The organism is Pseudomonas sp. NFACC13-1 (assembly GCF_900104425.1).
In the GTDB taxonomy this organism is placed as follows: domain Bacteria; phylum Pseudomonadota; class Gammaproteobacteria; order Pseudomonadales; family Pseudomonadaceae; genus Aquipseudomonas; species Aquipseudomonas fluorescens_AA.
Map to the genome: position 1 here is coordinate 43,412 of NZ_FMXV01000024.1, position 56,882 is coordinate 100,293.

Annotated in this window: 54 protein-coding genes, 1 tRNA gene and 1 pseudogene; 45 read left to right on the forward strand and 11 right to left on the reverse strand. The window is 59.6% G+C overall.

What is annotated here, in order from left to right:
• The 5 genes from BLQ55_RS24120 to BLQ55_RS24140 all read left to right on the forward strand — a co-directional run.
• On the forward strand, window positions 1-1,694 hold a 1,694-nt coding region (locus BLQ55_RS24120), incomplete at its 5' end, for a hypothetical protein (protein WP_218130121.1).
• A gap of 96 nt (window positions 1,695-1,790) precedes the next feature.
• A complete protein-coding gene (locus BLQ55_RS24125) occupies window positions 1,791-3,455 on the forward strand; it encodes a ShlB/FhaC/HecB family hemolysin secretion/activation protein (RefSeq protein ID WP_218130122.1) in 1,665 nt (554 codons plus the stop codon).
• 472 nt (window positions 3,456-3,927) lie between these two features.
• On the forward strand, window positions 3,928-4,764 hold the full coding sequence (locus tag BLQ55_RS24130; RefSeq protein ID WP_092257617.1) for a response regulator transcription factor: 837 nt from the start codon (window positions 3,928-3,930) through the stop codon (window positions 4,762-4,764).
• A complete protein-coding gene (locus tag BLQ55_RS24135; RefSeq protein WP_092257619.1) occupies window positions 4,764-7,163 on the forward strand; it encodes a hybrid sensor histidine kinase/response regulator in 2,400 nt (799 codons plus the stop codon). The genes BLQ55_RS24130 and BLQ55_RS24135 overlap by 1 nt, the downstream gene beginning before the upstream one ends.
• A 1-nt stretch (window position 7,164) precedes the next feature.
• Entirely contained in the window at window positions 7,165-9,516 is a 2,352-nt protein-coding gene (locus BLQ55_RS24140; RefSeq protein WP_092257622.1) for a TonB-dependent receptor, read from the forward strand.
• Here BLQ55_RS24140 and BLQ55_RS24145 read toward each other — a convergent pair.
• Window positions 9,500-10,585, reverse strand: coding sequence for a sensor domain-containing diguanylate cyclase (locus tag BLQ55_RS24145; RefSeq protein WP_092257625.1), 1,086 nt, complete (start codon window positions 10,583-10,585; stop codon window positions 9,500-9,502). The genes BLQ55_RS24140 and BLQ55_RS24145 overlap by 17 nt on opposite strands.
• Window positions 10,586-11,084: 499 nt before the next feature.
• Between BLQ55_RS24145 and BLQ55_RS32990 the strand changes: the two are divergent.
• The 4 genes and pseudogenes from BLQ55_RS32990 to BLQ55_RS24160 all read left to right on the forward strand — a co-directional run.
• Window positions 11,085-11,177 (forward strand): annotated as a pseudogene (locus tag BLQ55_RS32990) (DUF6124 family protein); the annotation flags it as partial.
• 159 nt (window positions 11,178-11,336) lie between these two features.
• On the forward strand, window positions 11,337-11,771 hold the full coding sequence (locus BLQ55_RS24150; RefSeq protein WP_092205430.1) for a GNAT family N-acetyltransferase: 435 nt from the start codon (window positions 11,337-11,339) through the stop codon (window positions 11,769-11,771).
• Between the two features lie 164 nt (window positions 11,772-11,935).
• Window positions 11,936-12,421: a DUF3592 domain-containing protein gene (locus BLQ55_RS24155; protein ID WP_176814248.1), complete on the forward strand. Its 486-nt coding sequence runs from the start codon at window positions 11,936-11,938 to the stop codon at window positions 12,419-12,421.
• A 60-nt stretch (window positions 12,422-12,481) separates the two neighbouring features.
• Entirely contained in the window at window positions 12,482-13,177 is a 696-nt protein-coding gene (locus BLQ55_RS24160) for a hypothetical protein (protein WP_092257628.1), read from the forward strand.
• Window positions 13,178-13,207: 30 nt separating this feature from the next.
• Here the strand turns inward: BLQ55_RS24160 and BLQ55_RS24165 are convergent, their stop codons facing one another.
• Window positions 13,208-14,551, reverse strand: coding sequence for a PBS lyase (locus BLQ55_RS24165; RefSeq protein WP_371128552.1), 1,344 nt, complete (start codon window positions 14,549-14,551; stop codon window positions 13,208-13,210).
• A gap of 171 nt (window positions 14,552-14,722) precedes the next feature.
• Between BLQ55_RS24165 and BLQ55_RS24170 the strand changes: the two genes are divergently transcribed.
• Window positions 14,723-15,406 (forward strand): hypothetical protein, encoded by a 684-nt coding sequence (locus BLQ55_RS24170; protein ID WP_092257634.1) that lies wholly within the window; start codon window positions 14,723-14,725, stop codon window positions 15,404-15,406.
• 229 nt (window positions 15,407-15,635) lie between these two features.
• On the opposite strand, the gene BLQ55_RS24175 is transcribed toward BLQ55_RS24170, so the two are convergent.
• The gene (locus tag BLQ55_RS24175) at window positions 15,636-16,523 is read right to left on the reverse strand and encodes a dihydrodipicolinate synthase family protein (RefSeq protein WP_092257637.1); all 888 of its coding nucleotides are present in this window, start codon (window positions 16,521-16,523) and stop codon (window positions 15,636-15,638) included.
• Window positions 16,524-16,542: 19 nt separating this feature from the next.
• Window positions 16,543-17,325: an aldolase gene (locus BLQ55_RS24180; protein ID WP_053152480.1), complete on the reverse strand. Its 783-nt coding sequence runs from the start codon at window positions 17,323-17,325 to the stop codon at window positions 16,543-16,545.
• A gap of 150 nt (window positions 17,326-17,475) precedes the next feature.
• Here BLQ55_RS24180 and BLQ55_RS24185 point away from each other — a divergent pair, with 150 nt between their 5' ends.
• Window positions 17,476-18,042, forward strand: coding sequence for a helix-turn-helix domain-containing protein (locus BLQ55_RS24185; protein WP_092257640.1), 567 nt, complete (start codon window positions 17,476-17,478; stop codon window positions 18,040-18,042).
• Window positions 18,043-18,542: 500 nt separating this feature from the next.
• A complete protein-coding gene (locus BLQ55_RS24190; protein WP_092223344.1) occupies window positions 18,543-18,902 on the forward strand; it encodes a DUF6124 family protein in 360 nt (119 codons plus the stop codon).
• A gap of 152 nt (window positions 18,903-19,054) precedes the next feature.
• Here the strand turns inward: BLQ55_RS24190 and BLQ55_RS32270 are convergent, their stop codons facing one another.
• A complete protein-coding gene (locus BLQ55_RS32270) occupies window positions 19,055-19,801 on the reverse strand; it encodes a hypothetical protein (RefSeq protein WP_176814249.1) in 747 nt (248 codons plus the stop codon).
• A 905-nt stretch (window positions 19,802-20,706) separates the two neighbouring features.
• Between BLQ55_RS32270 and BLQ55_RS24200 the strand changes: the two genes are divergently transcribed.
• The 3 genes from BLQ55_RS24200 (at window position 20,707) to BLQ55_RS24215 (ending at window position 21,944) form a co-directional block, all read left to right on the forward strand.
• Window positions 20,707-20,961, forward strand: coding sequence for a hypothetical protein (locus tag BLQ55_RS24200; protein ID WP_072430805.1), 255 nt, complete (start codon window positions 20,707-20,709; stop codon window positions 20,959-20,961).
• Between the two features lie 309 nt (window positions 20,962-21,270).
• On the forward strand, window positions 21,271-21,567 hold the full coding sequence (locus tag BLQ55_RS24210) for a hypothetical protein (protein WP_072430807.1): 297 nt from the start codon (window positions 21,271-21,273) through the stop codon (window positions 21,565-21,567).
• Window positions 21,568-21,611: 44 nt separating this feature from the next.
• Complete coding sequence (locus BLQ55_RS24215; RefSeq protein ID WP_092257646.1) at window positions 21,612-21,944, forward strand: hypothetical protein; 333 nt, start codon at window positions 21,612-21,614, stop codon at window positions 21,942-21,944.
• Between the two features lie 174 nt (window positions 21,945-22,118).
• On the opposite strand, the gene BLQ55_RS31820 is transcribed toward BLQ55_RS24215, so the two are convergent.
• Entirely contained in the window at window positions 22,119-24,863 is a 2,745-nt protein-coding gene (locus BLQ55_RS31820) for a KGGVGR-motif variant AAA ATPase (protein WP_143011782.1), read from the reverse strand.
• An 815-nt stretch (window positions 24,864-25,678) separates the two neighbouring features.
• On the opposite strand from BLQ55_RS31820, the gene BLQ55_RS24220 reads away from it, so the two are divergent.
• Together BLQ55_RS24220 and BLQ55_RS24225 are read left to right on the forward strand one after the other, a co-directional pair.
• Entirely contained in the window at window positions 25,679-25,873 is a 195-nt protein-coding gene (locus tag BLQ55_RS24220) for a hypothetical protein (protein WP_092257649.1), read from the forward strand.
• Window positions 25,870-26,196: a low molecular weight protein tyrosine phosphatase family protein gene (locus BLQ55_RS24225; protein WP_092257652.1), complete on the forward strand. Its 327-nt coding sequence runs from the start codon at window positions 25,870-25,872 to the stop codon at window positions 26,194-26,196. Before BLQ55_RS24220 ends, BLQ55_RS24225 begins: the two co-directional genes overlap by 4 nt.
• 34 nt (window positions 26,197-26,230) lie before the next feature.
• On the opposite strand, the gene BLQ55_RS24230 is transcribed toward BLQ55_RS24225, so the two are convergent.
• The 3 genes from BLQ55_RS24230 to BLQ55_RS24240 form a co-directional block, all read right to left on the reverse strand.
• Complete coding sequence (locus BLQ55_RS24230; protein ID WP_092257655.1) at window positions 26,231-27,295, reverse strand: PD-(D/E)XK nuclease domain-containing protein; 1,065 nt, start codon at window positions 27,293-27,295, stop codon at window positions 26,231-26,233.
• A gap of 26 nt (window positions 27,296-27,321) precedes the next feature.
• Entirely contained in the window at window positions 27,322-27,651 is a 330-nt protein-coding gene (locus BLQ55_RS24235; RefSeq protein ID WP_092180211.1) for a hypothetical protein, read from the reverse strand.
• A gap of 287 nt (window positions 27,652-27,938) precedes the next feature.
• Window positions 27,939-28,023 (reverse strand) — tRNA-Leu (locus BLQ55_RS24240).
• A 108-nt stretch (window positions 28,024-28,131) separates the two neighbouring features.
• On the opposite strand from BLQ55_RS24240, the gene queA reads away from it, so the two are divergent.
• The 6 genes from queA (at window position 28,132) to BLQ55_RS24270 (ending at window position 34,215) form a co-directional block, all read left to right on the forward strand.
• On the forward strand, window positions 28,132-29,181 hold the full coding sequence (gene queA / locus BLQ55_RS24245) for a tRNA preQ1(34) S-adenosylmethionine ribosyltransferase-isomerase QueA (protein ID WP_028237240.1): 1,050 nt from the start codon (window positions 28,132-28,134) through the stop codon (window positions 29,179-29,181).
• 14 nt (window positions 29,182-29,195) lie between these two features.
• Entirely contained in the window at window positions 29,196-30,311 is a 1,116-nt protein-coding gene (tgt, locus tag BLQ55_RS24250; protein ID WP_161951757.1) for a tRNA guanosine(34) transglycosylase Tgt, read from the forward strand.
• 43 nt (window positions 30,312-30,354) lie between these two features.
• The gene (gene yajC / locus BLQ55_RS24255; protein WP_007916913.1) at window positions 30,355-30,693 is read left to right on the forward strand and encodes a preprotein translocase subunit YajC; all 339 of its coding nucleotides are present in this window, start codon (window positions 30,355-30,357) and stop codon (window positions 30,691-30,693) included.
• Window positions 30,694-30,756: 63 nt separating this feature from the next.
• Window positions 30,757-32,625: a protein translocase subunit SecD gene (gene secD / locus BLQ55_RS24260; protein ID WP_092205410.1), complete on the forward strand. Its 1,869-nt coding sequence runs from the start codon at window positions 30,757-30,759 to the stop codon at window positions 32,623-32,625.
• Window positions 32,626-32,634: 9 nt separating this feature from the next.
• On the forward strand, window positions 32,635-33,549 hold the full coding sequence (secF, locus tag BLQ55_RS24265; protein WP_092205409.1) for a protein translocase subunit SecF: 915 nt from the start codon (window positions 32,635-32,637) through the stop codon (window positions 33,547-33,549).
• A gap of 117 nt (window positions 33,550-33,666) precedes the next feature.
• Window positions 33,667-34,215, forward strand: coding sequence for a glycine zipper 2TM domain-containing protein (locus BLQ55_RS24270; RefSeq protein WP_092205408.1), 549 nt, complete (start codon window positions 33,667-33,669; stop codon window positions 34,213-34,215).
• Between the two features lie 408 nt (window positions 34,216-34,623).
• Here BLQ55_RS24270 and suhB read toward each other — a convergent pair whose 3' ends face one another.
• Window positions 34,624-35,442 carry a type III secretion system regulator SuhB gene (gene suhB / locus BLQ55_RS24275; protein ID WP_003185165.1) on the reverse strand — a complete coding sequence of 273 codons (819 nt, stop codon included), beginning with the start codon at window positions 35,440-35,442 and terminating at the stop codon, window positions 34,624-34,626.
• 144 nt (window positions 35,443-35,586) lie between these two features.
• On the opposite strand from suhB, the gene trmJ reads away from it, so the two are divergent.
• The 22 genes from trmJ to BLQ55_RS24385 all read left to right on the forward strand — a co-directional run bounded on the left by trmJ (window position 35,587) and on the right by BLQ55_RS24385 (window position 54,910).
• Entirely contained in the window at window positions 35,587-36,357 is a 771-nt protein-coding gene (trmJ, locus tag BLQ55_RS24280; protein ID WP_038856918.1) for a tRNA (cytosine(32)/uridine(32)-2'-O)-methyltransferase TrmJ, read from the forward strand.
• A 1-nt stretch (window position 36,358) separates the two neighbouring features.
• Complete coding sequence (gene cysE, locus BLQ55_RS24285; protein ID WP_092165673.1) at window positions 36,359-37,135, forward strand: serine O-acetyltransferase; 777 nt, start codon at window positions 36,359-36,361, stop codon at window positions 37,133-37,135.
• Between the two features lie 248 nt (window positions 37,136-37,383).
• The gene (gene iscR / locus BLQ55_RS24290; RefSeq protein ID WP_003185160.1) at window positions 37,384-37,875 is read left to right on the forward strand and encodes a Fe-S cluster assembly transcriptional regulator IscR; all 492 of its coding nucleotides are present in this window, start codon (window positions 37,384-37,386) and stop codon (window positions 37,873-37,875) included.
• A gap of 50 nt (window positions 37,876-37,925) precedes the next feature.
• Entirely contained in the window at window positions 37,926-39,140 is a 1,215-nt protein-coding gene (locus BLQ55_RS24295; protein WP_072408082.1) for an IscS subfamily cysteine desulfurase, read from the forward strand.
• Between the two features lie 43 nt (window positions 39,141-39,183).
• Window positions 39,184-39,570: a Fe-S cluster assembly scaffold IscU gene (gene iscU, locus BLQ55_RS24300; RefSeq protein ID WP_003185157.1), complete on the forward strand. Its 387-nt coding sequence runs from the start codon at window positions 39,184-39,186 to the stop codon at window positions 39,568-39,570.
• 24 nt (window positions 39,571-39,594) lie between these two features.
• Entirely contained in the window at window positions 39,595-39,918 is a 324-nt protein-coding gene (gene iscA, locus BLQ55_RS24305; RefSeq protein ID WP_030139597.1) for an iron-sulfur cluster assembly protein IscA, read from the forward strand.
• Between the two features lie 8 nt (window positions 39,919-39,926).
• On the forward strand, window positions 39,927-40,448 hold the full coding sequence (gene hscB, locus BLQ55_RS24310) for a co-chaperone HscB (RefSeq protein ID WP_092202366.1): 522 nt from the start codon (window positions 39,927-39,929) through the stop codon (window positions 40,446-40,448).
• 50 nt (window positions 40,449-40,498) lie between these two features.
• On the forward strand, window positions 40,499-42,361 hold the full coding sequence (gene hscA, locus BLQ55_RS24315) for a Fe-S protein assembly chaperone HscA (protein WP_092257658.1): 1,863 nt from the start codon (window positions 40,499-40,501) through the stop codon (window positions 42,359-42,361).
• A gap of 3 nt (window positions 42,362-42,364) precedes the next feature.
• On the forward strand, window positions 42,365-42,706 hold the full coding sequence (fdx, locus tag BLQ55_RS24320) for an ISC system 2Fe-2S type ferredoxin (RefSeq protein ID WP_042727996.1): 342 nt from the start codon (window positions 42,365-42,367) through the stop codon (window positions 42,704-42,706).
• A 13-nt stretch (window positions 42,707-42,719) separates the two neighbouring features.
• On the forward strand, window positions 42,720-42,920 hold the full coding sequence (iscX, locus tag BLQ55_RS24325; RefSeq protein WP_060739091.1) for a Fe-S cluster assembly protein IscX: 201 nt from the start codon (window positions 42,720-42,722) through the stop codon (window positions 42,918-42,920).
• A gap of 88 nt (window positions 42,921-43,008) precedes the next feature.
• Window positions 43,009-43,434, forward strand: a complete 426-nt coding sequence (ndk, locus tag BLQ55_RS24330; RefSeq protein ID WP_042727994.1) for a nucleoside-diphosphate kinase — start codon at window positions 43,009-43,011, stop codon at window positions 43,432-43,434.
• Window positions 43,435-43,462: 28 nt separating this feature from the next.
• Entirely contained in the window at window positions 43,463-44,611 is a 1,149-nt protein-coding gene (rlmN, locus tag BLQ55_RS24335; protein ID WP_092257661.1) for a dual-specificity RNA methyltransferase RlmN, read from the forward strand.
• Between the two features lie 12 nt (window positions 44,612-44,623).
• Window positions 44,624-45,382, forward strand: coding sequence for a type IV pilus biogenesis/stability protein PilW (gene pilW, locus BLQ55_RS24340; protein ID WP_072408090.1), 759 nt, complete (start codon window positions 44,624-44,626; stop codon window positions 45,380-45,382).
• Window positions 45,382-46,407 (forward strand): RodZ domain-containing protein, encoded by a 1,026-nt coding sequence (locus BLQ55_RS24345; RefSeq protein WP_092257664.1) that lies wholly within the window; start codon window positions 45,382-45,384, stop codon window positions 46,405-46,407. The genes pilW and BLQ55_RS24345 overlap by 1 nt, the downstream gene beginning before the upstream one ends.
• A 3-nt stretch (window positions 46,408-46,410) precedes the next feature.
• A complete protein-coding gene (gene ispG / locus BLQ55_RS24350) occupies window positions 46,411-47,520 on the forward strand; it encodes a flavodoxin-dependent (E)-4-hydroxy-3-methylbut-2-enyl-diphosphate synthase (RefSeq protein ID WP_003185136.1) in 1,110 nt (369 codons plus the stop codon).
• Between the two features lie 24 nt (window positions 47,521-47,544).
• Window positions 47,545-48,834, forward strand: coding sequence for a histidine--tRNA ligase (gene hisS, locus BLQ55_RS24355; protein ID WP_092202358.1), 1,290 nt, complete (start codon window positions 47,545-47,547; stop codon window positions 48,832-48,834).
• Window positions 48,835-48,874: 40 nt separating this feature from the next.
• Window positions 48,875-49,516 (forward strand): YfgM family protein, encoded by a 642-nt coding sequence (locus BLQ55_RS24360; protein ID WP_014336699.1) that lies wholly within the window; start codon window positions 48,875-48,877, stop codon window positions 49,514-49,516.
• Window positions 49,509-50,660 carry an outer membrane protein assembly factor BamB gene (bamB, locus tag BLQ55_RS24365; protein ID WP_092202356.1) on the forward strand — a complete coding sequence of 384 codons (1,152 nt, stop codon included), beginning with the start codon at window positions 49,509-49,511 and terminating at the stop codon, window positions 50,658-50,660. Before BLQ55_RS24360 ends, bamB begins: the two co-directional genes overlap by 8 nt.
• Before the next feature lie 134 nt (window positions 50,661-50,794).
• Window positions 50,795-52,267: a ribosome biogenesis GTPase Der gene (gene der, locus BLQ55_RS24370; RefSeq protein WP_053118638.1), complete on the forward strand. Its 1,473-nt coding sequence runs from the start codon at window positions 50,795-50,797 to the stop codon at window positions 52,265-52,267.
• A gap of 235 nt (window positions 52,268-52,502) precedes the next feature.
• On the forward strand, window positions 52,503-53,651 hold the full coding sequence (locus BLQ55_RS24375; RefSeq protein ID WP_092202354.1) for a pyridoxal phosphate-dependent aminotransferase: 1,149 nt from the start codon (window positions 52,503-52,505) through the stop codon (window positions 53,649-53,651).
• Window positions 53,639-54,433 carry an amidohydrolase gene (locus BLQ55_RS24380; protein WP_092257683.1) on the forward strand — a complete coding sequence of 265 codons (795 nt, stop codon included), beginning with the start codon at window positions 53,639-53,641 and terminating at the stop codon, window positions 54,431-54,433. Before BLQ55_RS24375 ends, BLQ55_RS24380 begins: the two co-directional genes overlap by 13 nt.
• Before the next feature lie 63 nt (window positions 54,434-54,496).
• On the forward strand, window positions 54,497-54,910 hold the full coding sequence (locus BLQ55_RS24385; RefSeq protein WP_092257667.1) for a hypothetical protein: 414 nt from the start codon (window positions 54,497-54,499) through the stop codon (window positions 54,908-54,910).
• A gap of 187 nt (window positions 54,911-55,097) precedes the next feature.
• Here BLQ55_RS24385 and leuA read toward each other — a convergent pair whose 3' ends face one another.
• Entirely contained in the window at window positions 55,098-56,777 is a 1,680-nt protein-coding gene (gene leuA, locus BLQ55_RS24390; protein WP_060739084.1) for a 2-isopropylmalate synthase, read from the reverse strand.
• Window positions 56,778-56,882: the final 105 nt, after the last annotated feature.

Genomic DNA, 56,882 nt, shown 5'->3' on the forward strand with positions numbered 1-56,882 from the left:
TCGCCTTCAACAACACCGGCAACCTGAAAGTCGGCACGCTGACCGAAACCGATGGCAACGGCAACGTGGTGAAAGTCACCACCGGGGTGAACAACACCGGCGACGTCAGCATCGGCACTCAAGGGAACTTGGCGATCAACGAAGGGCTGGCCACCAGCGGCAATGTGTTCCTGAACATCGGCGGCAAGACCACCCAGGATGGTAACGGCAACATCACCGCCGATGGCTTGGCCCTCAATGGCGGCGACTTCGAGTTGCGCAACCGTGGCAACGTGGTGGGTGATATTGCCAGCGAGGCAGGCAAGGTCGCTTTCAACAACACCGGCAACCTGAAGGTTGGCACGCTGACCGAAACCGACGGCAACGGCAACGTGGTGAAGGTCACCACCGGCGTGAACAACTCCGGCGACGTCAGCATCGGCACCCAAGGTGACTTGGCGATCAACGAAGGGCTGGCCACCAACGGCAATGTGTTCCTGAACATCAGCGGCAAGACCACCCAGGATGCCAACGGCAATATCACTGCCGGTGGCCTGGCGCTCAAGGGCGGGAATTTCGATCTGCGCAACGCCAGCAACTGGGTCGGCGATATCGCCAGCCGAGCGAAGGATGTCAGCTTCGTCAATCGGGCCGACGTCACCGTCGGCACGCTGACCGAGACGGCACTGGACGGCACCCAGCTGGATCAGATCGTCGGTATCGGCAACACCGGCAAAGTCCAGGTTGTGACGACCACCGGCAACATCACCCTGGCCGAGAACGTCAGCACCACCAGCAATGCCGCCGATGCGATCGTGCTCAACGCCGGTCAATCCGCTTCCGCGGGCGTGGCTGCGGGCGGTGACGTGAAGGCCGACGCGGGCGTGACGGTGTCGACCGGCGCCGGCGGCCGGGCGGTGATCTACACCGGTAGCCTCGCTGGCAGCACCCGCGTGGTGGATGTGGTCGGCAGTGGCAGCGGCAATTTCCGCTACAACAGTGACGAGCAACAGAGCAATTTCGGCAGGGCCCTGGGCAACACAGGCGTGCATGCCGTTTACCGCGAGCAACCCGTCCTGGTGGTGTCCACCAACGGTGCGACCACCCAGACCAAGGTGTTCGATGGCCAAACCACGTTCAACGGCGGCGGTATCGCCGGTTATGACGCCAACGGCCTGTGGAACGGCGACACCAAGCCGATGCTCGGCAACCCACTGTATTCGGTCGGCACTCAAGGCCCGGGTTCGCACCTGATCAACATCGGCGGGCTGGCTGACCTCGGTTACCTGATCGTCAGCAACCCGGCCAACGCCAATCTCACTGTGACGCCGTCGATTGATTATGACGCCGTGCGGCAGAGCGTCGCCGATGCGACACGCGTCGGCGCAGAGGTGAGTTCGCCCCATGCACCGGAGCTCAACCCGACCCAGGCGAAACCGGTCGACTGGTCTGATCACGGGGTCGATGACGGCGGTCTGTTGCTGGTGGACCAGGGCGGCACGCGTGCCAGCGGGAAGGCGGGCGACGCCCTGGCGCAAGGCGACAGCGATTCGGCTGCCCAGGCCGAGGACACCGCCAGCGAGCGGGAACTGGCCGGGACCGTCTGCTCCGATGGCGGCGTATCCGAAGGCGGCGCCTGTGCGGCCTACCCACCGCAGACCGTGTTCGTCGTGCGCGGCGGTGTGCGCTTGCCGAGCCTGGCCATGCGTCCCTGATCCCTGACATCCACCTTTTCATTTGAAGGAACCCTTGGCCACGTCCCTGGACGTGGTCATGGGCTCAGGCAACCCGAATTATTCGAGATTGATCCCATGCAAAACAAACTGATGTCCTGCGCGGCCGGTCTGGCGTTGTTGTCCACTTCCCCGGCTTGGGCGGCGACCCTGCCGGCACGCCCGATCCCCGACGCCGGCCGTATCCTGCAGGAACTGCCGATTCCGCAGCAGGAACTGCCGCAAAGCATTCGCCTGGATGTGGAAGCACCGCAACCGCCGCAAGAAAAAGTCGGCGGCGCCAAGGTCCAGCTCAACGCTGTCCATTTCACCGACAACACGCGCATCGACGAGGCCAGCCTGCAACGCGTCGTCGCCCCGGCTATCGGTCGAGCCCATGACCTGGACGAGCTGCGGGAAGTGGCCCGGCAGGTCACGCTTTACTACCGTGAGCAGGGTTACCCGTTTGCACGTGCCTATCTGCCGGCCCAACGCATGGCCAACGGTGAACTGACCATCGCGGTGATCGAAGGCCGTTATGGAAAAATCACCGCCACCAATGACGATGCGAAACTGGCCGCGCAGGCGCAGCCGTTCCTGGACGACTTGCAACCGGGCGACGTGATCGAGCGTGACCGGCTGGAGCGCAGCATATTGGTGCTCTCGGACTTGCCGGGCGTGGCTGTTCGGCCGGTGATCCGGCCAGGTGAGGCACTCGGCACGGGCGATCTCGATGCCAAAGTGAGCAAGACCGAGGCCTTCGAGGGCAAGGCCACCCTGGACAACCATGGCAATCGGTATTCGGGGCGCAATCGCCTGACGGTACAAGGCGACTGGAACAGCCCGCTGATGCTGGGCGACCGGCTCAGCGCCGCGGTGATGGCCACCGATGAAGACCTGTATTTCGGCAGCCTCGGCTACTCGATGCCATTGGGCACCTCTGGCCTGCGCGGCAACGTGGGTTACGCCCAGAGCTCCTACGACCTGGGCGCGGAATTCGCCGATCTGGGGGCCACCGGTACCGCTGAGGTCAGCAGCATCGGCTTGAGCTACCCGCTCCTGCGCAGCAACCAGGCGAACCTCATGTTGGCTGGGCAATACCAGCACAAGGAACTCGAGGATAAGTACGAAGTGCTGGGCCTCAGTTTTGAAAAAAGCAGCAACACGCTGCCCATCAGTTTGCAGTTTGACGTGAGGGACACTTTGTTCGGCGGCGGCATCACCTACGGCGGCGCGACGCTGACCTACGGTGACCTGAAACTGGACTCGGCCCTGCGCGAGGGCGACCGCCAGACCGCCCAGACCGAGGGCAACTTCAGCAAAGTGAACGTCGACCTGGCGCGTCTGCAAGCGCTGCCGGCCAACTTCACGCTCTTCGCCCGTTTCCTCGGCCAGTGGAGCAACGACAACCTCGACTCCTCCGAAGACTTCAGCCTCGGCGGCATCGATGGCGTACGGGCTTATCCGCAAAGCGAAGGCTCGGGCGACGAAGGCATGCTGACCCAGATCGAGCTTCGCTACCCGATCGACAAGCTCACGCCCTACCTGTTCTGGGACGCCGGCAAGGTGCGCATCAACCACGACGAGTGGGCCGATGAGAAAAACACCCGCAGCATCTCCGGCGGCGGTGTGGGCCTGCGCGCTCAATACGGCCAACTCTCATTCGACGCAACGGTCGCCTGGCGCCACTCCGGCGGCGAAGCGCAGAGCGATACGCGCCAGGAAAACCCGCAACTGCTCGCGCAGATCGGTTACTCGTTCTAAACGTTTCAAGGCGACCTGAAAGCATTACTGTTCATTCAAGCCGTTCAACAAACCTGTGGCGAGGGGATTTATCCCCGTTGGGCTGTGCAGCAGCCCTCAAATCAAGCACCTCGGTGTGTCAGGAGGATTGAGTTTGCTGCTTTGGGGCTGCTTAGCAGCCCTACGGGGATAAATCCCCTCGCCACGGTTTAGTGAACAGCATCAACCCCGTTGGCCACTGCGCCTGGGCTTTTTTCCAGGCATAGCCCCCTCTCGTTCGATATCCCTTGCCACACGCCCCTGCGCCCCGCCCATAACGCCCCGTATCGGTAGGCGCCACGAGGGGACGACCATTTATCGCCGATTAAGAATTTGATAGCTTCAGTTCTCATTTGATCTGCCGCTATATCGGTTTGTTGCCGGCCCGAAACGTGCTTCCGCGCTTGGCAATTGCACGACAGCGACCCGGCTAAACACAAAAGAGACCTGGCGAATGGACAACGGACGATACGAAAGGCAGGTATTGACGACGGCAGGCGCGGCGGCCTCCGAGCCGTTGCCGCATATTCTGTTGATCGACGATGTCCCCGAAGACATCCGCGCCACGCTCATTCTGTTGAAGACCCAGCCCTGGCGCATTTCCCTGGCCAGCGATGCCTACCAGGGTTATCAACGCGCCCTTGCCCTGCGCCCGGACCTGATCGTCCTGGATGTGCACATGCCGCAAATGGACGGCTTCAGCCTGTGCCGGTTATTACGCGAGGCACCGGCCACCCGGCATACCCCGATCCTGTTTCTGTCGTCGGCCAATACGTCGTTGGAGCGGTTGGAAGGGTTGACCGTGGGCGCGGTGGACTACATCCCCAAATCCTGCGCCCCCGAGGAAGTCCTGGCACGCATCAGGATCCATCTGCAATTGACCTGGCGAGCGCCACCGCCCATTGCGGACCACCCGGCCGATCCGCAACCGCAAGGCGATGAAATCGTGCTGCGCGCGGCGATGCGACTGATCGAAAACCAGCTGGACGACATACCGTCCCTGGGCATGCTCGCGCAAAAAGTCGGCACTCATGAGAAACGCCTCTCCGCCATTTTTCGCGAACACCTGGGGATGACCGTGTTTGCCTACATTCGCGACGCGCGATTGCGACGCGGCCAGGAACTGCTCTCCGAAAGCGCCATGAGCGTGCAGGACGTCGCCGAAGTGGTGGGCTTTCGCAATGCCTGCAACTTCACCACGGCGTTTCGACAGCGAATCGGCATGACGCCCAGCCAGTTTCGCCAGCAGACCCTGGGCCTCGTGGATACAGAGTCGGTCGGACGCGCCTGATGCGGCTCCTACGGTTTCTGGTGCTGACGATCGCTTCGTTGTCCGCCGGCCTGCTCCATGCCGCGCCCGTGGAGCTGTGCCGGGCTGAGCGTCTGGACCTGATGCCTGCGGCGCAGATTTTCGAAGACGCCCAGGCCCGCTTGAGCCTCGAAGAAGTCGCCCGACTGCCCGACACCCGTTTCAACCCCGCCACCCCGCGCTGGCCGAGCGAAGGCTACAGCCGCTCCGCCTTCTGGTTGAAATGGCAGCTCACCAATTCCAGCGATGCGGCGTGCTCGCGCTTGCTGGTGGTCGGGGCGCCTCGCCTGGACGACATCCGTGTCTATCAATCGTCAGCCGGGCGCTGGCGTGAAGCCCACGCCGGAGGTGCCTATCCCTTGGCCGAATGGCCCCAGCCGGCGGCGCGCCAACCGGCGTTCCCGGTGTCGTTGGCGGCGGGGGAGAGCGTCACGGTGTTTGTCCGCGTAACGAGCCATTTCCAGCTGTTGCTGGAGCCGGAGCTGTGGTCCGAACCGGTGTTGCTGCGCAGCCAGCAGCAGACTTACCTGAGCGACGGGCTCGCCCTCGGCATTGTCCTGCTGGTCGTGCCGTTCGGCTTCATCGTCGGCTGGATCCTGCGCTCCCGATTGCTGAGCGTGAATGCGGGCGCGGTCCTGAGCTACATCCTGCTGACCTGCATCCTCAACGGCTACCTGATCTACTGGCCCACCGCGCTGGGCTGGACACGGGAGCTGCTGACTTGCGCCAGCGCCATCTCGTTCGTCCTGTTTCTCGCCTACTTCCGCGTGCTGTTGCAGGTGTCCGTCCTGCCCAAAGTCATTGGCTGGAGCTATTGGCTGCCGTTGTCAGGTTGTGTGCTCGGCCGACTCTGGTGGTTGAAAGTCGATCCCGTCCAGGGCGCGCAGATCGTCCAGATCTCCCTCCTGAGTTTCTACGGGGTGCTGCTCGTCACGCTGTTCATGGCCTGGCGCAGACGCCTGAGCTACAGCTGGCTGGCCTGGCTGGTGTCGGGGCTCTTGCTTGCGCAATTGCTGATGCGGATGCTTTTCCCCCAGGAACAATTGCCCTGGCAGTCGCCCCAGAGCAAATACAGCTTATCGTCCACACTCCCGGGCGTGGCGTTGCTGGTGTGCACCTTGATCATGGAAGTGGCCCGCAGCCGCAACCGCGAAAAAAACGCCCTGGCCACCCTCGAGCAACAACGCCAAGCCGAGCACGAACGCCTGGAAAGCACCGTGGCCCTGCGCACGTCGCAGTTGCGCGACTCCCTGGCGGCCCGCAGCGCGTTGATGGCGCGCATCAGCCACGACCTGCGCTCGCCGCTGGTGCGCATCATCGACTATGCGCGTCTGCTGCACGCCGGGCCCAACCGCGACTATCAGGCGACCATCGAGCGCAACGCCCGCCAGCAACTGGAGCTGATCGACGAGATGCTCGAGTTTTCCCGTGGCGAGCTGGAGCAAATGCAACTGACCCTCGCGCCCGGCTACCTGTACGGGTTCCTCAACGAGATCGCAGACGAAGCGGGCTTTCTCGCCGCACGCCAGGGCAACACCTTCGAGGCGGTGCTGGCCGATGACTTGCCGCCACTGGTGGAGGCCGACTTCAAACGCCTTCGGCAGGTGCTCATGAACCTTCTGGCGAACGCGGCGAAATTCACCCGCAACGGCCAGATCCGCTTCGAAGTGGATTGGGCCCCGGGCACGACCGCCAACACCGTGGAACTGCGTTTCAGCGTGATCGACACCGGCATCGGCATCGACCCGCAAGAGTTCGAACAACTGCTGCAACCGTTCCGCCGCGGTCGCAATGCCCAGCGCTATGAAGGCAGCGGGCTGGGCCTGTCCATCGTCACCCAACTGCTGGAGCGCATGGACAGCCGCCTCGAACCCCAAGCCACCGGGCAGGGCAGCCACTTCAGTTTCCGCCTGCAATTGAATGGCGCCCAAGAACACGACCTGGAAAACGGCATCGTCGACAACAACGCCATGCCGTTTGACGGCCAGGGCAAACACGTCCTGCTGGTGGACGACGTCGAGCAGAACAGCGAATGGCTCTATGACTTGCTGGCGGGTTACGGTTTTGATGTGAGCATGGCGGCGAACGGCGAAGACGCCTTGGCCTGCCTGGCGCAGCAACCAATCGACCTGCTGATCAGCGACCAGATGATGCCCGGCATGGACGGGTGGGCGCTGCTGCGCCACGTGCGCGAGCGTTGGCGCCATCTGCCGGTGATGCTCTATTCGGCGGTGCCGCCGCGCAGGCCGCAGGACTATCCAGAGGACCTGGCCTTCGACGCGGTCCTGCTCAAGCCCGCCGACAGCCGCGAATTGCTGGCGTGGGTCAAGGCACTGGCCTGCCCGGACACCACGCGTCGCGCGTTGGCTCGGGAGCACTAGGATGCCGGGTTTGGGTTACCGGTTGTTCCTGCTCGGCGGCCTTTCGATGTTGCCCTGGGCGTCGGTCCAGGCCGAGCAAGCGGCGCCCGGCGCCCTCACGCTCGACGCCACCACCGTCACCGCTCGCCGTCGCGAGGAAGACCCGCAACAGGTGCCGATCCCGATCAACGTCCTCTACGGCGAGCAACTGGACGAGGCCGGCCTGCATCGCCTGCAAGACATCCAGCAGCGGGTGCCCGGCCTGGTGGTGTCCGGTCACGACGCCCGTTATGCCGGCTTCGGCCTGCGCGGCTTCGGCGCGACCGCCTACAACGATGGCCTGGAAGGCAGCGTCGGCACCTACGTCGATGGCGTTTACCAGGCACGCCAGGGCATGGCCTTCACCGAGTTGATGGACATCGAGCGCATCGAAGTGCTGCGCGGGCCACAAGGCACCTTGTTCGGCAAGAACACCACGGCGGGCGCGCTGAACATCATCACTCGCCAGCCAACGTTCCAGCCCGAGGCCAACCTCGAAGCCAGCTACGGCGAGCGCGGCCTGCGGGAATATCGCGGGACGGTTTCCGGGCCGTTGCAGGACGACGTGCTCGCCGGCCGACTCAATGTCTTCGACAGTTCCACCGATGGCACCGTGGAAAACCTGCAAGACGGCGCCCGCCTCGGCGACGCCGACAGCCATGGCCTGCGCGGCCAGTTACTGTGGACGCCGACCCCGGACTTCAGCGCTCGCCTGATCGCCGACTATGCCGAGCAAAACGAAGCCGGCAACGTCCTGCTGGTCAATCACTACAGCCAGCAGACCCGCGAGCGCGCCCAGTTCCTCGGCTATCCGTTGTCGGAGCCCGACCCTTACAAGCGCGAGACACGTATCGACGCGCCGGGCCATCCGCAAACCCTGCAGAACGGTGTTTCACTGGAATTGAATTGGGACCTGGACGAGGCGATGCGCTTGACCAGCATCACCGCCTACCGCGACTGGGACTACCGCGCCACCCGCGACAGCGACAGCACCGCGCTGTCCGTGGCCGAGTCTGAAACCGAGCTGGGCCACCGGCAGTTCAGCCAGGAATGGCGCCTGTCCGGCACGGTCGGTTCTTCCGTCGACTATGTGGCCGGGCTCTATTACCTGCGCCAACAACTCGACCGCGAGATCGACGCCGAATTCGGCAAGGACGCCGCGCCCTGGTTCGTCGGCGATCAGCTGGAAGCCTTGCGCAAGCTCTACGGCATCACCTTCACCGATCCGAAGCAGGTGCCGGCGATGCTGCTGGACGGCGCCCGGCAACGCTATGACGGCGAGCAGAAGGGCGACAGCCGAGCCATTTTCGGCCAGCTCTCCTGGCGCCCGATCGACCCGCTGGAACTCACCGGCGGCCTGCGTTACAGCCAGGAGCGCAAGGACGGCTGGATCTCCCGCGACGTCAGCAACCTCGCCCCGCTGACGGGCTTGCCAGCGGTGTTCCAGTCCGGTGGGCTGTTGCTGCGCGACATCGCCCTGGGTGGTGGTTATTACCGCGAGGATTCGATAAAAGAAAACAACGTCTCCAGCCTCCTCAGCGCCAGTTACCGCTTCAGCGATGGGGTGATGGGCTACGTCAGTTGGTCGCGGGGCTACAAGGCCGGCGGCATCAACTTCGACGTGGTCGGCCCGTTCACCGCGCCCACCTTCGAGCCGGAGCGCGCCACGTCCCTGGAACTGGGCATGAAGACGCGCTTCTGGGATGAGCGCGCATTGCTCGACCTCGCCGTCTACCAGACCGACGTCGACAACTACCAGGCGCTCACCTACAGCCCGCCCACGTCCATGTTCGCGCCCCCGTTGCGGGACAACCTGATCAACGTCGGCAAGGTCCGCCTGCGCGGCATCGAGCTGGATTCCGCCTGGCAACTCACCCCGCGACTCACCGGGCGCCTGGGCCTGGCCTGGAGCGATGCGCGCTACCGCAGCTTCCCCAACGCCCCGTGCCCGCCGGCCTCGGGCCAATGGACCTGCGACCTCAGCGGCGACCGCCTCTACAACGCGCCGGAATGGAACCTCAGCAGCGGCCTCGACCACACTCATCCACTGCCCTATGGGCTGGAAGCCTTCAGCGGTATCGACTACAGCTTCCGCACCGGCTACTCCGGCACCCTCGAAGGCGGCGAAGGCAGCTATCAACCCAGCTACGGCCTGACCAATTTGCGCCTGGGCCTGCGCAGCCAGGACCGCGCCTGGGAAGTGGAAGGCTGGGTGCGCAACGTCTTCGACCGCAACTACATCACCGCCGTGTATTCATTGCTCGGCGCTGGCGACTATGGCGTCATGACCGGCAGCGAACGAACCCTCGGCACCACCGTCAGGCTTCGCTATTGAGCGAAATAAACCGCGTCGGACAAAACGCCAGACGATTGCCGCCGGCCTTTTTCGACAGGTACATCGCCTGGTCCGCCTTGCTGATCAGCCCATCGACCTCCTGCCCATGCTCCGGAAAAAACGCCACGCCGATACTGGCGGCAATCTCCACCGTTTGCGCGCCAATCAAGATCGGCGCATTGGCCGCCGCCAGCATCCGCTTGAGCAACGGCTCGCTGTCCTCCACCGCCTGCAAATCCACCAGCCCCGCCACGAATTCATCGCCACCGAGGCGCGCCAAGGTATCGCCTTCACGCAGCGTGGCATTGATCCGTGTCGCGACAATCTGCAACACCCGATCACCCCAGTCATGCCCATAGCTGTCGTTGAGCGCCTTGAACCCATCGAGGTCGATAAACGCGATGGCCACTTTCTGCTGATAGAGAGCGGCCTTGCCCAGGGCCTGGCGCATCCGTTCGGTCAACAGCAACCGATTGGGCAGTTGCGTGAGCGCGTCATGCCGGGCGTCACGCTCCAGTAACTGCAGGCGCTGCTTCATCTGCGTCATGTCGCTGAACAACGCCACATAGTGCTGAACATTGCCATGCCGGTCATGCACCGCACTGATGCTGATGCGCGACGTCATCTCCCGGCCATCCTTGTGATTGCTTTGAATTTCACCGGACCAGTGCCCGTGGAAATCCAGCGCATTCTTCATCGGCGCATAAAACGCCGCGAGCCGACGCACCATGCGATGGGAATTCAACTCCCGGCCCTGCACCTCGTCTTGACCGTAACCGGTGAGCCGCGTGAAGGCCTCGTTCACGGCGATGACCCGACCGTACGGGTCAACCAGGATGACCCCTTCCCGAGCGTGGCTGAACACCGTGGCGGCCAGCTCCGGGCGCACGGTGTCGAGACGACGGTCCAGAGCGCCTTCGTCGCGGGTGGCCGGCCAGGTCTTGTCGTCGAAGCCTTGTTGTGCCAGGTAGCGGGCCAGAGAGGAAAGCGCTTGGTGCAGGCGGGTCAGGGCATTCGTGGCGAGCCTGGAATCCAGGCAGTAGCGACGGATGAAGGTGCGTAAGTTCATGGGAAAACACGGTGCTCGGTTGTAGCGCTAGGGGGTGTGGAAAGAAGGCATTATCGAGGTAGGGATTTGTGAGGGGCTTTGCTGGAGCGGATGGGGGCTTTGCGGGGAGGGATGGAGTGGAAAGATTTTTTGCGTGGGTTGTAGGAACGTCAGCCGTGACTGTCAGCCATTGGGCGTCCGCAACTCGCCAGCCGACGTCGCCTTGCGCCTTTGCCTACAACTACGCCAGAATCCGCCGGCTTGTTCGCCTGGGGTTGCGTCGGTAGTTTGGGACCTGTCACTGCTCATCAGTGATCGGGTTTAGTCGCCCGTCGTTGCTAAGTCGCTCAAGCGTCCATCAGTCAGGTATCCCCATCCCTGCACTCGATGGTGGCTGTGCGCAGGGCGCCCTCGGGCGCGCCGATTTCTTAGCTCGTCGGTCGACTAACCTGCGTACAGCTGCCTCCCAATCGTTTAGTCGCGAGCGGGACGTAGCCCAACCCAAAGAGAGCTAAGGCTGTCTCGGCAGCATGTGGCGTTGGGGATTTTGCAGGTGATCGAGGTGAGCGAGCTGTTGGCGAATCGGGCGTTGGATATTGTTGAGGTGAGGTAGCCGAGGCGTTTGCCTCAATACAGGAAAGGTCTCGCACAGCTGGACCTTTCCTTGGACAAAGCGCTGCATGGGCGATCCCCACGCGAATCGGTGCAGCACCCTCCAAGCGGCTTCTGCTAGTCTGCTGGGCCAGCCAGGTAACACAGCAAGGCTCAATCAATGTTCAATATCCGTGTCATGACCATGGACGATTACGATGCTGTCATCGACCTCATGAGGCGTACTCCAGGCGTCTCCTTCCGTGACGCTGACTCTCGTGAATCGACCGCGAAATACTTGGAACGAAATCCCGGGATGAGCTTCGTGGCTGAAGTCGGAGCCGTCCTCTGCGGTTGCGTCATGTGTGGACACGACGGCCGCAGAGGCTATCTGCAGCATTTGGTTGTTCTTCCCCAGTATCGGCGACAAGGCATAGCAAATGCGTTGGTCGAGCACTGTCTTTCGAGTCTTGAGAAACACGGAATACTTAAATGTCATCTCGACGTGTTCAAGACCAATCTAACAGCTGCCAACTATTGGCATAGCCAAGGCTGGAAGCTCAGGTCTGATATCGATCGGTATTCATTTACCCGATCAGATAATGAGAACGTATGAGCGGCACCTGCCCGTGAGGGCGGTTTAGTCCTGTTACTCCAAACAATGGATATTGTTGAGGTGAGATAGCCAAGGCGCTTGCCTCAGGACAGGAAAGGTCAACTCAAGTTGCCGGATCACACGCCGATAGGGTTGCGGACGAATCTCATACGAAGGACCGGAGTATGTTTTACCCACGTGAAGCTGAAAAAGATCAACTCTATAACCGAATAGTCCTGCTTACCGTTGCGTGCTGTGTGCTGCTGTTCCTGGCCTCCCTGGCGAAACATTCCGGGTCCATTTATGGGGCGATCCGATGGAGTGCTGTCGAGGTAAAAGGCAGCGTGACGCAACTGGAAAGCATCCCGATGAACGCTAACGGCATCATCATTCACTACCGGTATGTGGACGGTGATCAACAAGTCCATGAAGACGAATACGTGGACCAACGCTACAACGAACATGATCAGTACGAGGTAGGGGGCGACGTTCCGCTGCTGTACTCACGTTGGTTTCCCCAAATCAGCAGTATCGCCACCGAGCTTCACACGTATCGCTCCGGCTTCTTCATCATGGCAGGCGGAGTGGTGCTGACATTGGTATTCCTCGGGATTTCCTTCGCAACCTTCGGACGAATTTATCGCATGAAGGAAGAAGACCGCTTCTATTGAAACGGTTGTCGGTCATGGCGCCAGAGCCCTCATTCATCCAGCTAATCGGTTTCCCCATCCATGAAAAAGTTGATGCTCGCGTTGCTTTCGCTCGTTCTGCTTTCCGGCTGTGTAACCAAGTCTTTGAGTGTTGAAGATCGCCACCAGATCAAAACGATCAAGATCCTCCCTGTGTACTTTGCGGTAGAAAATTTCAAGTACACGAGCATGACCCAGGCGTGGGGGGCAGGGCTGGGGGCTGGAGCAGGTGCCGCGGCGGGTATGGCGTCCGGCGCATCGAGCTCTGGCACAAACGCATTGACCGGGGCCGGCTCGGTCGTGGGCACGAAGGCGGCCGACGGCGCGACAATGGATATTTCCCAGGCGATTCTGAACAACATGCGAGCCCACGGTATCGATGTGGGCCAACTGGTGCGCGAAAGCTTCGAGAGGCGCATCAAGCAAGAAGGGATGTTCACCCTCGTGGCGGAAGGTGAACGGGCTGATGCCGACGTTGAAATCATGGTCCCACAGTGGGGGCTTAGCCTGAAAAACTACAGCACCGTGCTTTACCCTGTCATTGGCGTCAACGGCTCCATGAAGCGCAGTGGCACTTCGGTTTGGCGCAACTTCAATACCATTTCGCCATTCAATGAAAGCAACACCCTCGCCTATACCCCTGAGCAGTACGCCACCGACCCCGAAGCACTGCGGGCGGCGTTTTCCCGGGTGTCCGATTTGGCGGTGGGTAAGCTGATAGAAGATTTGAAGCAGTAAAGGTTCGGGCAAACCGGATTCTTAGGTTCCTTAAACAACACGGGCGACGTTGTTGCTATCGATAAGACCGCGCACAGCCAGCGCTCGGAGTCGCTCCGTGAGCTCTGCTCGCTCAGCCTTTGACGTGACGGGATCGACCATCTGATATTGACGATCGCACCACATATTCAATTGGCGCAGCCAAAAGGCTTGCAGCGCCGGCTCTGCGTCCAACCGAGCCAGCAAGTAAGCAGCCTGCTGCCATAGAGGCCGCAGATGGAGTAGTGCGCTTCGGCGCATTGCCGAAAGGTCATGCCAATCCCGATCCAACTTGGCATCCAGCCCAGCCTTCACCAAAGCCCATGGTTGTTTGTTCAGGCGAGCGATTGCTGCGGTAAAAACCTTATCTGATGGATCATCAAGCGCCCTGAGCAGTTCGGGCAGTTGGCTATCGGGGGCTACGTTGATAGCCGCATGCCTCACCGTTAAATAGGTGGAATGCAGCGCTTGCTTTAGCCACTGCGGCTCCAGTTTGATGTTGAGTTCCGCTGCAAGGCCAAGCACCCCCAGCCAGTCTCGCTTGCGGATGGGCAGATCCTGCTTCAGCCGGTCAGCCAGGACCGCAGCGGCATCGACTTTGCTGCTTGGCGCAGCCCAGCGTGCCAGGTTACGAATCGAGGGCGACGCATCGAGCAACGCCTCACATAAAACAGGCCTCGGATCGTCAAGCAAAGGCAGCAGCGCACGTAGCACGCAAACGCGGAATTTTGCACTGGGTAGAGACAGGGCTTCGAGCAGCAATCGCCGGGTTTGGACAACCGGCAATAACTGACAGGCAGGCACGGCCATCAAGCGTACGGTCACTTCGCGATGGGCGAGGGCACTGCGTAGAAGCGCCTCAGGGGCTGGATCGCTCTCAAGCAACAGCTCGAACAAATAGCGGGCCGCTTTACCTTGCCGGGTCAGGAAATTTGCCTGGACCTCGTCTCGGATAATAGGCGACTGCAAAACAGTACGCGTGGCGTGGAGGGTCTTGCCATGGTCGGCTCTACGCCGTGCCGCTAAAGCAATAAGGGGCTCCACCGCAAACAGCAGCGCTTGGAGATGGGAGGGCGACAGATAATGCTCCAGGCCTGCCGTGGCTAAGTCGCGAATTTGCGGGACCCAATCATTCAGCCGGTCTATCAAGGCGACTAATGCTTCAGGAGATGGATGACTGCACAGCTCTCTAACTGCGACTTCCCGCACGAAACCGTTGTAATGGCGGCTGAGTTCTATCCACGTAGTATCAGTCCCTACGCTCGCGAGCACTTCCAGCGCTTCGTTGCGTCGTTGATCGGCCCAAGTAGAAACGGGCGTCTGCTTGTTTTTCAACCTGTCCAGCCATGATTGCATTCCGCTCACGTTCCAGTCCTTTGTATGAAAACGCCACCAGCATAAGCCGACGACAGCGAGGCAGCCAGATCATTAACCGATCCAGCTCCACTTCGCGAGTTGGCTAGAAAATTCGCTGCTTGGCCGGGAGTCAATTAACATGACAGCCTCGTCCAATACGTGGTCTCGTCCATGCAGTCTCTCGAAAATGCGCTGCTTTCCTACGCCACACAGCACTTGCCATCACTTCCCAATATCTACACTTGGAAGTTCGATACCGCTCTCGTCCACCATTCATTCAAATGGGAGATCGATGGCTCGAACTGGTACGAAAAAGCGCGCGCCCTGAAGCGACATGTCGCCCAGGAATGGACCGCGTCGCCCGAACAACGAATGGCCCTCGCAGACTACGCGGTGCGCGTGTGGGGAGGTGTCAGGGGAAACGCGCTCGCAACGATGCAAGGCTACGTTCAGACCGTGTCACAGGGGCGGGTGCCGGACAAGCACAAGGGCATCGCCTCATGGTCGAAGGTGGCGGCATTCTCGAATCCAACCGAGCACGCCATCTTCGATGCGCGGGTCGCATTTTCCCTGAACGTTCTACAGAGGCTTCACGGCGATGAGCAACGCTGGTGGTTTCCGCACTTGGCGGGTCGAAACACCCACCTCAATGCCTGCTGGCCCCGCTTGAAAACCCAGGCGCGTGAACAGCGCTGGATTCGAATTGCAACGACCGATGTCTACCCGACCTACATCGAGTTGCTGGTGAACGTCTCCCGAAAACTGGATGTGGAGATCGGTGACGTGGAGATGCTGCTCTTTTCGAAGGCGGAAGATTTTGCCGGGGCGTTCAACGAGGCCTATCCCCCGTCCTGACGACCAAAGCACCCCGGCACTTATCGAAAGGGGACGACAGGCAGTTCCCCCGTGGCGAGGGAGCTTGCTCCCGCTGAGCTGCGCAGCAGCCCCAAAACCTGGCAGGCGATTTCCAGGCAATCATGCAGGTCGCAGTTCAACGGTTGATAGCTCTTCATCAAGTGACCCCCAAGGGAGCGAGCGGACAGGTTAGGGCGCCACCTGTCCGTCGCAAGATTAGAACTCTGAATCAGAGCAGTTGCTTCAACATCGTCTGCAGTTGCTGGTTACGCGCCTCATCCAGTGGGAAAACCGGCAGACGCGGATCGCCGACTTCCAGGCCAAGAGTGCGCAAACCGGCCTTGATGGTGGCGGGCAAACCGCCCTTGAGGATGAAATCCAGCAGCGGCAATTGACGATAGAACAACGCCCGGGCTTGGCTCAGGTCGTTGGCCAGCACGGCGGCATACAGGTCGAGGTTGAGCTGCGGGATCAGGTTCGGCGCGGCGGTGCACCAACCCTTGGCCCCGGCGGCGAAGGCTTCCAGCGCCAGGGGGTTGCAACCGTTGTAGAACGGCACCTGGCCTTCACCCAGCAATTGCAGCTTGTGCATGCGCTGAATGTCGCCGGTGCTTTCCTTGACCATGGTGACGTTATCCACCGCGTTGAAAATCCGCAGGATCAGCTCCACCGACATGTCGATGCCGCTGGTGGCGGGGTTGTTGTAGAGCATGATGGGCAGGTCGATGCTGGCGCCGATGGCCTGGTAGTGCGCGAGGATTTCCGCCTCGCTCAGTTTCCAGTAAGAGGCCGGCAACACCATCACCACATCGGCGCCCTTCGCCTGGGCAAAACGCGCGCGGCGTACCGCCTTGGCGGTGGTCAGGTCAGACACGCTGACCACGGTCGGCACCCGGCCGGCGACGCGGGCGATGCTGAACTCGCTGACCTGGTCCCACTCGGCGTCGCTCAGGTAGGCGCCTTCGCCGGTGCTGCCCAGGGGCGCGATGGCATGCACGCCGCTGTCGATCAGACGGTCGATGGACCGACCCAGCGCGTCCAGGTCCAAGCCCTGGCCGTCGGTGGAGAAGGGCGTGATGGTGTAGCCGATGATGCCGTGGATGTTAGGGGTAGACATGGCTTCGCTCCTGGTGGGTTCAGTTCAGGCAATCGGCGTGTTGACGCAGGGTCTGCCGGGCGTAGTAGTTGAAGGCGGCCGCGTGACGCTTGGGTCGGGCGATCCAGTCGTGGGCTTCGCGGCCCAGGTGAGGCAGGATCGGTTTCACCTCGCCGGCGGCCATGGCCAGCAATTGCAGCTTCGCGGCGCGTTCGATCAGTTGGGCGATGTTGCAGGCTTCTTCCACGGTGGCACCGGTGGACAATTGGCCATGGTGGGAAAGCAGGATGGCGCGCTTGTCACCCAAGGCTCCGGCGATCAATTCGCCTTCCTCGTTACCCACCGGCACCCCCGGCCAGCCCTCCAGGAAGGCGCAGTCGTCGTACAGCGGGCAGAGGTCCATGTGGGAAATCTGCAGCGGCACTTCCAGCATCGACAGCGCGGCGATGTGGGTCGGATGGGTGTGAATGATGCAATTCACATCCGGCCGGGCGCGGTAGACCCAAGTGTGAAAGCGGTTGGCCGGGTTGGGCATGCCATGACCTTCCAACACCTCGAGGTCTTCATTGACCAGCAACAGGTTGCCGGCGGTGATTTCATCGAAGCCCAGGCCCAATTGCTGGGTGTAATAGGTGCCCGGTTGCGGCCCGCGCGCGGTAATCTGCCCCGCCAGCCCTGAGTCGTGACCGTTCTCGAACAGGATGCGGCAGGTCAGGGCCAGCTTTTGTCGTACAGTCCACGTATTATCCGGCAGTGTTTTCTGCATCTGGTTAACAGCATGCTGGACCAACTGGTCCTTGGGCGTCGCCAGTGTCTTGCTCATATCCGTTCTCCTGATTCGTGCTTTGACCGTTCTTGATCCGCGTCATGGAAGCTGTGAAAGGAAGGTGCTAATGACACTAAATAGACTATATGACACAAAGTGTCATTTGCAATCGCAGATTGTCCGTTTCTCTGGAAATGTTGGTTACCTATGTCCATTCGCTTGAAATTGCTCAGGAAAAAACTCGGCATGACACTGGACGTCCTGGCCGAAAAAACCGGGATGACCAAGAGCTACCTGTCCAAGGTGGAACGGGGCTTGAGCACACCCTCCATCGCCACGGCACTCAAGCTCGCCAAGGCCCTGAGCGTGAAAGTCGAGGAGCTGTTCTCCGAAGAAAGCGTCTCCCTCGACAGCTACAGCCTGGTGCGCAGCGAAGACCGCCAATCCCTCGCGGCGAGCAGCGGCAGCTCCGAATACGCGGTATTGGCCCATCAAGTGTCTGAGCGCAGCCTGCTGCCCTTCATCCTCTATCCGGCGGCCGAATTCACCGCGCATCACGCGTTCAAGGAACACACCGGAGAGGAGTTCCTGTTCGTGCACGAGGGCCAGGTGGAAGTGGACTTCATGAACGAGCGTGTGCTGCTGAATCGCGGTGATGCCTTGCATTTCAATGCGCAGAAACCCCATCGCCTGCGTTCGGTGGGCGACGTGCAGGCGCAGTTGCTGGTGGTGGTGCACAGCGATGAGTCGGGGGAGAAGGAAGAGGGCGCCTAGCGGCTCCAATCGCAGGTAACCAACGTGGCGAGGGAGCTTGCTCCCGCTGGGCTGCGCAGCAGCCCCCCTCCTATGAATGCCTCGCCACCGATCTTCCGACAGCCTCAATTGAACGGCATCGAGCATCTGCCCGGACCAGTCGAGCGGCGTCTGTCAGTAAAGACCGACAGACACCAGCGACGAAGGCCCGCCAAGCCACAGCGCCTTGCGCCTTTGCCTACAACTACGCCAGAATCCGCCGGCTTGTGCGCCTGGGGTTGCGTCGATAGTTTTGGACCTGTCACTGATGGTCAGTGATCGGGTTTAGCAGCTCGCGGTGAAACAGGTTGTGCAAGGCGTCATCCAGTCAGGATTCCCCATCCTGCACTTGATGGTGGCTGTGCGCAGGGCGTCCCCGGACGCGCCGGTTTCTTGTTTCCCCGGTCTGCTAACCTGCGTACAGCTGCCTCCCATCGTTTAGCAGCGAGTGGGTGATGGCTCCTACTACAGGAAGCAAGACGATGGTAAAAGTTACTCCGAACCCTCCTGCGGCAGACGAACCTACGTCCCGCGCCCAATCTGCCCGCAACAAGAAAATCGACGACGCTGCTACGCGAGCGTTGGATTACTACCTGAAGCCCAAGCCTAAGAGCGAAACGTCTGACAAGTCGGACTCCATTTTTCGGATTGATCCGGGGGTTGATTCTGAGTGTTTGCTTGCGAATCTCAGTGAGAACCTGGCTTCGGCGAATGCCATGATCAGTGATTTGGCGTTTGATTTGGATGGTTCGCGACGGCGGGTTGCGTTGGGGATCTTGCAGGTGATTGAGGTGAGTGAGCTGTTGGCGAATCGGGCTTTGGATATTGTTGAGGTGAGGTAGGCAGCAATATCACGCGCTACCTAGATGAAAAAAGGGTCTTGCCTAGCAAGACCTTTTTAGCGAGGGAGCCTGTAGTGATCCAGTATCCTCAACGCCTTCAGAGGTTTTTTATTCTGATGTGTGATCGCTTTGCCGGGTGCAGTACCTCCGAATCAACGCGCATCCGTGGGCTCTTTTTTATCTTTAGCCTTTAGCATAGTTTGCCTCATCACTCGGTTGGACTTGTTATCAATTTTGTAGAGAGTGTCTTTAACGAGGAGGAATGAGCTCTTTGTGTCAGCAACCACGAGTTGACCGGTGATTTTTTCACCCTTGTCTGTGATTATGCTGTGAACCCTACTGATGCCGTTGCTAGTGTCGATACCAGAGTCCGCTTTGATATTTTCTCGTGCTCTCTCTACCCCGTGATGGACTCCGAGGACCGGGGCTATAAATACTAGGAGCAGAAGCATCCCTCCCCATGTCCCTTTTTCAAGGATTTCTCCTTTCTTGCTGACCCGATTCATCAGTAAATAAACGAACGTCAACGCCACGGATATAAACAGCAATCCTGGTATGAGCACACCAATGAAAGGGATCAGGTAAACCAATCCCATGATGCTGGAAAAGGCATAGCTGTATCCATATGTCAATATGGTGGGGGTGCCGAGCTCCAGCTCAGTCGTGCTGATACCAAACTGCTCGTAGTAGGCGCTCAGTTCGAGATAGCCATACGCAAGCAAACCCGCCTGCAGGATTATCGCGAAGTAGGTAAGGAGCTTGAACGCCAGATCCTTATCAATCTCTTTCACGATTGATGTGGCCTTAGTATCGATCTGTTGAGGGCTGATAGACGGAGAATTGATGCTGATTGGATTCAGAATCTCTACTAGAACTTTGTTATCTCTTTTCCAGAACACGAGTCTTCCTTGAGGTGAGGGAGGTAGAGCTACGTTACCCAACGCTATGGGTTCCACGCCAGAAAAGTCGCCGGAGTCCTGAGCAAAAAAGAATTTATTACAAGAAAAGGGTAGGGGCTGACCACGTTTAAGCTGCGTTTGGGGCTCCGGTGCATAAACGAGTAGTGACTCCGTTGGGAGGGCAAGATGGGATTGTTGAGACCGCTATGTGCGGCAGCTGTTACAGCAGCTTGGCCGCCACCCCGTGGCATGCTTACTATGTCCCATCTCGTATTACCGCAGGCATAGATCAGCTTTGAATATGACAAAGGAACAGTTGTCGGATATCCCTTGGTTGAGCAAGCAAAAGCAAGCTTTCTTGCTGCTGCGTGAGTCGCAGAAAAGTGGTCCAAAACGAGCAACGTCAAAGCTGCAAACGCAAAGAAATGGCGCCATAAAATCGTCGATTTCAAATGCCGAGAGCGACTCTTTCAAAGGTAAATATGGTCATTATAAGGGGAAGTGTTTCGAATTGTTTCTGGTCTGTAGGGTGCCAGCCCGCGATTTAGAAGGCCTGGCCATCCATACAGGGTAAAAATGGATCCAATCAATACTTTACGCACAAGTTATCCACAGCTTTGCCATCTTGCAATGTCAAAGTGCCCCCATTATCTTGTATCTCATCTCGTCAGCGACACAATATGTTGTGTTTTTGCGGGCTAGCAGCGAATTCAGAAAAGACAGCGGATATGCGTACGAAGTTTGGTCGCCGAGTACGCATACCCGCCTTCCCTGAACCAATGCGTACATTGGAGGGGAGCGCATTAGAGAAAAATCCGACTTTGGGTGTCAACCATCCAGTTCGGTTTTCGCTCAAGGGTTGCTCCTGCCTACTCAATCTCATGTAGATACAGGAGCACCTAATCGTGCCGAAAAATACTAAACAAACGTCGACTTCAGTGGCCAGTCTGGCCTCCAAAATCCTCCGTAATGACAGTTCCTCGACCATTCAAAAGGAACTGGCAGGGTCAGCTATGGCTCAAGCCTCGACTGGTAAGCAAACCGGGGCCGATATGGAGACCAAGGCCAGCCAAGTCTTGGACAGCAACAAGTACAGCGCCACCACCAAGACCCTAGCGGCCTCGGTACTCGCCCAATCGAACAAAGAGCGGGGGGCGTGAAAATGGCTCAGTATTTCGTTAACCGCAATGCACAACACAACGGTGACCATGAGGTGCATACCAGTACGTGCGTTTTCTTGCCGTCCCCCCAAAACCGCCTTGATCTTGGCCAGCACAGCACCTGTGTGACTGCTGTACGCCTGGCTCGCAACACGTATCCGCAGTCGAACGGTTGTCGGACGTGCTCCTCGGTATGCCATACCCAGTAGGTTGAGGCGAGAACTCAAGTTTCTGGCTCTTGGGTGAGCCGGCTGCTTCATAGGCTGGCCCCCATTTTTACTGAATGTGAGTTTCCAGGAGTTTTGTCCTATGAGCTATTTGGTTTATTGCACATTTGATTTGAAGAGCGCGTCGGCGAAGGATTATGAGAACGCATATATGGACCTGCAGCGTATCGGCCTTGCAAAGGTGGTCAAGGCAGATGAGGGGCAGCATGTGGTCATTCCTACGACATCGACGATGGGATTCTTTAATGGTACCAGCGCGGCTACTGTAAGAAACGATGTCCGCAATTCAGTACAAGCTGCTTTCCGAGCGCGGCTTTTGACCTCTGAGATCTTCATTGTAGTTGGCGGCGATTGGGCATGGGGCGCAGGAACAACGTAATGTAGCACGCTGGGAAATTAATTAAATAATCTGAGGATTTATCTATGAGTTCTAAGCTGTTCATGCTTAGCTATACGGTTTCGCGTAAGGAAAAGGATTCCTCCTACGAAAATGATCGTTCAAAAAATTGGGCGGATCATGTTCGAGACAAAATCCTCAATATCCAAAATGCTTGGAAAAAGCATGCGGATGTTGAGACGACATTCACAGGGACTATCGATCTCGATGGGTTTTACGATAAAGCTGGTGCTGCGAAAGCGAATATTTCGAAAGAGATTTCCCTTCTTTTGAAGGATGTTCCTTCTCAGTACATGCCGGTCATTTCGCTAGTATTGCTGGTTAGCGGTCTGAACGAGGTAGTTGAGTTTAAGATGTAATTGTTCTGGGCTCCCAAGGATCGGGAGCTTCCTACTGGGCATACCATACCTATGCGTCCCCTTGCTTTTTTTTAATCTACTAACAGGAAGGGGCGGTTGATGAGATTTCCGAAGGAGTTAGAGGAGACGAATCTATTTCTTTGAGTGAAAATAAATTTGTCTCCCTTACTCTGCTTAAGTTTTGCGCGCCTTTCTGTAGAGGTTCACTACACTGCGACGAGCGCCAGTATGGCGAAGACCTAAGCCTCGTCTATAAAGTTCTGGGACTTCATATGGCGCCGTATCTCCGTATACGATGCCGTGGCGAGTTAGAATTAGGATTTCGGCATCTCCAATGCCTATTTCTGCCAGAGACTCGGTGGTAAGCGGTGCGGCAATTTCATCAGCCTTGGTGCGGAACTTTCCGAAAATTGGCTTTAGTTCCGATATTTCTTCTTCTGCTTCCTTAACTTTAGCGTTACTTGTAGGTTCAACAGCATTTTTTAGGACCCGGGGTGATAGAAGGCGTCCAGCATATGTCGAAATTTCATCATCTTCTGGTGATTGGCTAGCGGCATTGGCAAGGAATCTGACGAGATCTCTTGGGACCAATCTGCCCCTTAAGTCAGACAAAACTGCAATTATCCAAGTGGCGGTATATGCTTCTCTTGTCCGTTTGCCTGGAATATCGTCGGGGCCGAGTTTACTTCCCCAGAGTTTTTCTAGTCGATTAGCTTTTTCAGGTGAGCTGATCTGATTAAAGTCATTCGACCAAAGTTCGGGAAGTGCGCCAGATTGTGTCGCTAGCCAAGCTGCGAGTTCAAGTACATCGTCCTCTGTCCATGTTAAGGCGAAAGGTGAGTATTCTCGTCGGAACTGGTCGAGATTTTGCTTTACTGCTCCCTCTACGGTGTCTCTTCGAGCGAAAATTAGTGCGCCCAAGGGACGTCTTGCTTCAGATCTCAGTCGTTGTGGGAGAGAGACCAAAATTGCTCTCATTGCCTTATCTACGCCTATATCGCTTGCGGAAGCGTAGAGCTCTTCCAATCCCTCAAAAACAGCGATAAATGTTTTTCCTGTTGCGCGTAAATGCTCTAAAAAATCATTTCCTATATCTAACGTATTTACTTTGTAGCCGGAGCTCCATGCAATAATATCTAACCAAATTCCAACCCAGTCTTGTTCGCTATGGTCTTTGTTGAATTCATTTTTAAGCCAGGATGTGGTTTGGTACGAGTTCATCGGAGTACCAAAGCCAAGTTCCCTAGCTGCATTTTCGCGAGCGCTATCGACCTCCTCTTGAAATTTAGCACTCGACTGAATCGACGCGCAGATAGGTACGAGAAGGGAGCTAACAGCACCGGTTTTGTTAACTAATTCCTCCACTGCTTTATTCCAATAGCGTTGAGAAATAAAGTAGCGTGCGGCCAGTGTTTTACCCGTGCCCTTAGCTCCTTCACTTACGGCTATCGGAACTTCAGATTGGAATCGTTGTGCTAGGGCGGCTAGTGACTGAGTTACGAGTGGTTTAGGTACATCGCCTTGAGCGTTCTCGGCTGCAATTAATTGGTTTGAAAAAGTCGAGAGCAATCGCCGAGATGTCTCCGGATTTGCCTCGATTAACGACGCGCTACTTTGACTGTTTGTTCTTGGTGTTGCTTTAAGTTCGGTTGATATCCAATGGTCTATGCCGGAACCAATTATTTTAGAGAATCCGCTTCCGATGATTTGTGAGGTGTAGATGTCCCATTCTCTGGATGAAATTTGAATGTCGGGTAGTTCGGGGATCTCTACTTGTATGTAGGGTTCTAGTTCTATTGGATCATCAAATAAATCGGAGTGTGCGGAAATACTATCCGATTTGTCGGAGACGAGATTTGATAATAGTTCGGCGGTCAACGGTTCAATGAGCTTTTTGTCCAGGCCGGCCTGCTTGAAAATTGCGGGAACCCGATTGATTACTACTAATGGTTTTCTAAGGTGGCCGCCATGACGGCTTAGCTCTCTGGATAGAAATTTAACTAAGCCGGATGTCGCTCTAATAGACTGATCTGCCAAGGTTGTTACTATGATAGGGGAGACATTGGGGTCCATTGCCATTGTTACACCTAGAGGTACCAGTCCAGCACGAACGTCAACAACAACTCCACAACAACCGAGTTCGGCTGCAATATTTGAAAGAATGTCAGCGAGCGCGAAAGGATGTTCAGGTGTGGATAGGTGCTCAGGTCGAATAGAGGAACTTGCCAGTTCGTCTATGTTTCTTCTTAGCGGGAGAACTATCAGGCTTCCGCTAATTGTGTGGTCTTTTAGTCTGTCAGCCGCAAAGGATATTGTTCTAGGCGCTCCTTCGGTCTCTTCCGAGTGTGCGAGGGTTATTATATCTTCGAGGGATATTTTTGGGGTTCCAGCGTAACTTTCGAATAAATAGCTAACGCCCGGAGCCTCAAGATCTGCGTCTACCAGTAGCACTGGAGATTTTGATAGTTCCGCCCAACGCAATGAGAAGGCTATTGCAGTTGTAGTTCGTCCCGTTCCGCCTTTGACACTAAGGGTGGCGACGACCGGAACTGGTCTTGTATTTGAGGTTGTAGGAGGTGGGGAGGAGAACTCAACCACTCCATCTATAATGCCAAATGATTGACGGAAGCGAGATTTCTCTTCCTCTATCACTATTTCTATTGGAAGCACGTTGCCGTGCGTGGGGCCTTCAAGTTCAAGCGATAGAGGATTGCTTCTCAGACGGGTTGGGAATAAGTTTTCTAACCAGTCTAGAATTTCAATTGGGTCGTTCTTTTCCGTCGCCTCAAGAATGATTCCAAACCAGCCTACTCGAGCGCGGATGAGTGTTGCTGGGATAGATGAGTTTTCAGGAGGAATTGTTGCGAAGGCTCGAGCAACATCCATCCAAGTCATGGGGGTTTGATCAATAGGAGTCATGTGTTCCTCCTGCACCATTCGATTAGTTTAGTCAGCCACTGACAAATGGTTACGGTTTCCTCTATCTTTTCACCGTATCTCCATGCTTGATGTAGGTTGCTGATTTCATTTCTCTGGCCCGTGCGGCTCAATACGACCAATGGAGTGGCTGGTATGGAGGTCGCGGGTATATTTAGTTCTTTAATTAGCAAAATTAAGTTGTGAATGAAGCTTTTGGCGGATCGATAGGGGCCACGTTCTTCGTTCGTGTCCCGAAGATTATTTTTTTGCATGTACGCCGCTTTTAAAGAGCATTCTGCCGCATAAAAAAGTAGTAACGCTCCCGAGTCAGGGTTATGAGGCATTTCACGATTCGCGGAGGTATGCAATTCCTGAGCTCTTCGTCTCAGGGCTAAAAATGGCGGGTTGATCAATTTCCTACACCTGAAGCCTAAATTCAAAAGGAGCGATGGATCTACCTGATAGCGTCCATCGGAGTCATGTGATTATGGCGACGATAGCGCTGGCGGGAGAAAAGATCCACTGAGGCTTAGGGGAAAATAAAATCTTTGAAGAGTGGCAAGCGCCCGCGGCGGATGAGTTCACCGCCGGGGCCCAGACCGTCGGAGTTTCCGAAGAGGGGGCAGATTTATTTTCTTTTACTAGCAATGGATCGACACCTTCCTCTTGCCTTATCCCGAAACGACAGCCGTTACGGACCGTCTAACCACCGCTGTCCAACCCCACCCGCACTAGCCACAACCCAATTCACGCTTACCATCCCACCACCTCGTATTACCGCGGCTGCTGAACCCGGTACTCACGAGGAAACAACCATGGAAAGAACCCGCTGCTGGAGACGCGCGCAATCCCGCAAGCACAACGGGCGCGAAGTGATTAACCCGCAAAACTCCAAACCAGAAAAGAACTGGAAGCTGATCTACACCCATGCCGACAAGCTGCACCGGGCGCGTCAGCTCGGTATGAGCTATCCCATCGGCATCACCCGCCAACTGTTGGATCAAGAGTGACTAATCTCTTGTTCGTTTGCAGTCGTAACCAATGGCGCAGCCCTACCGGGGAGGCGATCTGGCGTCGATGTCCTGGCTTCAGCACTCGTTCGGCGGGCACTAGCCCGAACGCACGCAAGCCTATCGGCCCAGCGGATATCCGTTGGGTCTATGTCATTTTTGTGATGGAGCGTAAGCACGAGCATCGTCTACGGGCAGAGTACGCTCGGCTGCTTGAGCACAAGCAGCTGCATGTTCTGGATATTCCCGATGACTATCGCTTCATGGATCCTAAGCTGCTGGACATGATTGAGCAGGCGGTGACGTCATACCTGTGTATTTGAGCAGTTAGGACAATCTTCACGAGCCGCCCTTTCCTCAATGGCTAGGTGAAACGATCAGGCTCACAGGGAGCTCACCCGCAATCTCCGATAACTCCGTTCGCAATGCCATGGTGTTCTTAACAAGGCCACGAGGGTCGTAAACGAAGAAAATGATTGCATGGCATTCGGGATGGGCCCGATAGCGTGCGATATCCAGGATAAGCTCGTCTGCCAGCGATCTTACCGTCATGCCATCGCGGGTCATCTTGAGTTCAATAAAGAGCCCATGTTCAGGCAGAAAGAAGTCTGCGCGGGTGCCGCCTGCTGCCATGCTCGGGGACGGCTCTTCAGGCTTTACATTATCGAACTGCAATCTTAGCAACGCGTTGACCAGGAACTGGACGTCGTATTCATCGTCGAGCTGAACTCCCTTTCGGCCGCGTGGGCGGTGTTCCAGGTCTTTCGCAAAACGGTGAAAACGCAGCAGCATGCGCTCGATGATCTGGTCGGCTCGCTCTTGGGGGGCGGGGAGCACGGGCATATCAAAGGAGAAATGCTCTTGGAGTATCTGTTCCTCAAACCTGCGCTGCGCTTTTGGTGGCCCTTGGAAAATTGCGCAGGCTGCTAGCCCGATCAGAACCAACTCAATGGTCAAAAACAAAACAAGATAGCCTATGGAGACGGTCACTTTGTACTGGCCATCAAGCTTGTATTTGCTGCCTCCTCCCTGCCTGGGCTCGTCTCGTGGCACCAGCTTCAGGTTGAAAGTGACCATCACCCCGCCAATTCGATGTACGCCCTGTAAACCATGCAGCGAATCCAGGTCGATCTCCCCGCGGTTATACAGGTCGAGCAGAGCAAAGACCTCCCGGGTTGCCCGTTGATACTCTTCGCTATTGATCACCTCAAGCACTGCGGGATTGGTAAGCCCCGAGTCCTCAAACCGTGGGGCTATCCAAGAGCAGTAGGTGAGGATGGGCATGAACACCAATATGGTGAAGCCGACCTTGGCGAACATGCGCCAGCGCCGGTTCTCCATTACTAACTCGCCCAGTGTGTCGTTTTCGCTACTCCTAAGAAAAAATGCAGAGATCCATTTCAGCAAAGCGTATTTCTCCAAGATTCGTTGCGCCAGGTCTTGCAGGTTTACTGGATATCTTTCAGGTAATCCCTAAGGGTTAGAAGCGGATCCCGAAGCTCCGCTATCGTCTGGGTAGCGCTGAAGTCAGTCGCCAACCGGCCCAGTTCCCGTCCCAAAGCGGTGTTGCTGCCCCCAAGTGCCTCCAGCGCCAAGTCCAAGCAGTGCTGCACTTTCGCCTGGATAGTTTGGATGTCTTCTCTGCGCACCAACAACCCAAACACTTCCCGCTCATAGTCCGCCATCAGGTGGTCATCCCGCAAAATCGGACTATGCCCCTCCGTCTCATAAGCCAGCTTCAGCGAGTAAAGAGCGACCGTTTCCAGCAGCAATTCCATGGGGTGAATCCTTTGTCAGCGGGTGAGGAGGGGCGGTGGATCAATTGGGCTTCGCAAGGTGGAGCATCGGTGGGGGCTGTGACATTTTTGTGAGCGCTTTGCGCTCAAGCGGGAGCAAGCTCCCTCGCCACGGGTTCCTACTAGCCACAGATTCTTCCTTGCCAGAGGTTTGGTGGTTGGGGCCGCTTCGCGGCCCAGCGGGGATAAATCCCCTCGCCACAAATGGATCGGGTGACTTTCCTGCAGACGAAAAAAAAGACCTTGAATTTCAAGGTCTTTCTTTAAGATGGTGCCCCGAGGGAGACTCGAACTCCCACTCCTTTCGAAAACGGATTTTGAATCCGCCGCGTCTACCAATTCCGCCATCAGGGCTCAATGGCGGCGAAGTATAGAGAGGTGCCTACCGTTGGTCAATCACGTTTCATGGTGAATTTTTGATATTTCCGCTAGACTTTCCGGCCCTGCTAGACGAACCCCATCATGCGTGTTGCTGACTTTACCTTCGAACTCCCGGATTCGCTGATCGCTCGCCACCCGCTGGCCGAGCGTCGCGCCAGTCGACTGTTGACCCTGGATGGGGTCAGCGGTGCCATGGCTCACCGTCAATTCACTGATTTGCTTGAGCATTTGCGCCCGGGCGATTTGATGGTGTTCAACAATACCCGGGTGATTCCGGCGCGGTTGTTTGGCCAGAAGGCCTCCGGCGGCAAGCTGGAGATTCTGGTGGAGCGGGTGCTGGACAGTCATCGTGTGCTGGCCCATGTGCGCTCCAGCAAGTCGCCCAAGCCGGGTTCGTCGATCTTGATTGACGGTGGCGGCGAGGCGGTGATGGTGGCGCGGCATGATGCGTTGTTCGAGCTGGAATTCGCCGAAGAGGTGTTGCCGCTGCTCGACCGTGTCGGGCACATGCCGTTGCCTCCTTATATAGACCGCCCGGACGAAGGTTCGGACCGCGAGCGTTATCAGACCGTGTACGCCGAGCGCCTGGGGGCGGTGGCGGCGCCGACGGCGGGGCTGCATTTCGATCAGCCGTTGCTGGAGGCGATTGCCGCCAAGGGCGTGGAGACCGCGTTCGTGACGCTGCACGTGGGCGCGGGCACGTTCCAGCCGGTGCGGGTCGAGCGTATCGAAGACCACCACATGCACAACGAATGGCTGGAAGTGAGCCAGGACGTGGTCGATGCCGTGGCGGCCTGTCGCGCTCGCGGTGGGCGGGTGGTGGCGGTGGGGACCACCAGCGTGCGGTCCCTGGAAAGCGCCGCGCGCGATGGCGTACTCAAGCCGTTCAGTGGCGACACCGATATCTTCATCTACCCGGGCCGGCCGTTTCATGTGGTCGATGCCCTGGTCACCAACTTTCATTTGCCTGAATCCACGCTGTTGATGCTGGTTTCGGCGTTCGCCGGTTATCCCGAAGCCATGGCCGCCTACAAGGCCGCCGTCGAGCATGGATACCGCTTTTTCAGCTACGGTGATGCGATGTTCATCACCCGTAACCCCGCGCCACGCGGACCCGAGGAAACAGTATGAGTCGCACCTGTCGCATGTCCTTCGAGTTGCTCGCCACCGATGGCAAGGCTCGTCGCGGTCGTCTGACCTTCCCCCGCGGTACCGTGGAAACCCCGGCGTTCATGCCGGTGGGCACCTATGGCACGGTCAAGGGCATGCTGCCGCGTGACATCGAGGCCATTGGCGCGGAAATCATCCTCGGCAATACCTTCCACCTGTGGCTGCGCCCGGGCATGGAGGTGATCAAGGCCCACGGCGACCTGCACGATTTCATGCAGTGGAAAGGCCCGATCCTGACCGATTCCGGTGGTTTCCAGGTGTTCAGCCTGGGCGCGATGCGCAAGATCAAGGAGGAGGGCGTGACCTTCGCCTCTCCGGTGGACGGTTCCAAGGTGTTCATGGGCCCGGAAGAGTCGATGCAGGTGCAGCGCGACCTGGGCTCGGACATCGTGATGATCTTCGACGAATGCACGCCGTACCCGGCCGATGAAGACGTGGCGCGGGTGTCCATGGAGCTGTCGTTGCGCTGGGCCCAGCGTTCGAAGAATGCCCATGGCGAAAACACCGCGGCGTTGTTCGGCATCGTCCAGGGTGGCATGCACCGCGACCTGCGCATGCGCTCCCTCGAAGGCCTGGACAAGATCGGCTTCGACGGCCTGGCGATTGGCGGCCTGTCGGTGGGTGAGCCCAAGCACGAGATGATCAAGGTGCTGGATTACCTGCCAGGCGAAATGCCCGCTGACAAACCTCGTTACCTTATGGGCGTTGGCAAACCGGAAGATCTGGTTGAGGGTGTGCGCCGCGGGGTGGACATGTTCGATTGCGTGATGCCAACCCGTAATGCCCGCAATGGGCATCTGTTCATCGACACCGGTGTGCTGAAGATCCGTAACGCGTTCCATCGCCATGATGATTCGCCGCTGGATCCGACGTGCGATTGCTACACCTGCCAGAACTTCTCCCGCGCTTATCTGCATCATTTGGACAAGTGCGGCGAAATGCTCGGCAGTATGCTCAATACCATCCACAATTTGCGCCATTATCAGGTGCTTATGGCTGGTTTGCGCGAGGCTATCCAACAGGGTACATTGGCCGCCTTTGTCGAGGCCTTCTATGCCAAGCGCGGGTTGCCTGTACCGCCTTTGGACTGAGTTTTCCGATCCCTAGATTCAATACTTGCAACTGGAGTGCTAAATGAGCTTTTTTATCTCTAATGCCATGGCTGACGCGGCTGCACCTGCTGCTGCCGGCCCTATGGGCGGCGGTTTCGAGTGGATTTTCCTGGTCGGCTTCCTGGTCATCTTCTACCTGATGATCTGGCGTCCACAGGCCAAGCGCGCCAAAGAGCAGAAGAACCTGCTGAGCAGCTTGCAGAAGGGCGATGAAGTGGTCACCACCGGCGGTATCGCTGGCAAGATCACTAAAGTGGCCGATGACTTCGTGGTACTGGAAGTGTCCGACACTGTTGAAATGAAGTTCCAGAAGGGCGCTATCGCGGCCACGTTGCCAAAAGGCACACTGAAAGCGATCTAAGTAACAACTTCTATTCAATCGACGGGGCGCGCAAGGCGCCCCGCGTCATAAGCGGGCGGCGTGATGCTGAACAAATACCCTCTGTGGAAATATGTACTGATCCTGGCGGTGCTGGCGGTCGGTCTGATTTATTCCGCTCCCAATCTATACCCGGATGACCCGGCCATTCAGGTCAGTGGCGCAAGCACTGCGCTGCAGGTCACCCAGGCCGATCTGGACCGTGCGAGCGCAGCGCTCAAGGCGGCCGGGATCGACGTCAAGGCATCGTCCGTGGCCGAACACGGCAAGGGCGGCCTGTTGCGCCTGGTCAAGGCTGAAGACCAGTTGCCAGCCAAGGACGTGGTGCGCAAGGCCATGGGCGACGATTACGTCGTAGCCCTGAACCTGGCCCAGACCACCCCGCAATGGCTGCGCAAGCTCGGCGCGCACCCGATGAAGCTGGGCCTGGACTTGTCCGGCGGTGTGCACTTCCTGCTGGAAGTGGACATGGAAAAAGCCCTCGACGCGCGGATGAAAGTCTACGAAGGCGACGTCAAGAGCTTGCTGCGTAAAGAGCGCCTGCGCTATCGCAGCCTGCCGCAGCTCGACGGTGCCATTCAGCTGGGCTTCAGCGACACCGATACCCGCGAGCAGGCCCGTGCGCTGATTCGCAAGAACTTCAACGATTTCGACATTGTGCCGGCCGACCTCAATGGTCAGGCGGTGCTGCGTCTGGCGATGACCCCGGCCAAGCTGGCGGAAATCCGCGAATACTCCATCAAGCAGAACTTGACCACGGTGCGTAACCGCGTCAACGAACTGGGTGTGGCCGAGCCGATCGTGCAGCGTCAGGGCGCCAACCGCATCGTGGTTGAGCTGCCAGGTGTGCAGGACACCGCCGAAGCCAAGCGTATCCTCGGCAAGACCGCCAACCTGGAATTCCGCCTGGCCGCTGAGCCGGGTGCTTCCAAGGCCACTTCCGAGAGCTTCGAGTTCCGTGAGGGCAATCGTCCGGCGGCGCAGATCGAGCGTGGCCTGATCATCACCGGTGACCAGGTGACCGACGCCCAGGCGGGCTTCGACGAGCAAGGTCGCCCACAGGTGAACATTCGCCTCGACGGCCACGGCGGCGAACTGATGAGCCGCGCCACGCGCAGCAACGTCGGTCGCAGCATGGCGGTGATCTTCATCGAGCAGAAGCCGACCACCACCTACACCAGGCAAGTGGTCGACGGTGTCGAGAAAGACGTCGCGGTGCAGACCTTCAAGGAAGAGAAGAAGATCATCAGCCTGGCGACCATCCAGTCGCCACTGGGCAGCCAGTTCCGCATCACCGGCCTCAACGGCCAGGGTGAATCCTCGGAACTGGCCCTGCTGCTGCGTGCCGGTGGCCTGGCCGCGCCGATGTACTTCGCTGAAGAACGCACCATCGGCCCGAGCCTGGGTGCCGACAACATCACCAAGGGTATCGATGCATCGCTGTGGGGCATGTTGTTCGTGTCGCTGTTCATCATCGCCATCTACCGCTTCTTCGGCATCATCGCCACCGTCGCGCTGGCGGTGAACATGGTGATGCTGCTGGCCCTGATGTCGCTGCTAGGTGCTACGCTGACCCTGCCGGGTATCGCCGGTATCGTGTTGACCATGGGTATGGCGGTGGACGCCAACGTGCTGATCTTCTCGCGGATACGTGAAGAGATCGCCGCGGGCATGACGATCCAGCGGGCGATCAACGAAGGCTTCGGCCGGGCATTCACCGCGATCCTCGACGCCAACCTGACCACGTTGCTGGTGGGCGGGATTCTCTTCGCCATGGGCACCGGCCCGGTCAAGGGCTTCGCAGTGACCATGTCCCTCGGGATCTTTACCTCGATGTTCACAGCCATCATGGTGACCCGCGCAATGGTCAACCTGATCTTTGGCGGTCGTGACTTCAAGAAGTTGTGGATTTAAGGGGCTGCCATGTTACGTACAATCAACTTCATGGGCGTTCGCAACGTTGCGTTCGGCGTCACATTGTTCCTTACCGTACTGGCGTTGTTCAGCTGGTTCCACAAGGGCCTGAACTACGGCCTGGACTTCACCGGCGGTACGCTCATCGAGCTGACCTACGAGCGTCCGGCCGACGTCACCAAGGTGCGTCAGCAACTGGCGACGTCGGGCTACAGCGATGCCATCGTGCAGAGCTTCGGTGCCACCACGGACCTGCTGGTGCGCATGCCAGGTGAAGACCCGCAGCTGGGCCACCAGGTGGCCGAGGCCTTGCAGAAGGCGGGCGGCGACAACCCGGCCCAGGTCAAGCGCGTCGAGTTCGTCGGCCCGCAAGTGGGTGAAGAACTGCGCGACCAGGGCGGCCTCGGCATGCTGATGGCGCTGGGCGGCATCCTGATCTACCTGGCCTTCCGCTTTCAGTGGAAGTTCGCGGTGGGCGCGATTGTCTCGCTGATCCACGACGTGATCGTGACCGTGGGCATTCTGTCGTTCTTCCAGATCACCTTCGACCTGACGGTGCTGGCGGCGGTGTTGGCGATCATTGGTTACTCCCTCAACGACACCATCGTGGTGTTCGATCGGGTGCGTGAGAACTTCCGCGTGCTGCGCAAAGCGTCCCTGATCGAGAACATCAACATCTCGACCACCCAGACGCTGCTGCGGACCATGGCGACGTCGATCTCCACCTTGCTGGCGATTGCAGCGCTGTTGTTCTTTGGTGGCGACAACCTGTTCGGTTTCTCCATCGCGCTGTTCATCGGCGTGCTGGCGGGTACCTACTCGTCGATCTACATCGCCAACGTGGTGCTGATCTGGCTGAACCTGAGCACCGAGGACCTGATTCCTCCAGCGGCCACCGAAACGGAAGTGGACGACCGCCCATAAGGCTCGTCGCCCCGCCCGTCACCGCTGAAAAGGCGCGAGTTGAACTCGCGCCTTTTTTTGTGCTCCAAGGCTGGGAGAAGCGCGGATTAATCCGCTTGTGATGGCCTGGAGGTTCAAGTGAACAAATCGATGCTGGTTGGTGCGGTATTGGGTGCTGTCGGTGTGACTGCCGGTGGTGCGGTCGCGACCTACAGCTTGGTAAAGAGTGGCCCTGAGTATGCGCAAGTACTGGCCGTGGAACCGGTCAAGACCCAAATCAAGACCCCGCGCGAAGTGTGCAAGGACGTCACCGTGACCCGGCAGAAGCCGGTCCAGGACCAACACCAGATCGCCGGCACCGTGATCGGCGCCCTGGCCGGTGGTCTGCTGGGTAACCAGGTCGGCGGCGGCACCGGCAAGAAAATCGCCACCGTGGCCGGTGCGGCTGGTGGTGGTTATGCCGGTAACAAGATTCAGGAAGGCATGCAGGAACGCGACACCTACACCACCACCCAGACTCGCTGCAACACGGTCAATGACATCAGCGACAAGGTTGTAGGCTACGACGTTCGCTACATGCTCGACGGCAAAGAAGGCAAAGTCCGTATGGACCGCGACCCGGGCAACCAGATCCCGGTGAGCAAGGAAGGCCAACTCATCCTCGGCCAGAACGCACCGGCTCAATGACCTGAGCATTCAAAAGGAAGCACCCTTCGGGGTGCTTTTTTTGTGCCCCATGATTCCATGACTCACCACCAACCCCTTGTGGGAGCGAGCTCGCTCGCGATAGCGGTGGATCGGCTTGCATGGTTGGTGAATGTACCGCCGCCATCGCGAGCAAGCTCGCTCCCACAGTGGATCTCCAGTGGATATAAACCTGTGCCAATCCCAATTTCCCCTGGACTGACCCCAAAAGTCAGATTGGTGTGGGGGCAGTCCACTCTGTGGGAGCGAGCTCGCTCGCGATAGCGGTGGATCAGCCTGCATCCATGTTCAGGGTGACATTCATTGTGGCGAGGTGCTTGCTTGCATGAGGGCAAATTCTAGCAGGCATAAAAAAAGCACCCCGAAAGGTGCTTTTTTTCTAACCGAAGCTTAGCGTTTCAGCGAAGCCGGCAGATGCGGCTGGATAGCCGTCAGCACAGCCTTGAAGCATTTGGTGTTGCCGGCAACGATGTGGCCTTTTTCAAGGAAATCGTGACCGCCGGTGAAGTCGCTCACCAAACCACCCGCTTCCTGGATCAGCAGGGCGCCGGCTGCCATGTCCCACTCGGACAGGCCCGACTCCCAGAACGCATCGAAACGACCAGCAGCCACATAAGCCAGGTCCAGGCTCGCAGCGCCGGCGCGACGGATGCCGGCGGTCTGGCCGACCAGGGCGCGGAACATGCCCAGGTAGTTGTCCAGGTTGTCCATCTGGTCATCGCGGAACGGGAAGCCGGTACCCAGCAGGGCGCCGTCCAGGCTGGTGCGACCGCTGACGCGCAGGCGACGACCGTTCAGTTGGGCGCCACGGCCACGGCTGGCGGTGAATTCTTCCTGGCGAACCGGGTCCAGCACGACAGCGTGTTCCAGGCGGCCACGGTATTTGCAGGCGATGCTGACAGCGAAATGAGGAATGCCGCGCAAGAAGTTGGTGGTGCCGTCCAGCGGATCGATGATCCACAGGTACTCTTCGCCTTCGATGCCAGTACCGGCGTGCATGCCGGTCTCTTCACCGAGGATGGAGTGGTTCGGGTAAGCCTTGCGCAGGGCGTCGACGATCTTCTGTTCGGCGGCGCGATCGACCTCGGACACGTAGTCCTTGGCGTCTTTTTCATCGACCTTGATGGTATCCAGGCGCTCGATGGAGCGGAAGATCAGTTCACTGGCGCTGCGGGCGGCGCGCAGCGCGATATTCAGCATGGGCTGCATGGATGTGTCACCTAAGGTTGTTAAAGAAAGCCGCGCATTCTATCAGAAAGTTTTCCGAGGAGAAGGTTGGTGTTCGCTTTCATAGCTTAACGGTAGGTGCTTATGTAAGATTTGCTCCCTTTATCGTGTTCGAGAGCGCCTCCCTTGTTGCAGAACATTCGTGTCGTCCTGGTCAATACCAGCCATCCGGGTAACATCGGCGGAGCTGCGCGGGCCATGAAGAACATGGGCCTGTCGCGCCTGGTGCTGGTCGAGCCGCGCTTGTTTCCCCATCACGAAGCCGACGCCCGGGCCTCCGGTGCCGGTGACATCCTGGCCAACGCGCAAGTCGTCGCCACCCTCGAAGATGCCCTGGTGGGTTGCAACCTGGTGCTCGGTACCAGCGCCCGCGACCGGCGTATCCCCTGGCCGCTGCTCGACCCCCGGGAATGCGGCACCAAAGTGGTCGAGGAGGCCGCGCAAGGCTTTGAAATCGCCCTGGTGTTCGGCCGTGAAGACTCCGGCCTGACCAACGACGAGCTGCAGCGATGTCACTTTCACGTGCATATCCCTTCCGACCCCGAGTTCAGTTCCTTGAACCTGGGGGCGGCGGTGCAGGTGTTGAGTTATGAAGTGCGCATGGCTTGGCTGGCAGCCGAAGGCAAGCCCAGCAAAGTCGAAAAAACCGAGGTCACGTCGCCGCGCAGTGAGACACTGGCGACCATGGACGAGTTGGAACGATTCTATGAGCACCTGGAGCAGACCCTGGTGGACATCGAGTTCCTCGACCCGGAAAAACCGCGGCACTTGATGGCGCGCCTGCGTCGGTTGTACGGACGAAGCTCGGTCAGCCGGGCGGAGATGAATATATTGCGCGGCATCCTCACGGAAACCCAGAAGGCGGCCCGTGGCGAGCTGATTAAGCGGAAGAAATAAAATGTTCGAACGTTTGCGTGAAGATATCCAAAGTGTTTTCCATCGTGACCCGGCGGCGCGCAATGCCTTTGAAGTACTGACCTGCTACCCGGGCATGCACGCCATCTGGATCCATCGCCTGTCCGGCGCCTTGTGGAACATGGGCTGGAAGTGGCTGGCGCGGCTGGTCTCGAACTTCGGCCGCTGGCTGACCGGGATCGAGATCCACCCGGGCGCCAAGGTCGGCCGTCGGTTCTTCATCGACCATGGCATGGGCATCGTCATTGGTGAAACCGCCGAGATCGGCGACGACGTAACCCTGTACCAGGGCGTGACCCTCGGCGGCACCAGCTGGAACAAAGGCAAGCGTCACCCAACCCTGGAAGACGGCGTGGTGGTCGGTGCCGGCGCCAAGGTGCTCGGGCCGTTTACGGTGGGGGCGGGGGCGAAAGTCGGCTCCAATGCCGTGGTGACCAAGGCCGTGCCGCCGGGTGCGACTGTGGTGGGGATTCCGGGGCGGATCATCGTCAAGTCCGATGAGGAGCAGGATGCTCGCCGCAAGGCCATGGCCGAGAAGATCGGCTTCGATGCCTATGGTGTCGGCGAAGACATGCCCGACCCGGTCGCCCGGGCCATCAACCAGTTGCTCGATCACCTGCAGGCCGTCGATGGGCGCCTGGAGGGGATGTGCGGCGCCCTGAAGGACCTGGGCAGTAATTACTGTGCCAAGGACCTGCCTGAACTGCGCGAGGAAGACTTCGCGTGTGTGAAGGACAAGGATGAGAGCCAGGCTAGTTGAAACCCTGCTGGCCTCATCGCGAGCAAGCTCGCTCCCACAGGGATCGCATCAGCCCGTGATCCAATGTGGGAGCGAGCTTGCTCGCGATAAACGACAACGCGGTATCACTGGTCGCCGCCGACCAGCCTTTGCTATCATGCGCGCGCTCTTTCGCGGGTAAACCCGAGTAACCCACTAGGTCTTATACTTGACTTAAATACTCGGGAATTGCATACTCGCCCCCATTCCGAACTCCGTGGTAATTGTCCATGCGACTGACTACAAAAGGCCGATACGCCGTGACCGCAATGCTGGATCTGGCATTGCATGCGCAGCACGGGCCGGTGTCCCTGGCCGATATCTCCGAGCGCCAGGGCATTTCCCTGTCTTACCTTGAACAGCTGTTCGCCAAGCTGCGCCGCAGCAACCTGGTGTCCAGCGTTCGCGGCCCCGGCGGCGGCTACCAGCTGTCGCGGGACATGCAAGGCATCCAGGTCGCCCAGGTGATCGATGCGGTGAACGAATCGGTCGATGCGACCAAGTGCCAGGGCCTTGGCGACTGCCATGGCGGCGATACTTGCCTGACCCACCACTTGTGGTGTGACCTCAGCCTGCAGATTCACGAATTTCTGAGCGGTATCAGCTTGGCTGACCTTGTAACTCGCCGTGAGGTGCAAGAAGTAGCCCAGCGTCAGGACCAGCGCCGTTGCAACAGCAAGGCGCCGCACCTGGACAAGATTGAAGCGTCCGCCGTCGAATGACTGCCGCAGAGCACGCGGAACGCCAGCCAGCCTGATTTAGGAGAAAGTCCATGAAATTGCCGATTTACCTTGATTACTCTGCGACCACCCCGGTTGATCCGCGTGTTGCGCAAAAAATGAGTGAATGCCTGCTGGTCGACGGAAACTTCGGTAACCCGGCGTCCCGTTCCCACGTGTTTGGCTGGAAGGCCGAAGAGTCGGTCGAAAACGCCCGTCGCCAGGTCGCCGACCTGGTCAACGCCGACCCGCGTGAAATCGTCTGGACCTCCGGTGCCACCGAATCCGACAACCTGGCAATCAAGGGTGTCGCGCATTTCTACCACACCAAGGGCAAGCACCTGATCACCTCCAAGATCGAGCACAAGGCTGTCCTGGACACCATGCGCCAACTGGAGCGTGAAGGTTTCGAAGTCACCTACATCGAGCCCGGCGAAGACGGCATCATCACCCCGGCCATGGTCGAAGCCGCCCTGCGCGACGACACCATCCTGGTCTCGATCATGCACGTGAACAACGAAATCGGCACCGTCAACGACATCGCGGCCATCGGCGAACTGACCCGCTCCAAGGGCGTCCTGTTCCACGTCGACGCGGCCCAGTCCACCGGCAAGGTCGACATCGACCTGTCCAAGCTGAAAGTCGACCTGATGTCGTTCTCGGCCCACAAGACCTATGGTCCTAAAGGCATCGGCGCCCTGTACGTCAGCCGCAAGCCGCGTGTTCGCCTCGAAGCGACCATGCACGGCGGCGGTCACGAGCGCGGCATGCGTTCCGGTACCCTGGCGACCCACCAGATCGTCGGCATGGGCGAAGCCTTCCGCGTCGCCAAGGAAGACATGGCCGCCGAGAACGTACGCATCAAGGCCCTGAGCGACCGCTTCTTCAAGCAGGTCGAGCACCTCGAGGAACTCTACGTCAACGGCAGCCTGACCGCCCGCGTACCGCACAACCTGAACCTGAGCTTCAACTATGTTGAAGGCGAGTCGCTGATCATGGCGCTCAAGGATCTGGCCGTGTCGTCCGGTTCGGCGTGCACCTCGGCGTCCCTGGAGCCTTCGTACGTACTGCGCGCCCTGGGCCGCAACGACGAACTGGCCCACAGCTCCATTCGCTTTACCTTCGGCCGCTTCACCACCGAAGAAGAAATCGATTACGCCGCGCAGAAAGTCTGCGAGGCCGTTACCAAGCTGCGCGCTCTGTCGCCGCTGTGGGACATGTACAAAGACGGCGTCGACATTTCGAAAATCGAGTGGGCGGCGCACTGAAGAAGTCGCCACCAGAGCGACTCACTGATGAGGATTGAAGCAAATGGCATATAGCGAAAAGGTCATCGACCACTACGAGAACCCGCGCAACGTCGGCAAGATGGACGCGCAGGATCCTGATGTCGGCACCGGCATGGTCGGCGCCCCGGCGTGCGGCGACGTCATGCGCCTGCAGATCAAGGTCAACGAGCAGGGTATCATCGAAGATGCCAAGTTCAAGACCTACGGCTGCGGTTCGGCCATCGCGTCCAGCTCCCTGGCCACCGAGTGGATGAAGGGCAAGACCCTTGATGAAGCCGAAACCATCAAGAACACCCAGCTGGCCGAAGAACTGGCCCTGCCGCCAGTGAAGATCCACTGCTCGGTACTCGCCGAAGACGCCATCAAGGCCGCCGTCCGCGATTACAAGCAGAAGAAAGGCTTGATCTGATCCGCGTTACGGTAAGGAGTTTCCATGGCTATCCAGATGACAGAAGCGGCAGCTAAGCATGTGCAGCGTTCCCTCGCGGGGCGCGGCAAGGGCGAGGGTATCCGCCTGGGTGTTCGCACCACGGGCTGCTCTGGCCTTGCCTATGTGCTGGAATTCGTCGACGAAGTGGGCGAAGACGATCAGGTATTCGAAAGTCATGGTCAGAAAGTGATCATCGACCCGAAAAGCCTGACGTACCTGGACGGCACCGAACTGGATTTCGTCAAGGAAGGGTTGAACGAAGGCTTCAAGTTCAACAACCCCAACGTGCGCGGTGAATGTGGCTGCGGCGAAAGCTTCAACATCTGAGGCGGCTTGTGGGTACTCCTTGTCATTTTGCGTTGTTCCAGATGCAGCCTGCGTTCCAGCTGGATCTCGAGCAGTTGTCCGCGCGTTATCTTGAATTGGCCCGTGGCGTCCATCCCGACCGCTTTGCCGATGCCTCCGAGGCGGAGCAGCGGCGGGCGCTCGAGCAGTCGGCGAACCTCAACGAGGCTTACCAGACGCTCAAGAACCCTGCCAAGCGCGCGCGTTACCTGCTCGCCATCAGCGGTCATGAGTTGCCGCTGGAGGTCACGGTCCACGATCCCGAGTTTCTTTTGCAGCAGATGCAGTGGCGCGAAGAGCTCGAGGACCTGCAGGACAGCGCCGACCTGGCCGGTGTCGCGGTATTCAAGCGGCGCTTGAAAGACGCCCAGCAAACACTGAACGAAAGCTTCGCAGCCTGCTGGAACGATGCCGCGCAACGCGAACAGGCCGAACGCCTGATGCGGCGCATGCAGTTCCTCGACAAGCTCACCTACGAAGTGCGCCAGCTAGAAGAGCGCCTCGACGATTAACCCAGTGCCGCTCCGGTCGCACGCCTGATTACAGATAAGTCCTGATTACGATGGCCCTACTGCAGATCGCCGAACCCGGCCAAAGTCCACAACCGCACCAGCGTCGCCTGGCTGTCGGGATCGACTTGGGTACCACCAATTCCCTGGTCGCTGCCTTGCGCAGCGGTCTTTCCGAGCCGCTGGCCGATGAGCAGGGGCGGGTGATCCTGCCGTCCGCCGTGCGTTATCACGCCGACCGCGTCGAAGTGGGCGAGTCCGCCAAGCTGGCCGCCGCCACCGACCCTCTGAACACCATTGTCTCGGTCAAGCGCTTGATGGGTCGTGGTCTGTCCGACGTCAAGCAATTGGGCGACCAGCTGCCGTACCGCTTCGTCGGCGGCGAATCCCACATGCCGTTCATCGAAACCGTGCAGGGCCCGAAAAGCCCGGTCGAGGTTTCCGCCGACATCCTCAAGGTCCTGCGCCAGCGTGCCGAAGCGGCGCTGGGCGGTGAACTGGTGGGCGCGGTCATCACCGTCCCGGCCTATTTCGACGACGCCCAGCGCCAAGCCACCAAGGACGCCGCCAAGCTGGCCGGCCTGAACGTGCTGCGCCTGCTCAACGAGCCGACTGCCGCTGCCGTGGCATATGGCCTGGACCAGCATGCCGAAGGCCTGGTCGCGATCTACGACCTGGGCGGCGGCACATTCGATATTTCGATCCTGCGCCTGACCGGCGGTGTTTTCGAAGTCCTGGCCACCGGTGGCGACAGTGCCCTGGGCGGCGATGACTTCGACCACGCCATCGCCGGCTGGATCATCGAGCAAGCCGGCTTGTCCGCCGACCTCGACCCGGGGGCGCAACGCCAGCTGCTGCAAGCCGCCTGCGCCGCCAAGGAAGCCTTGACCGACGCCGCCACCGTTGAAGTCGCTTATGGCGACTGGAAAGCCTCGCTGACCCGCGAAGCCTTCGATGCCCTGATCGAGCCCATGGTCGCCCGCAGCCTCAAGGCCTGCCGCCGTGCCGTGCGCGATTCCGGTGTCGAGCTTGAAGATGTGAAAGCCGTGGTCATGGTGGGCGGTTCGACCCGCGTGCCGCGGGTTCGCGAAGCCGTTGCCGAGGCCTTTGGCCGCCAGCCGCTGACTGAAATCGATCCGGACCAGGTGGTCGCCATCGGCGCCGCGATCCAGGCCGATACCCTGGCCGGCAACAAGCGCGACGGCGGCGAACTGTTGTTGCTCGACGTGATTCCGTTGTCCCTGGGGCTGGAAACCATGGGCGGCCTGATGGAGAAGGTGATTCCACGCAACACCACCATCCCGGTTGCCCGCGCCCAGGACTTCACCACCTATAAAGACGGCCAGTCGGCCATGATGGTCCACGTGCTGCAAGGCGAGCGTGAACTGATCAGCGACTGCCGTTCCCTGGCCCGCTTCGAATTGCGCGGCATCCCGCCGATGGTGGCCGGTGCGGCGAAGATCCGCGTGACCTTCCAGGTCGATGCCGACGGTTTGCTCAACGTTTCCGCCCGCGAACTGGCTTCGGGCGTGGAAGCGAGCATCCAGGTCAAGCCGTCCTACGGCCTGACCGACGGCGAAATCGCCAAGATGCTCAAGGATTCCTTCCAGCACGCCAGCGACGACAAGGTGGCGCGTGTGCTGCGCGAGCAACAGGTCGACGCCCAGCGCCTGATCGAAGCCGTGCAAGGTGCCCTTGAAGCCGACGGCGAGCGTTTGCTCGACGCAGAAGAACGCGTGGTCATCGAGCTGCAGATGCAGGAATTGTCCGAATTGATCAAAGGCACCGATGGTTATGCCATCGAGCAGCAGACCAAGCGTCTGTCGCAAGTCACCGATGCCTTTGCTGCCCGCCGCCTGGACTCGACGGTGAAAGCCGCCCTGGCGGGGCGCAACCTGAATGAAATCGAGGAATAACTGATGCCGCAGATCATTTTTCTGCCACACGCCGAGCATTGCCCGGACGGTATGGTGGTAGAGGCCGAAACCGGCAAGTCCCTGCTTGAAGTGGCCCATGACAACCACATCGAGATCGAGAGCGCCTGCGGCGGCGTGTGTGCCTGCACCACGTGCCATTGCATCATCCGCGAGGGTTTCGACTCGCTGAATGAAGCCGATGAGCTGGAAGAGGACTATCTTGATCGGGCCTGGGGCCTGGAGCCGACGTCTCGCCTGACCTGTCAGGCCAAGGTCGGCACCGAGGACCTGGTGGTCGAAATCCCGAAATATTCGCTTAACCATGCGGCCGAAGCGCCGCACTGATGGTGACACTGTCATGAGCTATGGTTGGAATGATGTTCAACGCATCGCAGAAGAACTGGCCGAAGCCAAGCCGGACGTGGATCCGCTGGCTGTGAATTTTGTCGATTTGCAGCGCTGGATCATGGAACTACCCGATTTCGACAATACCTCTGGCCGTTGTGGCGAGAAGGTCTTGGAAGCGGTCCAGACGCTCTGGATCGAAGAAATCGACTGATCGACCTGGCAGGTTAGGCAATACCCCTGAACCCGCGTATAATTCGCGGGTTTAATTTTTCGCAAATTACCGTTTCTGGAGTTACACCATGGCTGTTCAACGTACTTTCTCCATCATCAAGCCTGACGCCGTTGCTAAAAACGTGATCGGCAAGATCGTTACCCGCTTCGAAGACGCTGGCCTGCGCGTTGTAGCTTCGAAAATGAAGCAACTGTCCAAAGCCGAAGCCGAAGGTTTCTACGCCGAGCACAGCGAGCGCGGTTTCTTCGGTGAACTGGTTGCCTTCATGACTTCCGGTCCGGTTGTCGTTCAGGTGCTGGAAGGCGAAAACGCCATCGCTCGCAACCGTGAGCTGATGGGCGCCACCAACCCTAAAGAAGCTGCTGCCGGCACCATCCGTGCCGACTTCGCCGAGTCCATCGACGCCAACGCCGTCCACGGTTCGGACTCCGAAGCCGCTGCTGCTCGCGAAATCGCTTACTTTTTCTCCGCTACTGAAGTAACCACTCGCTAAGCCCAGGCTTTTGAGTGAAGGTGAATCCATGACTACATCGAACGGCAAAACCAACCTGTTGGGCCTGACCCAGCCGGAAATGGAGAAATTCTTCGACTCGATCGGGGAGAAGCGTTTCCGTGCCGGCCAGGTGATGAAATGGATTCACCACTTTGGCGTCGACGACTTCGACGCCATGACGAATGTCGGCAAGGCCCTGCGTGAAAAGCTCAAGGCTGTTGCCGAGATTCGCGGCCCCGAAGTGGTCAGCCAGGACATTTCCAGCGACGGCACCCGCAAGTGGGTGGTGCGCGTGGCGTCCGGCAGCTGCGTCGAGACCGTCTACATTCCCCAGGGCAAGCGCGGTACCTTGTGCGTTTCGTCCCAGGCAGGCTGTGCCCTGGATTGCAGTTTCTGCTCCACCGGCAAGCAAGGCTTCAATAGCAACCTCACCGCCGCCGAAGTGATCGGCCAGGTGTGGATTGCCAACAAATCCTTTGGCAGCGTCCCGGCGACCGTCGACCGTGCCATCACCAACGTGGTGATGATGGGCATGGGTGAGCCGCTGCTGAACTTCGACAACGTCGTTGCCGCCATGCACCTGATGATGGACGACCTGGGCTACGGCATCTCCAAGCGCCGCGTGACCCTGTCCACCTCCGGCGTGGTGCCGATGATCGATGAGCTGGCCAAGCACATCGACGTCTCCCTGGCGTTGTCGTTGCACGCACCCAATGACGCATTGCGTAACCAATTGGTGCCGATCAACAAGAAATATCCGCTTAAGATGCTGCTCGAGTCGTGCCAGCGCTACATGTCGTCCCTGGGCGAAAAACGTGTGCTGACCATCGAGTACACGCTGCTCAAGGACGTGAACGACAGGGTCGAGCATGCGGTCGAGATGATCGAGCTGCTCAAGAACATCCCGTGCAAGATCAACCTGATCCCGTTCAACCCGTTCCCGCATTCCGGTTACGAGCGTCCGAGCAACAATGCGATTCGTCGCTTCCAGGATCAGCTTCACCACGCTGGCTTCAACGTCACCGTGCGCACCACCCGCGGCGAAGACATCGACGCCGCCTGTGGCCAATTGGTAGGACAGGTGCTGGATCGCACCCGTCGCAGCGAACGCTACATTGCCGTGCGTGAGTTGAACGCCGCGGACGATGCGGTGCAAAACGCTGCGAACAGTCACTAAGAGAGGAACTCCATGTCCCTGCGCTTCGCGCTCGTTTTGCTGTTGGCCGGCCTGTGTTCCGGTTGTGTCCTGTCGGGTGACTACAACCCGATGAAGACCAGCAAAGGGCGTGACGAGGCACGTGTGGCCTATGTGCAACTGGGCATCGGCTACCTGCAGCAGGGCATGACCGAACGGGCCAAGGTGCCGCTCAAGAAGGCCCTGGAGCTGGACGATTCCGACCCGGATGCCAACGCGGCCCTGGCCCTGGTGTTCCAGGCCGAGATGGAGTCGGAACTGGCCGACCAGCATTTTCGCAAGGCGCTGTCCGGCCGGCCCCAGGATGCACGGATCCTGAACAACTACGGCAGCTTTCTTTTCGAGCAGAAACGCTACAAGGAAGCCTACGAGCGCTTCGAGCAGGCTGCCGCCGATACCCTTTACCCCGAGCGTTCGCGGGTGTTCGAGAACCTCGGCATGACGGCCGCGCAGTTGGGCCAGCGTGACCTGGCCCGCCAGCAACTCGAAAAGGCGCTGCGGCTCAACCGCCAGCAACCACGGGCGCTGCTGGAAATGGCTGAGTTGTCTTACGAAGACAGGCATTATGTGCCCGCCCGTGACTACTACGAGCGTTTTAGCCTGCTGAGCGAGCAAAATGCACGTAGTCTATTGCTCGGCGTTCGGCTGGCACATGTGTTTGAAGATCGCGACAAAGCTGCGAGTTACGGCTTGCAACTCAAAAGACTCTATCCCGGTACGCCGGAATATCAGCAATACCTGTCGGAGCAATGATGAAAGCGGCGCATCCCGAAGTTGTAGCAGCGACTCGCGTAAATCCCGGTGAGACCCTGCGTCAAGCCCGCGAAAGCAATGGTTGGTCGCTGGCCGAAGTGGCCCTCAAGCTCAATCTTACCGTGGCTTCCCTCGGCAATCTGGAAGCGGGCGCGTTCGACAAGCTGCCCGGGCACACCTTCGCCCGGGGCTACATCCGCGCCTATGCCAAGTTGCTCGGCATGGACCAGACCGTGCTGGTCCAGCAATTCGATCAATACACCGGCTCCGATGCCCAGGGCAGCAACGTGCACAGCCTGGGGCGCATCGAGGAGCCGGTTCGTGTTTCCCACACCATTTTGCGAATCGTCAGCCTGTTGCTGCTGATCGCGGTGATCGGTGGCGGTTTTGTCTGGTGGCAGGACCAGGCGTCCCTGCGCAACAAGGAGCCCGTCGCCATGAACCCCGAGCACGTCGAGGTCGAGGGCGCTGACGGCACCACCCAGATCCATCCGCTGGACGAGCCGGAAGACCAGGCTGTCGTCGAAGGCCAGGCCGAAGGCGAAACCACCCTGGCGTTGCCACAAAGCCAGGACGACGCCGATGCCCAGGCCGGTGCCGAGCCGGCTGTTCCAGCCCCGGCACCGACAGCACCGGCTGCCCCGAACACCGGCAGCGCACCGATTGCCACGGCACCGGCCGCACCGGGCACGCCAGCACCGACCACGCCTGCGACCCACGCCGCGCCTACCGCTCCAGTCGCCCCGGCAGTTCCAGCGGCCCCGACCCCGGCGCCAGTCGCGGGTGAAGGCCAGGTGCAGATCCAGTTTGTCGCCGACTGCTGGACGCAGATCACCGACGGCAACGGCAAGGTGCTGTTCAGCGGCCTCAAGCGCAAGGGCGACAGCACCGCCGTCAACGGCAAACCGCCGTTTGCCGTACGCCTGGGTTATGCCCGTGGCGCGCAGGTCAGCTACAACGGCCAGCCGGTCGACATCGCTCCGTTCACCAGTGGCGAGACCGCTCGCCTGAAGTTGGGTCAATAAGTCATGCACGGCGAATCTCCAATCAAGCGTCGCGAATCCCGAAAGATCTGGGTCGGTAACGTGCCCGTGGGCGGCGATGCGCCTATCGCTGTGCAGAGCATGACCAACAGCGACACCAATGACGTGGCCGCCACGGTCGCGCAGATCAACCGCCTGGAAGCCGCCGGTGTCGACATCGTGCGGGTATCGGTGCCGGACATGGACGCCGCCGAGGCGTTCGGCAAGATCAAGCAACTGGTCAAGGTTCCCTTGGTCGCCGACATTCACTTCGACTACCGCATCGCCCTGCGCGTGGCCGAGCTGGGTGTCGATTGCCTGCGCATCAACCCGGGCAACATCGGTCGCGAAGACCGGGTCCGCGCCGTGGTGGATGCCGCCCGCGACCGGGGCATTCCGATCCGCATCGGCGTCAACGCCGGTTCCCTGGAAAAAGACCTGCAAAAGAAATACGGCGAACCGACCCCGGCTGCGCTGGTGGAATCCGCCCTGCGCCACGTCGAGCACCTGGAGCGCCTGAACTTCCAGGACTTCAAGGTTAGCGTGAAGGCGTCCGACGTGTTCATGGCCGTCGAAGCCTACCGCCTGCTGGCCAAGGAAATCGTCCAGCCGCTGCACCTGGGCATCACCGAAGCTGGTGGGTTGCGTTCGGGCACGGTGAAATCCGCCGTCGGCCTCGGTATGCTGCTCGCCGAAGGGATTGGCGATACCATCCGCATCTCGTTGGCGGCTGACCCGGTCGAGGAAGTGAAAGTCGGCTACGACATTCTCAAGTCCCTGCACCTGCGTTCCCGTGGCATCAACTTCATCGCCTGCCCGAGCTGCTCGCGGCAGAACTTCGATGTGGTCAAGACCATGAACGAACTGGAAGGGCGCCTCGAAGACCTGCTGGTGCCGCTGGATGTCGCGGTGATCGGTTGCGTGGTCAACGGCCCGGGCGAAGCCAAGGAGGCCCATATCGGCCTGACTGGCGGTACACCGAACCTGATTTACATCGACGGCAAGCCGTCGCAGAAACTGACGAATGACAATCTGGTGGATGAGCTGGAACGGCTGATTCGCCAGAAAGCGGCCGAAAAGGTCGAAGCCGACGCCGCAGTGATTGCGCGTGGTTGAGTCGAACGAATTTAAGGATTACCTGTGAGCAAGTCCCTGCAAGCCATTCGTGGCATGAACGACATCCTGCCCGAGCAGACGCCCCTGTGGCGTTATTTCGAGGGCACTGTGGCGCGCCTGCTGGATAACTACGGTTACCGGCAGATCCGCATGCCAATCGTCGAGTTCACCGAGCTGTTCAAGCGCTCTATCGGTGAAGTGACCGACATCGTCGAAAAAGAGATGTACACCTTCGACGACCGCAACGGCGATTCCCTGACCCTGCGCCCCGAAGGCACGGCGGCCTGTGTGCGTGCGGTGCTCGAACACGGCATCACCGGCGGCGGCCAGGTGCAGAAGCTCTGGTACATCGGCCCGATGTTCCGTCACGAGCGCCCGCAGAAAGGTCGTTATCGCCAGTTCCACCAGATTGGCCTGGAAGTGTTCAACCTCGAGGGCCCGGACATTGACGCCGAGCTGATCGTCATGACCTGGCGCCTGTGGGGCGAGCTGGGGCTGCGTGATGCGGTCAAGCTCGAGCTCAACAGCCTGGGCACCAGTGAGTCCCGTGGCCGCTACCGTGAAGCGTTGGTGGCGTTTCTTTCCGCGCACCTGGACAAGCTCGACGAAGACAGCCAGCGCCGTCTGAAGACCAATCCACTGCGTGTGCTCGACACCAAGAATGCCGACACCCAGGCGGTCCTGGTCGACGCGCCGAAAATGGCCGACTACCTCGACGACGAATCCCGTGCGCACTTCGAAGGGCTGAAGGCGCGCCTGGACGCCGTGGGCATTCCCTACGTGATCAACCCCAAGCTGGTTCGCGGCCTGGATTACTACAGCAAGACGGTCTTCGAGTGGGTCACCGACAAACTCGGCGCCCAAGGCACCGTCTGTGCCGGCGGCCGCTACGACGGGCTGGTGGAGCAGATGGGTGGCAAGCCGACCCCGGGCGTGGGCTTTGCCATGGGCATCGAGCGCCTGGTGCTGATGCTGGAAGCCTTGGACAAGGTACCCGAAGAACTGTCCCGCCAGGTCGACGTCTACCTGTGCGCCTTTGGCGAGGCCGCCGAACTGGCCGCCTTGTCGCTGAGCGAGCGGATCCGCGACCAGTTGCCCAACCTGCGCTTGCAGATCAACGCCGGCGCCGGCAGCTTCAAGAGCCAATTCAAGAAGGCCGACAAGAGCGGTGCGCTGTATGCACTGATCCTCGGTGACGACGAACTGGCCCAACAAGTGGTAGGTTTCAAACCCCTGCGTGGCCAGGGCGAACAACAAAGCATTGCCTGGGATGCGCTTGCTGCACACCTGGCCACCTGCGTCGTGCAGGGTTGAAGCTGTCAAACAGCCGATTTAGCGATTAAGGAGTATTGGGGTGTCGAGTACCGAAGATGAACAGCTGGCGGATTTGAAGGACTGGTGGACGCGCAACGGCAAGCCGCTGGTCACTGGCGGCCTGTTGGCGCTGGTCATCGTGTTCGGCTGGCAGGCCTACCAGAAATACCAGAGCAACCAGTCGCAAGGCGCCTCGGTGCTCTACCAGCAATTGCTGGAAACCACCCTGACCCCGGACGGCAAGCCTGACGCGGCCCGCGTGGCGGACCTGGCCGGCAAGCTGGACAAGGAATTCGGCGGCACTGCTTACGCGCAGTACGGTCGCCTGTTCGTGGCCAAGGTGGCGGTGGACAGCGGCAAGTTGGACGACGCGGCCACCGAGCTCAAAGGTATCGTCGACAAACCGGCCAACCCGACCCTGGGCGAAGTGGCGCGTCAGCGCCTGGCACAGGTACTGGCGGCACAGAACAAGGCCGAAGACGCCTTGAAACTGCTCGACGGCGATGCCGACAAGGCGTTCCTGGCGACCCGCGAAGAACTCAAGGGCGACCTGCTGGTACAGCTCGGTCGTGCCGATGAGGCCTATGCGGCCTACCAAAAAGCCAAGGCTGCGCTGTCGGATGAAGCCGCAGTCGGTGGCCTGCAAATCAAGCTGGACGACCTGGCCAAAGGGGATGCGTGACGTGATCCGTTGGAAACATGCAGCATTGCTGGCCCTGGCCATTCTGGCCGCGGGTTGCAGCAGCAACAGCAAGAAAGAACTGCCGCCAGCCGAACTGACCGACTTCAAAGAAGAAGTCGTGCTGCAGAAGCAGTGGAGCCGTTCCATCGGCGATGGCCAGGGTGAAACCTACAACATGCTGGTGCCAGCCATCGATGGCGACACCATCTATGCCGGCGACGTCACGGGCGTGGTCATGGCGATGGATCGCAGCAACGGCGACGTCAAATGGAAGAAAGATCTTGAACTGCCCGTTTCCGGCGCCGTTGGCGTGGGTTACGGCCTGGTCATGATCGGCACGCTCAAGGGCGAGATCGTCGCCCTTGACGCGAGCAGCGGTGAAGAGAAATGGCGCGCCCGGGTGACCAGTGAAGTGCTCGCACCGCCGGCCACCAACGGTGACGTGGTGGTGGTCCAGACCCAGGACGACCGTCTGATCGGCCTGGATGCCGCCACCGGTAACCAGCGCTGGGTGTACGACAGTACCCCGGCGGTGCTGACCCTGCGTGGCACCAGCGCGCCTGTCGTCACCAACCGCCTCGCGGTGGCTGGTTTGTCGACCGGTAAAGTGGTAGCCCTGGATATTTCCAACGGCGTGCCGGTCTGGGAACAGCGCGTGGCGATCCCACAAGGTCGTTCGGAACTGGAGCGCGTGGTCGACATCGACGGCGGCTTGCTGTTGTCCGGCGGTACGTTGTACGTCGCCAGCTACCAGGGCCGCGTGGCGGCACTGGACCTGGAAAGCGGCCGTCCGTTGTGGCAGCGCGATGCGTCCAGCTACGCCGGTGTCGCCCAAGGCTTTGGCAGCGTCTACGTGAGCCTGTCCTCGGGCACCGTCGAAGGCGTTGACGAGCGTTCCACCACCGCCTTGTGGAGCAACGACTCCCTGGCCCGTCGCCAACTGTCGGCCCCGGAAGTGTTCTCCAGCTACGTCGCAGTGGGTGACCTGGAAGGTTACCTGCACCTGCTCAGCCAGGTGGACGGTCGTTTCGTCGGCCGTGAGCGCATCGACAGCGACGGCCTGCGTGCCCGTCCGCTGGTGGTGGGCAACATGATCTATGTGTATGGCAACAGCGGCAAACTGGAAGCCCTGACCATCAAGTAAGACTATGCTTGGGGCTAATCCCCCCAAGCGGCCTTGTTCTCAAGGTTTGCAGGGCTTGCACAGACTGCCCCGAGCACCAGCCGCTGCCTCGCAGCGGCTTTTGTATTTTCTGAAATAACGAAGTGGAGAGCCGCATGGTTCCCGTAATCGCCCTGGTGGGCCGACCGAACGTCGGCAAGTCCACCTTGTTCAACCGCCTGACCAGGACTCGCGACGCCATTGTCGGCGACTTGTCCGGTCTGACCCGTGATCGCCAATACGGTGAGGCCAAGTGGCAAGGGCGTACCTATATTCTGGTCGACACCGGCGGCATCTCCGGTGATGAACATGGCATGGACGAAAAAATGGCCGAGCAGTCGCTGCTCGCCATTGAAGAAGCCGATGTGGTGCTGTTCCTGGTAGACGCCAAGGCGGGCTTTACCGCCGCCGACCAGATGATCGCCGAGCATTTGCGCAAGCGTAACAAGCGTTCCTACGTGGTCGCCAACAAGGTCGACAACATCGACCCGGACATGGCCCGCGCCGAGTTCGCACCGTTGGGCATGGGCCAGGCGATCCCGATCGCCGGCGCCCACGGTCGTGGCATCACCCAGATGCTGGAAATCGCCCTGGAGAGTTTCCCCAAGGACGACGCGGAAGAGCCGGAAGAGGGCGAGGAAGAGATCGTTGCCGAGGGCGAGGAAGCCAAGCGCATTCCGGGCCCGAGCGAAAAAGACGGGATCAAGATCGCGATCATCGGCCGCCCCAACGTGGGCAAGTCGACGCTGGTCAACCGCATGCTCGGTGAAGACCGGGTCATCGTCTACGACCAGCCTGGCACCACCCGTGACAGCATCTACATTCCCTTCGAGCGTAACGAAGAGAAGTACACGCTGATCGACACCGCCGGTGTGCGCAAGCGCGGCAAGATCCACGAAGAAGTTGAAAAGTTCTCCGTGGTCAAGACCTTGCAGGCGATCAAAGACGCCAACGTGGTGATCTTCGTGATGGACGCCCGCGAAGGCGTGGTCGATCACGACCTGAACCTGCTGGGCTTCGCCCTGGAAGCCGGGCGTGCGCTGGTCATCGCGATCAACAAGTGGGACGGCATGACGCCGAGCGAGCGGGATTTCGTCAAGGTGGAGTTGCAGCGCCGGCTGTTCTTCGTCGACTTCGCCGACATCCACTTCATCTCGGCCCTGCACGGCACGGGCGTGGGCAACCTCTACGCTTCGGTGCAGAACTCGTTCAAGTCGGCGGTCACCCGCTGGCCGACCAACCGCCTGACCCAGATCCTCGAAGATGCGGTAGGCGAGCACGCGCCACCGATGGTCAACAACCGTCGGATCAAGCTGCGCTACGCCCACTTGGGCGGTGCCAACCCGCCGATTATCGTGATCCACGGTAACCAGATCGAGAAGGTGCCCAAGTCGTACGTCCGTTACCTGGAAAACACCTACCGTCGCGTCCTGAAGCTGGTCGGCACGCCGATCCGCATCGAGTTCAAGGGCGGCGAGAACCCGTACGAAGGCAACAAGAACACGCTCACCGACCGCCAGGTCAACAAGAAGCGCCGCTTGATGTCGCACCACAAGAAGGCCGACAAGAAGCGCCGCGACAAGCGCTGATCGATAGTCACCGCAGATCCACTGTGGGAGCGAGCTTGCTCGCGATAGCGGCAGTACATCAACAGGGATGCAGGCTGATCCACCGCCATCGCGAGCAAGCTCGCTCCCACAGGGTATGAGTTGTGTCAGTGTGAGAAGGGTGCCCTTTGTGGCACCCTTTTTCATGCCTGGCGATTGGGCTATCCTCGAGCTCTCCCGCGCCGCACCAGAGCCGGGTGCAGAGCAGGGACCTTCCATGATCACCAGCAAGTTGCCGAACGTCGGCATCACGATTTTCACCCAGATGTCCCAGCTCGCCGCGCAGACGGGCGCGCTGAACCTGTCCCAGGGCTTTCCCGATTTCGATGGCCCGCAGGCCCTGCGCGATGCGGTTGGCCGGCACATTGCTCAAGGCCATAACCAGTACTCGCCGATGACCGGCCTGCCGGCGCTGCGCCAGCAGATCGCGGCGAAGATCGCCCGCAGCTACGGCGCCAACGTCGATGCCGATCAAGAGGTCACCGTGACCCCTGGCGCGACCCAGGCGATTTTCTGTGCCATCGCGGCGGTGGTCCACAGCGGTGACGAAGTGATCGTTTTCGATCCGAGCTATGACAGCTACGAGCCTTCCGTTCTCTTGGCCGGTGGGCGCTGCGTGCACGTGCCATTGGGCCTGGATGACTTCGCCATCGACTTCGAGAAGCTCGGCGAAGCCCTGAGCCCGCGCACGCGCATGATCATCCTCAACTCGCCGCACAACCCCAGCGGCGCCCTGATCAGCCGTGCCGAACTCGATCAATTGGCGACACTGATTCGCGGCCGTGACATCTACCTGGTCAGCGATGAGGTCTACGAACACCTGGTGTTCGACGGCGTCGCCCATGCCAGTGTCCTGGCCCACGAAGAACTGTACCGCCGCGCCTTCGTGGTCAGTTCGTTCGGCAAGACCTACCACGTCACCGGCTGGAAAACCGGCTACGTGGTGGCGCCAGCGGCCCTGACGGCAGAGCTGCGCAAGGTGCACCAGTACGTCAGTTTCTGCGGCGTGACGCCGTTGCAGTACGCCCTGGCCGACTACATGGCCGAACATCCGGAACACGTCGACGAACTGCCGGACTTCTACCAGGCCAAGCGCGACCTGTTCTGCGATCTGCTGGCCCCGTCACGGTTCAGCTTCAAGCGTGTGACCGGCACTTATTTCCAGTTGGTGGATTATTCGCGGATTCGCCCGGACCTCAATGACGTCGACATGGCGGTGTGGATGACCCGCGAGCATGGCGTGGCGACGATTCCGATCTCGGTGTTCTACCAGGACCCACCCCAAGGCCAGCGCCTGGTGCGCCTGTGCTTTGCCAAACGCGAGGAGACGCTGCGCGAAGCGGCGGAAAAACTATGCGTGATTTGAGTGCGTTGCCGGACCTCGACATTGCCCTGGTCCAGACCACCCTGGCCTGGCACGACCGCGAGGCCAACCTGGAACATTTCGAAGCGCTGCTCGAGCAGGCGCGCGGGGCGGACCTGATCATCCTTCCGGAAATGTTCACCACGGGTTTTTCCATGGAGTCCGAGACCCTGGCGGAGCCGGAAAACGGCCCCACCAGCCGTTGGCTCAAAAACCTGGCGACGAAACTGGATGCTGTCATCACCGGGAGCGTGATCGTCCAGGCCGGCGACGGCAGCCATCGCAATCGCCTGCTGTGGGCGCGACCGGACGGTGAAGTGCTGCATTACGACAAGCGCCATCTGTTTCGCATGGCCGGCGAGCACAACCACTACACGCCGGGTGAGCGACAGGTACTGTTCGAGCTCAAGGGCTGGCGGATTCGCCCGTTGATTTGCTACGACCTGCGCTTTCCGGTGTGGAGCCGCGATGCCGAGGACACCGACCTGCTGCTGTACACCGCCAACTGGCCCGGAGCGCGGCGTATGCACTGGAATCGGCTGCTGCCGGCCCGGGCGATCGAGAACCTGTGCTACGTGGCGGCGGTCAACCGCGTCGGCACCGACGGCAAGGGCTTCGCCTACACCGGCGACAGCCAGGTGCTGGATTTCCAGGGTGAAACCTTGCTCAGCGCCGGCGACGCGGATGGCGTGTTCACCGTGTGTTTGAATGCGGCGGACCTGGCGGCGTATCGCACGCGGTTTCCGGCGAACCTGGATGCCGATCGCTTCGAATTCACGAATTGAAACGATTCAGCCTCAAGGAACGTTGTTGCGTGCCGATAACCGGTCAGCCAAGGAGAAGTCCCTATGACCAGTATCAGCGCAACCACCGTAAACCCTTATCCATTGTCAGCCCCTAAAGTTTCCATCCGCGGGGCTGAAGAAGAGAAAGCGGTCAGTCCAGTGGCATCGACTGACGCCGACGACAAAGACAAGACACTGCAGGTCGATACCCGCGGCGCGAATGTCGCCGGCGCTCCCGCCAGCGGCGGTGGGGACATTATCGAACAGCTGAAAAAGCAGATCGAGCAGGCCGAAAAACTGCTGGCCCAGCAGCAAGCCCAACTGGCCCGCGTGCAGAAGAGCCAGGCCAATGAAGAGCAGAAGCTCCAGCAAGCCATGGCTATCCAGACCCAGATCATGGGGACCCAGGCGATGCTGCAAACCTTGCGGGCGTCGCTGTTGCAGGCCATGACCGTTTCTGTCGATACCCATGCCTGACTTTGGTTGTCTGACAGGCCGCCATCGCGGGCAAGCTCGCTCCCACAGTGGATCTGTGGCTACCATAAATCCACTGTGGGAGCGAGCTTGCTCGCGATGAGGCCTGTACAGCCAGCACTCAATCATCGGCCAAACAAAAAGGCCCCAGGGTTCAACCCCGGGGCCTTTTTGCATTTCAGCCCAGGAATCAGGCCGCCTTGGCTTCCGGCTGGCTCAGCGAGCGGTTCAGCGCACTGAACAGCGCCTTGAAGCTCGCCGTGGTGATGTTCTCATCGATACCCACGCCATGCACCGCACGCTCGCCGTTGACGCGCAGTTCGATGTAGGCCGCCGCCTTGGCATTGGTGCCGGCGCCGATGGCGTGTTCGTTGTAGTCCATGATCTCCACCGGAATCGGCAGGCCGGCCACCAGCGCTTCCAGGGCGCCGTTGCCCTTGCCGCGCCAGTGCAGGTTGGTCTCGCCCTGGCCCTTGCTCGCCACTTCCACCTCTACGGCGCTGTTGCCGTTCTCTTCCTGCAGGCGATGGCTGACCAGCGCGTACGGGGTGTTGGCTTGCAGGTATTCACGCTGCAGCAGGCCGTGGATCTGCTGGGCGGTCATTTCCAGGCCCAGGCGATCGGTTTCGCGCTGTACCACCTGGCTGAACTCGATCTGCATGCGACGCGGCAGGCTGATGCCGTATTCCTGTTCCAGCAGGTAGGCGATACCGCCTTTGCCCGACTGGCTGTTGACGCGAATCACCGCCTCGTAGCTGCGGCCGATGTCGGCCGGGTCGATCGGCAGGTACGGCACTTCCCACAGGGTATCCGGTTTCTGCTGGGCGAAGCCCTTGCGGATGGCGTCCTGGTGCGAGCCGGAGAACGCGGTGTGGACCAGGTCGCCGACGTACGGATGACGCGGGTGCACCGGGATCTGGTTGCATTCCTCGACCACTTTGCGCACGCCGTCGATGTCGGAGAAGTCCAGCTCCGGGTTGATGCCCTGGGTGTAGAGGTTCAGCGCCACGGTCACCAGGTCGACGTTACCGGTGCGTTCGCCGTTGCCGAACAGGCAGCCTTCGACACGGTCGGCGCCGGCCATCAGGCCCAGCTCGGTGGCGGCCACGCCGGTGCCACGGTCGTTGTGGGTGTGCAGGCTGATGAGCACGCTGTCACGCCGGGTGATGTTGCGGTGGAACCACTCGATCTGGTCGGCGTAGATGTTCGGGGTGGCGACTTCCACGGTAGCGGGCAGGTTGAGAATCACCTTGCGCTCGGGCGTCGGGTTCCAGACTTCGATCACCGCGTCGCAGACTTCCTTGGCGAACTCCAGCTCAGTGGCACTGAAGGTTTCTGGCGAGTATTCGAACTGCCATTGGGTTTCCGGCTGCTGGGCGGCGTATTTGACGAACAGCTTGGCTGCGTTCACCGCGATTTCCTTCACGCCTTCCTTGTCCTGGTTGAACACGATGCGGCGGAATGACGGGCAGGTGGCGTTGTACAGGTGGACGATGGCTTTTTTCGCACCGCGCAGGGATTCGAACGTACGGGCGATCAAGTCTTCACGAGCCTGGGTCAGCACCTGAATGGTGGTGTCGTCCGGGATGTGGCCTTCTTCGATGAGGGTGCGGACGAAGTCGAAGTCGGTCTGGGAAGCGGCCGGGAACGATGCCTCGATTTCCTTCACGCCCACCGCGACCAGGGTTTTCCAGAAACGCAGCTTCTTGACCGCGTCCATCGGCTCGATCAGCGACTGGTTGCCGTCGCGCAGGTCGGAGCTGCACCAGATCGGCGCGGCGGTGATGGTCTTCGATGGCCAGGTGCGATCCGGCAGGTTGATGGTCGGGAAGGCACGGTATTTGGAAGACGGGTCTTTGAGCATGCTCATGGGGAAATCCTTATTGTCGTGGCCGGAAAAAGGCGGCCTGCCGGTGGTTCGAATGGGGTGGCTTGAAGCCTGGACGAGGTGCCGCGATTCAGCCCGGCAGTCGTG

Excerpts from the sequence above, each read along its gene's own strand:
- BLQ55_RS24125 (WP_218130122.1), top strand. The coding sequence starts at position 1,791 with ATGCAAAACAAACTGATGTCCTGCGCGGCCGGTCTGGCGTTGTTGTCC.
- BLQ55_RS24130 (WP_092257617.1), top strand. The coding sequence starts at position 3,928 with ATGGACAACGGACGATACGAAAGGCAGGTATTGACGACGGCAGGCGCG.
- BLQ55_RS24135 (WP_092257619.1), top strand. The coding sequence starts at position 4,764 with ATGCGGCTCCTACGGTTTCTGGTGCTGACGATCGCTTCGTTGTCCGCC.
- BLQ55_RS24140 (WP_092257622.1), top strand. The coding sequence starts at position 7,165 with ATGCCGGGTTTGGGTTACCGGTTGTTCCTGCTCGGCGGCCTTTCGATG.
- BLQ55_RS24145 (WP_092257625.1), bottom strand. The coding sequence starts at position 10,585 with ATGAACTTACGCACCTTCATCCGTCGCTACTGCCTGGATTCCAGGCTC.
- BLQ55_RS24150 (WP_092205430.1), top strand. The coding sequence starts at position 11,337 with ATGTTCAATATCCGTGTCATGACCATGGACGATTACGATGCTGTCATC.
- BLQ55_RS24155 (WP_176814248.1), top strand. The coding sequence starts at position 11,936 with ATGTTTTACCCACGTGAAGCTGAAAAAGATCAACTCTATAACCGAATA.
- BLQ55_RS24160 (WP_092257628.1), top strand. The coding sequence starts at position 12,482 with ATGAAAAAGTTGATGCTCGCGTTGCTTTCGCTCGTTCTGCTTTCCGGC.
- BLQ55_RS24165 (WP_371128552.1), bottom strand. The coding sequence starts at position 14,551 with ATGCAATCATGGCTGGACAGGTTGAAAAACAAGCAGACGCCCGTTTCT.
- BLQ55_RS24170 (WP_092257634.1), top strand. The coding sequence starts at position 14,723 with ATGCAGTCTCTCGAAAATGCGCTGCTTTCCTACGCCACACAGCACTTG.
- BLQ55_RS24175 (WP_092257637.1), bottom strand. The coding sequence starts at position 16,523 with ATGTCTACCCCTAACATCCACGGCATCATCGGCTACACCATCACGCCC.
- BLQ55_RS24180 (WP_053152480.1), bottom strand. The coding sequence starts at position 17,325 with ATGAGCAAGACACTGGCGACGCCCAAGGACCAGTTGGTCCAGCATGCT.
- BLQ55_RS24185 (WP_092257640.1), top strand. The coding sequence starts at position 17,476 with ATGTCCATTCGCTTGAAATTGCTCAGGAAAAAACTCGGCATGACACTG.
- BLQ55_RS24190 (WP_092223344.1), top strand. The coding sequence starts at position 18,543 with ATGGTAAAAGTTACTCCGAACCCTCCTGCGGCAGACGAACCTACGTCC.
- BLQ55_RS24210 (WP_072430807.1), top strand. The coding sequence starts at position 21,271 with ATGAGCTATTTGGTTTATTGCACATTTGATTTGAAGAGCGCGTCGGCG.
- BLQ55_RS24215 (WP_092257646.1), top strand. The coding sequence starts at position 21,612 with ATGAGTTCTAAGCTGTTCATGCTTAGCTATACGGTTTCGCGTAAGGAA.
- BLQ55_RS31820 (WP_143011782.1), bottom strand. The coding sequence starts at position 24,863 with ATGACTCCTATTGATCAAACCCCCATGACTTGGATGGATGTTGCTCGA.
- BLQ55_RS24220 (WP_092257649.1), top strand. The coding sequence starts at position 25,679 with ATGGAAAGAACCCGCTGCTGGAGACGCGCGCAATCCCGCAAGCACAAC.
- BLQ55_RS24235 (WP_092180211.1), bottom strand. The coding sequence starts at position 27,651 with ATGGAATTGCTGCTGGAAACGGTCGCTCTTTACTCGCTGAAGCTGGCT.
- queA (WP_028237240.1), top strand. The coding sequence starts at position 28,132 with ATGCGTGTTGCTGACTTTACCTTCGAACTCCCGGATTCGCTGATCGCT.
- tgt (WP_161951757.1), top strand. The coding sequence starts at position 29,196 with ATGTCCTTCGAGTTGCTCGCCACCGATGGCAAGGCTCGTCGCGGTCGT.
- yajC (WP_007916913.1), top strand. The coding sequence starts at position 30,355 with ATGAGCTTTTTTATCTCTAATGCCATGGCTGACGCGGCTGCACCTGCT.
- secD (WP_092205410.1), top strand. The coding sequence starts at position 30,757 with ATGCTGAACAAATACCCTCTGTGGAAATATGTACTGATCCTGGCGGTG.
- secF (WP_092205409.1), top strand. The coding sequence starts at position 32,635 with ATGTTACGTACAATCAACTTCATGGGCGTTCGCAACGTTGCGTTCGGC.
- suhB (WP_003185165.1), bottom strand. The coding sequence starts at position 35,442 with ATGCAGCCCATGCTGAATATCGCGCTGCGCGCCGCCCGCAGCGCCAGT.
- cysE (WP_092165673.1), top strand. The coding sequence starts at position 36,359 with ATGTTCGAACGTTTGCGTGAAGATATCCAAAGTGTTTTCCATCGTGAC.
- iscR (WP_003185160.1), top strand. The coding sequence starts at position 37,384 with ATGCGACTGACTACAAAAGGCCGATACGCCGTGACCGCAATGCTGGAT.
- BLQ55_RS24295 (WP_072408082.1), top strand. The coding sequence starts at position 37,926 with ATGAAATTGCCGATTTACCTTGATTACTCTGCGACCACCCCGGTTGAT.
- iscU (WP_003185157.1), top strand. The coding sequence starts at position 39,184 with ATGGCATATAGCGAAAAGGTCATCGACCACTACGAGAACCCGCGCAAC.
- iscA (WP_030139597.1), top strand. The coding sequence starts at position 39,595 with ATGGCTATCCAGATGACAGAAGCGGCAGCTAAGCATGTGCAGCGTTCC.
- hscA (WP_092257658.1), top strand. The coding sequence starts at position 40,499 with ATGGCCCTACTGCAGATCGCCGAACCCGGCCAAAGTCCACAACCGCAC.
- fdx (WP_042727996.1), top strand. The coding sequence starts at position 42,365 with ATGCCGCAGATCATTTTTCTGCCACACGCCGAGCATTGCCCGGACGGT.
- iscX (WP_060739091.1), top strand. The coding sequence starts at position 42,720 with ATGAGCTATGGTTGGAATGATGTTCAACGCATCGCAGAAGAACTGGCC.
- ndk (WP_042727994.1), top strand. The coding sequence starts at position 43,009 with ATGGCTGTTCAACGTACTTTCTCCATCATCAAGCCTGACGCCGTTGCT.
- rlmN (WP_092257661.1), top strand. The coding sequence starts at position 43,463 with ATGACTACATCGAACGGCAAAACCAACCTGTTGGGCCTGACCCAGCCG.
- pilW (WP_072408090.1), top strand. The coding sequence starts at position 44,624 with ATGTCCCTGCGCTTCGCGCTCGTTTTGCTGTTGGCCGGCCTGTGTTCC.
- BLQ55_RS24345 (WP_092257664.1), top strand. The coding sequence starts at position 45,382 with ATGAAAGCGGCGCATCCCGAAGTTGTAGCAGCGACTCGCGTAAATCCC.
- ispG (WP_003185136.1), top strand. The coding sequence starts at position 46,411 with ATGCACGGCGAATCTCCAATCAAGCGTCGCGAATCCCGAAAGATCTGG.
- bamB (WP_092202356.1), top strand. The coding sequence starts at position 49,509 with ATGCGTGACGTGATCCGTTGGAAACATGCAGCATTGCTGGCCCTGGCC.
- der (WP_053118638.1), top strand. The coding sequence starts at position 50,795 with ATGGTTCCCGTAATCGCCCTGGTGGGCCGACCGAACGTCGGCAAGTCC.
- BLQ55_RS24375 (WP_092202354.1), top strand. The coding sequence starts at position 52,503 with ATGATCACCAGCAAGTTGCCGAACGTCGGCATCACGATTTTCACCCAG.
- BLQ55_RS24380 (WP_092257683.1), top strand. The coding sequence starts at position 53,639 with ATGCGTGATTTGAGTGCGTTGCCGGACCTCGACATTGCCCTGGTCCAG.
- BLQ55_RS24385 (WP_092257667.1), top strand. The coding sequence starts at position 54,497 with ATGACCAGTATCAGCGCAACCACCGTAAACCCTTATCCATTGTCAGCC.
- leuA (WP_060739084.1), bottom strand. The coding sequence starts at position 56,777 with ATGAGCATGCTCAAAGACCCGTCTTCCAAATACCGTGCCTTCCCGACC.